58 protein-coding genes are annotated in these 57,318 nt (G+C 61.9%); 50 read left to right on the top strand and 8 right to left on the bottom strand.

Features of this window, described 5'->3' with window-relative positions:
• The first annotated feature begins 102 nt into the window (after positions 1-102).
• A complete protein-coding gene (locus tag DXT59_RS17465; RefSeq protein WP_116138122.1) occupies positions 103-711 on the top strand; it encodes a short chain dehydrogenase in 609 nt (202 codons plus the stop codon).
• A gap of 80 nt (positions 712-791) precedes the next feature.
• Here DXT59_RS17465 and DXT59_RS17460 read toward each other — a convergent pair whose 3' ends face one another.
• From DXT59_RS17460 to DXT59_RS17435, 6 genes are all read right to left on the bottom strand, one after another.
• Positions 792-2,264 carry an NAD-dependent succinate-semialdehyde dehydrogenase gene (locus tag DXT59_RS17460; RefSeq protein ID WP_116138170.1) on the bottom strand — a complete coding sequence of 491 codons (1,473 nt, stop codon included), beginning with the start codon at positions 2,262-2,264 and terminating at the stop codon, positions 792-794.
• 68 nt (positions 2,265-2,332) lie between these two features.
• Positions 2,333-3,421 (bottom strand): tartrate dehydrogenase, encoded by a 1,089-nt coding sequence (locus DXT59_RS17455; RefSeq protein WP_116138121.1) that lies wholly within the window; start codon positions 3,419-3,421, stop codon positions 2,333-2,335.
• A 96-nt stretch (positions 3,422-3,517) separates the two neighbouring features.
• Entirely contained in the window at positions 3,518-4,009 is a 492-nt protein-coding gene (locus DXT59_RS17450; RefSeq protein ID WP_116138120.1) for an Lrp/AsnC family transcriptional regulator, read from the bottom strand.
• Positions 4,010-4,049: 40 nt separating this feature from the next.
• Positions 4,050-5,447, bottom strand: a complete 1,398-nt coding sequence (locus DXT59_RS17445; protein WP_116138119.1) for an aminotransferase class III-fold pyridoxal phosphate-dependent enzyme — start codon at positions 5,445-5,447, stop codon at positions 4,050-4,052.
• A gap of 175 nt (positions 5,448-5,622) precedes the next feature.
• Entirely contained in the window at positions 5,623-6,549 is a 927-nt protein-coding gene (locus DXT59_RS17440; RefSeq protein WP_116138118.1) for a 2-hydroxyacid dehydrogenase, read from the bottom strand.
• A 33-nt stretch (positions 6,550-6,582) separates the two neighbouring features.
• Positions 6,583-7,443 carry a GNAT family N-acetyltransferase gene (locus DXT59_RS17435; RefSeq protein WP_116138117.1) on the bottom strand — a complete coding sequence of 287 codons (861 nt, stop codon included), beginning with the start codon at positions 7,441-7,443 and terminating at the stop codon, positions 6,583-6,585.
• Positions 7,444-7,735: 292 nt separating this feature from the next.
• Between DXT59_RS17435 and DXT59_RS17430 the strand changes: the two genes are divergently transcribed.
• From DXT59_RS17430 to DXT59_RS17375, 12 genes are all read left to right on the top strand, one after another.
• A complete protein-coding gene (locus DXT59_RS17430; protein WP_116138116.1) occupies positions 7,736-8,404 on the top strand; it encodes a haloacid dehalogenase type II in 669 nt (222 codons plus the stop codon).
• Positions 8,405-8,419: 15 nt separating this feature from the next.
• The gene (locus tag DXT59_RS17425) at positions 8,420-9,697 is read left to right on the top strand and encodes an NAD(P)/FAD-dependent oxidoreductase (protein ID WP_116138169.1); all 1,278 of its coding nucleotides are present in this window, start codon (positions 8,420-8,422) and stop codon (positions 9,695-9,697) included.
• A gap of 127 nt (positions 9,698-9,824) precedes the next feature.
• Positions 9,825-11,450 (top strand): ABC transporter substrate-binding protein, encoded by a 1,626-nt coding sequence (locus DXT59_RS17420; RefSeq protein WP_116138115.1) that lies wholly within the window; start codon positions 9,825-9,827, stop codon positions 11,448-11,450.
• A gap of 71 nt (positions 11,451-11,521) precedes the next feature.
• On the top strand, positions 11,522-12,478 hold the full coding sequence (locus tag DXT59_RS17415) for an ABC transporter permease (protein WP_116138114.1): 957 nt from the start codon (positions 11,522-11,524) through the stop codon (positions 12,476-12,478).
• Entirely contained in the window at positions 12,475-13,428 is a 954-nt protein-coding gene (locus DXT59_RS17410; protein WP_116138113.1) for an ABC transporter permease, read from the top strand. Before DXT59_RS17415 ends, DXT59_RS17410 begins: the two co-directional genes overlap by 4 nt.
• Positions 13,425-15,278 (top strand): ABC transporter ATP-binding protein, encoded by a 1,854-nt coding sequence (locus DXT59_RS17405; protein ID WP_116138112.1) that lies wholly within the window; start codon positions 13,425-13,427, stop codon positions 15,276-15,278. The genes DXT59_RS17410 and DXT59_RS17405 overlap by 4 nt, the downstream gene beginning before the upstream one ends.
• A gap of 34 nt (positions 15,279-15,312) precedes the next feature.
• On the top strand, positions 15,313-15,672 hold the full coding sequence (locus tag DXT59_RS17400; protein ID WP_116138111.1) for a helix-turn-helix domain-containing protein: 360 nt from the start codon (positions 15,313-15,315) through the stop codon (positions 15,670-15,672).
• Positions 15,669-16,676, top strand: a complete 1,008-nt coding sequence (locus DXT59_RS17395; RefSeq protein WP_116138110.1) for a M14 family metallopeptidase — start codon at positions 15,669-15,671, stop codon at positions 16,674-16,676. Before DXT59_RS17400 ends, DXT59_RS17395 begins: the two co-directional genes overlap by 4 nt.
• 2 nt (positions 16,677-16,678) lie before the next feature.
• Entirely contained in the window at positions 16,679-18,004 is a 1,326-nt protein-coding gene (locus DXT59_RS17390; RefSeq protein ID WP_116138109.1) for an NAD(P)/FAD-dependent oxidoreductase, read from the top strand.
• 11 nt (positions 18,005-18,015) lie between these two features.
• Entirely contained in the window at positions 18,016-18,420 is a 405-nt protein-coding gene (locus tag DXT59_RS17385) for a RidA family protein (protein ID WP_116138108.1), read from the top strand.
• A 50-nt stretch (positions 18,421-18,470) separates the two neighbouring features.
• Complete coding sequence (locus tag DXT59_RS17380; RefSeq protein WP_116138107.1) at positions 18,471-19,931, top strand: aldehyde dehydrogenase family protein; 1,461 nt, start codon at positions 18,471-18,473, stop codon at positions 19,929-19,931.
• A 60-nt stretch (positions 19,932-19,991) separates the two neighbouring features.
• Positions 19,992-20,747, top strand: a complete 756-nt coding sequence (locus DXT59_RS17375; RefSeq protein ID WP_116138106.1) for a cupin domain-containing protein — start codon at positions 19,992-19,994, stop codon at positions 20,745-20,747.
• 140 nt (positions 20,748-20,887) lie between these two features.
• Here DXT59_RS17375 and acpA read toward each other — a convergent pair whose 3' ends face one another.
• Both acpA and DXT59_RS17365 read right to left on the bottom strand, forming a co-directional pair.
• Complete coding sequence (gene acpA / locus DXT59_RS17370) at positions 20,888-22,468, bottom strand: acid phosphatase (protein WP_116138105.1); 1,581 nt, start codon at positions 22,466-22,468, stop codon at positions 20,888-20,890.
• Between the two features lie 338 nt (positions 22,469-22,806).
• A complete protein-coding gene (locus DXT59_RS17365) occupies positions 22,807-23,682 on the bottom strand; it encodes a LysR substrate-binding domain-containing protein (RefSeq protein ID WP_116138104.1) in 876 nt (291 codons plus the stop codon).
• A gap of 107 nt (positions 23,683-23,789) precedes the next feature.
• Here DXT59_RS17365 and DXT59_RS17360 point away from each other — a divergent pair, with 107 nt between their 5' ends.
• The 37 genes from DXT59_RS17360 to DXT59_RS17170 all read left to right on the top strand — a co-directional run bounded on the left by DXT59_RS17360 (position 23,790) and on the right by DXT59_RS17170 (position 57,302).
• The gene (locus DXT59_RS17360; protein WP_116138103.1) at positions 23,790-24,980 is read left to right on the top strand and encodes a hypothetical protein; all 1,191 of its coding nucleotides are present in this window, start codon (positions 23,790-23,792) and stop codon (positions 24,978-24,980) included.
• A gap of 392 nt (positions 24,981-25,372) precedes the next feature.
• Positions 25,373-26,920, top strand: a complete 1,548-nt coding sequence (locus DXT59_RS17355; protein WP_205417444.1) for an MFS transporter — start codon at positions 25,373-25,375, stop codon at positions 26,918-26,920.
• A gap of 73 nt (positions 26,921-26,993) precedes the next feature.
• A complete protein-coding gene (locus tag DXT59_RS17350) occupies positions 26,994-27,719 on the top strand; it encodes a hypothetical protein (RefSeq protein WP_116138102.1) in 726 nt (241 codons plus the stop codon).
• A 255-nt stretch (positions 27,720-27,974) separates the two neighbouring features.
• On the top strand, positions 27,975-28,478 hold the full coding sequence (locus DXT59_RS17345; protein WP_116138101.1) for a winged helix-turn-helix transcriptional regulator: 504 nt from the start codon (positions 27,975-27,977) through the stop codon (positions 28,476-28,478).
• Positions 28,479-29,082: 604 nt separating this feature from the next.
• Positions 29,083-29,373 carry a 2Fe-2S iron-sulfur cluster-binding protein gene (locus DXT59_RS17340; RefSeq protein ID WP_116138100.1) on the top strand — a complete coding sequence of 97 codons (291 nt, stop codon included), beginning with the start codon at positions 29,083-29,085 and terminating at the stop codon, positions 29,371-29,373.
• A 146-nt stretch (positions 29,374-29,519) separates the two neighbouring features.
• A complete protein-coding gene (locus tag DXT59_RS17335; RefSeq protein ID WP_240324557.1) occupies positions 29,520-30,200 on the top strand; it encodes a heme oxygenase-like domain-containing protein in 681 nt (226 codons plus the stop codon).
• A 16-nt stretch (positions 30,201-30,216) separates the two neighbouring features.
• Positions 30,217-31,572, top strand: coding sequence for an ATP-grasp domain-containing protein (locus DXT59_RS17330; protein WP_240324556.1), 1,356 nt, complete (start codon positions 30,217-30,219; stop codon positions 31,570-31,572).
• Positions 31,569-32,921: an ATP-grasp domain-containing protein gene (locus tag DXT59_RS17325; RefSeq protein WP_240324555.1), complete on the top strand. Its 1,353-nt coding sequence runs from the start codon at positions 31,569-31,571 to the stop codon at positions 32,919-32,921. Before DXT59_RS17330 ends, DXT59_RS17325 begins: the two co-directional genes overlap by 4 nt.
• A 12-nt stretch (positions 32,922-32,933) precedes the next feature.
• Positions 32,934-34,262 (top strand): ATP-grasp domain-containing protein, encoded by a 1,329-nt coding sequence (locus DXT59_RS17320; protein ID WP_116138098.1) that lies wholly within the window; start codon positions 32,934-32,936, stop codon positions 34,260-34,262.
• A gap of 14 nt (positions 34,263-34,276) precedes the next feature.
• On the top strand, positions 34,277-35,191 hold the full coding sequence (locus DXT59_RS17315; RefSeq protein ID WP_240324554.1) for an iron-containing redox enzyme family protein: 915 nt from the start codon (positions 34,277-34,279) through the stop codon (positions 35,189-35,191).
• A gap of 71 nt (positions 35,192-35,262) precedes the next feature.
• A complete protein-coding gene (locus DXT59_RS17310) occupies positions 35,263-36,660 on the top strand; it encodes a pyridoxal phosphate-dependent decarboxylase family protein (RefSeq protein WP_116138097.1) in 1,398 nt (465 codons plus the stop codon).
• 50 nt (positions 36,661-36,710) lie between these two features.
• Complete coding sequence (locus DXT59_RS17305) at positions 36,711-38,489, top strand: carbamoyltransferase family protein (RefSeq protein WP_116138096.1); 1,779 nt, start codon at positions 36,711-36,713, stop codon at positions 38,487-38,489.
• A gap of 18 nt (positions 38,490-38,507) precedes the next feature.
• Positions 38,508-39,668, top strand: coding sequence for an amidohydrolase family protein (locus DXT59_RS17300; protein WP_116138095.1), 1,161 nt, complete (start codon positions 38,508-38,510; stop codon positions 39,666-39,668).
• A gap of 79 nt (positions 39,669-39,747) precedes the next feature.
• Positions 39,748-41,826, top strand: coding sequence for a hypothetical protein (locus DXT59_RS17295; protein WP_116138094.1), 2,079 nt, complete (start codon positions 39,748-39,750; stop codon positions 41,824-41,826).
• Between the two features lie 118 nt (positions 41,827-41,944).
• Positions 41,945-42,685, top strand: coding sequence for an SDR family NAD(P)-dependent oxidoreductase (locus DXT59_RS17290; RefSeq protein ID WP_116138093.1), 741 nt, complete (start codon positions 41,945-41,947; stop codon positions 42,683-42,685).
• 308 nt (positions 42,686-42,993) lie between these two features.
• The gene (locus DXT59_RS30695; protein WP_162878123.1) at positions 42,994-43,341 is read left to right on the top strand and encodes a hypothetical protein; all 348 of its coding nucleotides are present in this window, start codon (positions 42,994-42,996) and stop codon (positions 43,339-43,341) included.
• A gap of 1,135 nt (positions 43,342-44,476) precedes the next feature.
• Complete coding sequence (locus tag DXT59_RS17280; RefSeq protein WP_116138092.1) at positions 44,477-46,168, top strand: site-specific integrase; 1,692 nt, start codon at positions 44,477-44,479, stop codon at positions 46,166-46,168.
• A gap of 190 nt (positions 46,169-46,358) precedes the next feature.
• A complete protein-coding gene (locus DXT59_RS17275) occupies positions 46,359-47,048 on the top strand; it encodes a tyrosine-type recombinase/integrase (RefSeq protein WP_116138091.1) in 690 nt (229 codons plus the stop codon).
• Positions 47,049-47,154: 106 nt separating this feature from the next.
• On the top strand, positions 47,155-47,430 hold the full coding sequence (locus DXT59_RS17270; protein ID WP_116138090.1) for a plasmid mobilization protein: 276 nt from the start codon (positions 47,155-47,157) through the stop codon (positions 47,428-47,430).
• Positions 47,430-47,633: a hypothetical protein gene (locus DXT59_RS17265; RefSeq protein WP_116138089.1), complete on the top strand. Its 204-nt coding sequence runs from the start codon at positions 47,430-47,432 to the stop codon at positions 47,631-47,633. Before DXT59_RS17270 ends, DXT59_RS17265 begins: the two co-directional genes overlap by 1 nt.
• Positions 47,634-47,658: 25 nt before the next feature.
• Positions 47,659-47,889, top strand: a complete 231-nt coding sequence (locus tag DXT59_RS30690) for a hypothetical protein (RefSeq protein WP_162878122.1) — start codon at positions 47,659-47,661, stop codon at positions 47,887-47,889.
• 71 nt (positions 47,890-47,960) lie between these two features.
• Entirely contained in the window at positions 47,961-48,188 is a 228-nt protein-coding gene (locus tag DXT59_RS17260) for a hypothetical protein (RefSeq protein ID WP_162878121.1), read from the top strand.
• A 282-nt stretch (positions 48,189-48,470) separates the two neighbouring features.
• Complete coding sequence (locus DXT59_RS17250; protein WP_116138087.1) at positions 48,471-48,707, top strand: hypothetical protein; 237 nt, start codon at positions 48,471-48,473, stop codon at positions 48,705-48,707.
• A 43-nt stretch (positions 48,708-48,750) separates the two neighbouring features.
• Positions 48,751-49,002 (top strand): hypothetical protein, encoded by a 252-nt coding sequence (locus DXT59_RS17245; protein ID WP_116138086.1) that lies wholly within the window; start codon positions 48,751-48,753, stop codon positions 49,000-49,002.
• A 50-nt stretch (positions 49,003-49,052) separates the two neighbouring features.
• Positions 49,053-49,271, top strand: coding sequence for a hypothetical protein (locus tag DXT59_RS30685; protein WP_162878120.1), 219 nt, complete (start codon positions 49,053-49,055; stop codon positions 49,269-49,271).
• A gap of 31 nt (positions 49,272-49,302) precedes the next feature.
• A complete protein-coding gene (locus DXT59_RS17235; protein WP_116138084.1) occupies positions 49,303-50,232 on the top strand; it encodes an abortive infection family protein in 930 nt (309 codons plus the stop codon).
• A 60-nt stretch (positions 50,233-50,292) separates the two neighbouring features.
• Positions 50,293-50,499, top strand: coding sequence for a hypothetical protein (locus DXT59_RS17230; protein ID WP_116138083.1), 207 nt, complete (start codon positions 50,293-50,295; stop codon positions 50,497-50,499).
• 36 nt (positions 50,500-50,535) lie between these two features.
• Complete coding sequence (locus tag DXT59_RS17225; RefSeq protein ID WP_116138082.1) at positions 50,536-50,733, top strand: hypothetical protein; 198 nt, start codon at positions 50,536-50,538, stop codon at positions 50,731-50,733.
• Between the two features lie 48 nt (positions 50,734-50,781).
• A complete protein-coding gene (locus DXT59_RS17220) occupies positions 50,782-51,375 on the top strand; it encodes a hypothetical protein (protein WP_116138081.1) in 594 nt (197 codons plus the stop codon).
• An 861-nt stretch (positions 51,376-52,236) separates the two neighbouring features.
• On the top strand, positions 52,237-52,524 hold the full coding sequence (locus DXT59_RS17210; RefSeq protein ID WP_162878119.1) for a hypothetical protein: 288 nt from the start codon (positions 52,237-52,239) through the stop codon (positions 52,522-52,524).
• A gap of 57 nt (positions 52,525-52,581) precedes the next feature.
• Positions 52,582-53,235, top strand: a complete 654-nt coding sequence (locus DXT59_RS31660; protein ID WP_116138079.1) for a lasso peptide biosynthesis protein — start codon at positions 52,582-52,584, stop codon at positions 53,233-53,235.
• 10 nt (positions 53,236-53,245) lie between these two features.
• Positions 53,246-53,782 (top strand): hypothetical protein, encoded by a 537-nt coding sequence (locus DXT59_RS17200; RefSeq protein WP_116138078.1) that lies wholly within the window; start codon positions 53,246-53,248, stop codon positions 53,780-53,782.
• A gap of 402 nt (positions 53,783-54,184) precedes the next feature.
• Positions 54,185-54,532, top strand: a complete 348-nt coding sequence (locus tag DXT59_RS17190) for a hypothetical protein (RefSeq protein WP_116138077.1) — start codon at positions 54,185-54,187, stop codon at positions 54,530-54,532.
• A 718-nt stretch (positions 54,533-55,250) separates the two neighbouring features.
• On the top strand, positions 55,251-55,505 hold the full coding sequence (locus DXT59_RS30680) for a hypothetical protein (protein WP_162878118.1): 255 nt from the start codon (positions 55,251-55,253) through the stop codon (positions 55,503-55,505).
• 90 nt (positions 55,506-55,595) lie between these two features.
• On the top strand, positions 55,596-56,027 hold the full coding sequence (locus tag DXT59_RS17185) for a hypothetical protein (RefSeq protein WP_116138076.1): 432 nt from the start codon (positions 55,596-55,598) through the stop codon (positions 56,025-56,027).
• A gap of 85 nt (positions 56,028-56,112) precedes the next feature.
• Entirely contained in the window at positions 56,113-56,460 is a 348-nt protein-coding gene (locus tag DXT59_RS17180) for a hypothetical protein (protein ID WP_116138075.1), read from the top strand.
• A 233-nt stretch (positions 56,461-56,693) separates the two neighbouring features.
• Positions 56,694-57,302, top strand: coding sequence for a hypothetical protein (locus tag DXT59_RS17170; protein ID WP_162878117.1), 609 nt, complete (start codon positions 56,694-56,696; stop codon positions 57,300-57,302).
• The last annotated feature ends 16 nt before the right edge of the window (positions 57,303-57,318 follow it).

The raw sequence follows: 57,318 nt of genomic DNA, 5'->3' as shown, positions 1-57,318 counted from the left end.
CGAACCATGAGTTAGGAGTATTCGAAATTACAGCACATATATCGACTCCACGGTTCGTAGAAGAATGGAGGCCTTCCAACCGGATGCGAAAAGGAGCACCTCATGAAGATCGTCGTAATCGGCGCGAGCGGGACAGTCGGTCGTTCCGTCGCGGACGAACTGAGCCGTGACGGCAAACACGAAATCATCCGCGTAGGGCGCACGCGCGGGGACCACCAGGTCGACATCGCGAGCCAGGACAGCGTCGCGGCGTTGTTCGAGAAAATCGGCCGCGTGAACGCCATCGTTTCGGCGGCGGGCAGTATCTTTTTCGGGGCAGTCTCGGATATGACGGCGGCGGACTTCAACGTCGGCTTGCAAGACAAACTGCTCGGGCAAGTGCGTCTGGCGCTGGTGGGCCAGCATTATCTGCACGATGGCGGCTCGATTACGCTGACCACGGGCATCGCGGTGGACGAGCCGATCGCACAAGGCGCGAACGCGGCGGCGGTGAATGCCGGGATCGAAGGCTTTGTCCGCGCGGCCGCGTTCGAACTGAAACGGGGTATCCGCATCAACGCCGTGAGCCCGACCGTGCTGACCGAGTCGTTGGACGTCTTCGGTCCGTTCTTTCCCGGCTTCGAAAGCGTCCCGGCAGCGCGCGTGGCGATGGCTTATCGACGCAGCGTCGAGGGAATACAGACGGGCCGCGTGTATCGCGTCGGCCACTAAAAGGCGCCGGCCCGCACGCTGTCAAGGCGGTGCGGGCGAATCGATCAATCGGCGCTATGCGTACGTAAGCCGGCTGCGGTTTACGCGAGATTGCCCTGGCACAAGTACTTGATCGACAGATAATCGTCGAGTCCGTATTTCGAACCTTCCCGGCCGTAGCCCGATTCCTTGATGCCGCCGAACGGCGCCGCCTCGCTTGAGATCGCCCCTTCGTTGATGCCGACGATGCCTGCCTCCAGCGCGCGCGAGACGCGCTCGATTCGCTTGATGTCGTTCGTATAGAAGTACGAAGCGAGGCCATAGGGCGTCGCGTTCGCCGCGTCGATCACCTCTTGCTCGTCCTCGAAGCGAAACAGCGGCGCGACGGGGCCGAACGTTTCCTCGGCACATAGCAACATACCGGCGTTCGCTTGCGCGAGGACCGTCGGCGCAAAGAAATTCGGCCCGAGTCCGGGAAGACGTTTGCCGCCCGTGAGAACGCGCGCACCGCGCGTGACGGCATCGTCTACGTGCCGTGCGATCTTGTCGACCGCGCGTGCATTGATCATGGGCCCGATTTGCGCATCGGGCTGGCTCGCGGGCCCGACCTTCAGCGCGGCCACTCGCTGCGCGAGCAAGTCGGCGAACCGTTCATAGGTGCCGGCTTGCACATAGACACGGTTGGGGCTAACGCAGGTCTGTCCGCCATTACGGAATTTCGAGGCCATGAGGCCGGTCACGGCCGCTTCGAGGTCCGCATCGTCGAATACGATGAACGGTGCGTTTCCGCCGAGTTCGAGCGAGACCTTCTTGAGCGTACCGGCCGATTCACGCGCCAAATATTTGCCGACCGCCGTCGATCCCGTAAACGTGATCTTGCGCACGCGCGAATCATGGAGCCAATCGGCAACGGCCTCGATGCCGCGATCGCGCGATGCCGTGATCAAATTCAGGACGCCGGCCGGCACGCCGGCTTCATGCGCCAGCAGCACGAGCGCGCTGGCCGTGAGCGGTGTGTCTTCGGCCGGCTTGCCCACGACCGTGCAGCCGGCGGCCAGCGCCGGCGCGATCTTGCGTGCGATCATCGCGAGCGGAAAGTTCCACGGCGTGATCGCGGCGACTACGCCGATGGGCTCCTTCACCGCGCTCATGCGCTTGCCGCGCTGCTGCTGCGCGAGCAAGTCGCCGTCGATGCGCGTGGCTTCCTCGGCAAACCAAGCGACGTAAGCCGCGCCGTAAGCCACCTCGCCGCGTCCTTCGGCGAGCGGCTTGCCTTGCTCGCGCGAGATGAGCGCGGCTAACTGCGCTTCATGCTCGACGATCAGTGCATGCCAGCGGCGCAGAATCGCGGCGCGTTCCTTCGGCAACGTTTCGCGCCAAGCGGGCAGGGCGGCCGCGGCGGCATCGGTCGCCGCGCGTGCGTCGGCCGCCGCGCTATCGGCGATTTCGGCGATGCATGCGCCGTCCGCGGGATCGACGACTGCGAAGCGCGCACCGCTCGATGCCGGCACCCAGCGCCCACCGATGAAATTTTCCGTACGAACGAGTTGGTCCGTGTCGAACTTGCGTGTCATCGCGATTCCTTGTTCCGTTTTGTCGATACTTGCCGATACCGTCTGCACCATGGACCGCTCGCGCGGCGTCAATCGCCGGCCACGCGCGCGGCAATGGCTTGTCCCACTTCCTTTGTCGCGGCCTCGCCGCCGAGGTCGCCCGTATGCGGCCCTTCCTTCAGCGTTGTTTCGATCGCCGCGAGGATGGCGTCGTGCGCCTCGCGCTCCTTGCCTCCGTGATGGCCGAGGAAGTCGAGCATCATCGCGGCGGACCAAATCATCGCAATCGGGTTGGCGATGTTTTTACCGGCGATATCGGGCGCCGACCCGTGCACGGGCTCGAACAGCGAGGGGAATGCGCGCTCCGGGTTCAGGTTGGCCGACGGCGCGAGGCCGATCGTCCCCGTACAGGCGGGGCCGAGGTCGGAGAGGATGTCGCCGAACAGATTGGTTGCCACCACCACGTCGAAGCGATCCGGGCTCAGCACGAAGCGCGCGCATAGGATGTCGATGTGCTGTTTGTCCCAGGCCACATCCGGGTAGCGCGCGGCCATTTCCTCGGCGCGCTTGTCCCACCATGGCATGCTGATCGCAATGCCGTTGCTCTTGGTCGCGACCGTCAGCTTTTTGCGCGCGCGCCGCTGCGCGAGATCGAATGCGTACTTGAGCACGCGCTCGCTGCCCCGCCGCGTGAAGATCGACTCTTGCGTGACGAACTCGTGCTCGGTGCCTTCGAACATCACTCCACCCACCGACGAATATTCGCCCTCGGTGTTCTCTCGCACGATCCAAAAATCGATGTCGCCGGGCCCTCGTCCCGCGAGCGGCGAAGGCACGCCTTCGAAGAGCCGCGCGGGGCGCAGATTGACGTATTGATCGAACTCGCGCCGGAATTTCAGAAGCGAGCCCCATAGCGAAACATGGTCGGGCACCTTCGCCGGCCAGCCGACGGCGCCGAACAAAATGGCATCGCAGCGCAGCAGTTGCGTTTTCCAATCGGCCGGCATCATCCGGCCGTGCTTTTCGTAGTAGTCGCAGCTCGCCCACTCGATGTGCTCGTATTCGAGATCGATACCGAAGCGGCGGCTGGCCGCGTCCAAGACGCGCAATCCTTCGGGCATGACCTCCGTGCCGATGCCGTCGCCCGGGATGACCGCGATGCGATATGGTCCAGCCATGGCTGGGTACCTCCTATGGATAGATCAATACAACATGAGCCGTCCGTGCCCCGCGGCGGCGCCTCGCAGGCGATCGCGCGCCGCGAAGCCGCCCGATCACGAGTGCGGAAAGAGCACTTCGAGCGGATAGTGCGTTTTGACGAAAGGCGATTTGATGATGACGTAGCTGAAATACTTTTCGATGCCGATTTCGCGTTCTAGCAAGCCTTCGATCACGCTTTGATAATGACTCACACTGCGCGTGACGAACTTGAGCAGGTAGTCGTAGCCGCCGCTCGCCAAGTGACACTCGACGATTTCGTCGACGTCGCGGATCGCGGAGACGAAGCGATTGAAATCCTCGCGGCGATGATCGGCCAGCGTGACTTCGGTGAAGACGATTTGCACGTCGCCGAGCTTTTCGAGCTGGATTTGGGCGCCGTACCCGACGATATAGCCGGCCTTCTCGAGACGCTTGACGCGCGTCAGGCAAGGGCTCGGCGATAACCCCACGGCATCGGCAAGTTCGACGTTCGTGATACGTCCTCGCTTCTGCAGTTGCGAGAGGATTCGTAGATCGATCCGGTCAAGCTTGCAATCGTCGCTCATCGTGCTTGGCTCGCGCGTTCCTGAAAAGTCGTGACCTACTTTAGCATGCACCCACGCGAACGCCGCTATCGAGTGCGGCCCTGACGTCGCGCTCGGCAAGGATGTCGTCCAGCGTTCTCCGCAGACGTTCGAAGAGCAAATCGAACTCATCGGCCGTGTACGAGAGCGCCGGGGCGAAGCCCAGGATGTGATCGCCGAATGCGCGAAAGATCAGACCATTTCGATAGGCAAGCGCGGCGATACGCTCGGGCAGCTTGAGCGAGGCGTCGAACGGCGTTTTGCGCGTCTTGTCGGCGACGAGTTCGAGCGCGCCGAGCAGGCCCCGATGGCGCGAATCACCCACGAGCGGATGATCGAGCAGCGCGTCGAGCCCAAGCGCAAAGCGCGGCGCGAGCGCCTGCGCGTTCGCGAGCAGCCCGCCCTCATGGTAGAGCCGCATGACTTCAAGGCCGATCGCGGCGCTGACGGGATGGGCGGAGTAGGTGTAGCCGTGGCCGATCGCGGCGCCGCCCGCACCGTCGGCCAGGCCGCGATAGACCTCGTCCGACATCAAGACGGCGCCCATCGGCGCGTAGCCGGCCGTCAAGCCTTTGGCGACCGTCATCAGATCCGGCTCGACGTCCTCGGCCTCGCAGGCGAAGAGCGGGCCTGTACGGCCGAATCCGGTAATGACCTCATCGGCCACGAACAGAATCCCGAGCCGGCGGCAGGCCTCGCGCATCGCCTTGAGCCAGCCGGCGGGGGGCACGATGACGCCGCCCGAACCTTGAACGGGTTCGCAGAAGAACGCCGCCACGTTCTCGGCGCCGAGCGCGGCGACCTTCGCTTCGAGGGCGGCCACCGAGGCGGCGATCAGTGCGGCATCGCCGGGGTGCGAGCTGCGATACGGGTAAGGCGAGGGGATGTGATGCTGGTTCGCGAGCGGCAGGTCGAAGTGGCGATGGAACGCGGCGAGGGCCGTCAGACCCGAGCCGAACGAGGACGAGCCGTGATAGCCGCGCTCGAGCGCGATGAATTGCTTCTTGCTCGGGCGGCCCGTCGCGTTGAAGTAGTGCGTGATGAAGCGCACGGCCGAATCGACGGCATCGGAGCCGCCCAGCGTGAAGTAGACGTGCTGCAGCGAGGCGGGCGTACGCGCAACGAGTTGCTCGGCGAGTTCGATCGCCGGCGCGCTGCCGAAGTGAAAGTATCCCGTGGCGTAGGGGAGCTTCTTCATTTGCTCCGTGGCCGCATCGACGATGCTTTGGCGGCCGTATCCGACGTTGACGCACCACAATCCCGCGAATGCATCGAGCAGGACGTTGCCGGCGGCATCGCGCAGGAACGCGCCGTCCCCGGATTCGAGGAGGGTGACGCCTCGCGCCTCATGCTCGCGGTAGTTGACGACGGGATGGATGAGATGCTTGCGGTCGGCTTCGATGAGCGAGGAAATCGACATGGTGACGTACCTGGGCGGGTAGGAACGAAGATGACTCATGGTACCGACGAGGCCCTTCGCTTCGCGCCGCGAAATCGATCGACGAATAGCGCACGCCGAGCGTTTTGAGGCATACGGGCGGCATTTTCTGCCGGAGCACGGCCGCCGCCGTGACGGCCGGTGCGCTCGCGAGGGGTTAGTACCCGCGCTCCCGATCGACTTCGCCAATCATGCGCTCGCCAGCGGCGTGCCGTTTCAGGTTCTCGAGGACGGCGTCGACAGCCGTTTCCGGCCGTGTGGCGCTGGCGATATGCGGCGTGATGCGCACGCGCGGATGCTGCCAGAGGGGATGTCCGATGGGCAGCGGCTCGGGAGTCGTCACATCGAGCAGTGCGTAACGAAGATGGCCTTCGTCCAGCAGCGCGAGCAAGTCGTCTTGCGCCAAATGTGCCCCACGCCCCGTCTGCACGAGCGATGCACCGGGCGGCAACTTGCGTAGTAGGCGCGCATCGAGCATACCTTCGGTGGCTGGGGTCAGCGGCAATAGGCAAACGAGAACGTCGGTGCGGGCAAGGAACGGATCGAGTTCGTCCGCGCCCGCGTAACAGCGCACGCCTTCGATCCGATGCGGCGAGCGGCTCCAACCGGCACAGGCATAGCCGAAGACGTTCAAGCGCTCGAGCACGGCTGTGCCGAGCATCCCGAGGCCGAGCACGCCGACGCGGCACGTCGATGCCGCCCGCACGGGCAACGCCTGCCAGCGCCGTGCTTGCTGCCGGTGCGCGTAATCGAGGAAATCGCGGTGCAGGGTCAGCACGGCATGCGTCACATATTCGATCATCCCCTCGACGATGCCGGGCTCGATCATGCGCACGACAGGAATATGCGAGGGGATGGTCGATAGATCGAACTGATCGATTCCGGCGCCCACGGAAAACAGCACTTCGAGGTTCGGCAGCGTGCGCGCCAGATCCTCGGGCGGCTCCCACGCCGCTAGATAGCGGACTTCCGAAGCATCGCCGTGCTCGGGCCAGATTCGAAACGGCAACCGCGGGGCGCGCTCGGCGAAGCGCTGCGCCCATATTGCGCCGCGGGCGGGATCGGCTTTATAGAGAAAGGCCATGGTCGTGCGTGCGCTGCGACGGGTCGGTTGCGATCAACCGATCGCTTGATTGACGATACCGTACTGTGCGAACCCACCGTCTTGCGGCGGCAAGCGTTCGGCGTGGCGCGCCATTCTGACGACGGTATCCACGCGCTGCAGCCCCTGGCTTTCGAGCCATCCGGTCAGGCCGCTTGCGCTCGGCACATCGATCCGGATGAACGTCCCTGGGTTGAGCGCGAGCCAGTGTCCGATGAGCGCCTTGGCGCGCACTTGCTCCACATCGGGCGGCGCGACGACCGGGCCGATCGCGCGGCCGCGGCCGAAGCGGCGCAGCAGCGCGAAGCCGATCAATTCGCCGTCGCGGTCGAGGCCGATGCCGTCGGCGCATTCGAAAAGTTTCGCGATCACGTTCGCCCGCCCAAGGCCGCTTGCGCGCGTGGCCAGTTCGATCAGACGCGGGAGATCGTTGACGCCGAGCGGGCGCAACCGCTCGCGCGCCGGCAATTGCGCGAGTGGCGGCTGCAAGGCCTGGCCTTGGTGCTGATCGAGCATGCCGATGGGAACGAAGCCCAATTTCTCGTAGAGCGGGCGCCCGGCCGGCGTGGCGTGCAACACCGTGGCGCTGTTCTCCACTTGCGCGAGCGCCAGCTCCGTCAAGCGTCTACCGATGCCCAGACCCTGCATGGCGGGCGAGACGATCACCATACCGATCGACGCGGTGCGCTCGTCGTGCTGCCAGCAAAGCGCCGTGCCGGCGAGCTGGCCGCCGCGCACGGCGGCGAACCCCATACCGAGCTCGGCGACGAACTGCCAATCCTCCGCGCGGTGCGGCCACTTCAGTTCGACGGTCAGCTCATGAGCCGCTTCGATGTCGGCGGCGTTGAAGCGCCTGTATTCAATGTTGTCGGACACGCGTACCCCCTAGCGATCTTGACTGATGCGAACTGTGTCACGGTCCGCGCCGGCTGACTAGGACGATCCTTTTATCGAGGACCATCGCGCGTTGCCCGGTTGCGGCGCAGCAGACCGACCGCATAGTCTGCCGCCCGCCTGCCGCAAAACGCGCGCTTTATGTCGCGGGCGCCGGTCAAATCGGAAGCATTTGGATTTTTGCGTTGATTAAATGTAGCCATACCGCGGGCATTCCAAACGATCGCAACGAGCCTGCGGCCTGCTGAAAGGCCTATCCTGAGGACGCATTGACATGATCGACTTTGAGCCCAAATACATTACGTTCGACTGCTATGGCACGCTGATTCGCTTCCGCATGGCCGAGACGGCGCGCGACCTTTATCGTGACCGGCTCGATGCGGCGACACTCGAAAAACTGGTTCGTTTTTTTGCCGGTTACCGCCTCGACGAAGTCTTGGGTGCGTGGAAACCCTATCGCGACGTCGTCGTCAATGCGTTTCGCCGCGCTTGCGAGCGTGTGGACGCGCCGTACGACGAGGACGAAGCGCAGAGCATCTACGATGCGGTGCCGACTTGGGGCCCGCACCCGGACGTGCCCGAAGGCCTCGCACGCCTGGCCAAGAAATACAAGCTCGTGGCGCTCACTAATGCATCGGACGATCAGATCATGAGCAACGTCGAGAAGCTCGGTGCGCCGTTCCATGCCGTCATTACGGCGCAGCAAGCGCAAGCGTACAAGCCGCGCATGCAAGGCTTCGAATACATGTTCAAGCAGCTCGGCTGCAAGCCGGAGGACGTGCTGCACGTGTCGTCGAGTTTCCGCTACGACCTCATGACGGCTCACGATCTCGGGATCACGCACAAAGCGTTCGTTCAGCGCGGGCATGAGCCTTCCACGCCTTACTACGAGTGCACCGAAGTGTCGAGCATCGGCCATTTGGCGTCGCTGCTGGGCTTGTAAGTAAGGATGCCGGCGATGAAACTGGAATCCTATTGGCTCGATACCGCGCCCGCCGTCCCGCTCGACGAAGCGGGGGACGTGGAGGGCCGCGCGGATGTCGCCATCGTCGGCGGCGGCTTTACGGGGCTTTCCGCTGCACAGGCACTCGGGCGGCGCGGCGCGAGCGTCGTGCTTCTCGATGCGGGGCGGATCGGCGGCGGCGCCTCGGGGCGCAACGGCGGGCAGGTCAACACGGGCGTGGCGCAGGACTTCGGCGCGCTCACGGGCCAACTGGGACTCGAGCGCGCCCGCCGTTGCTACCTCGCCTATGCCTCTGCCGTGGACAGCGTGGAGCGGCTCATTCGCGAGGAGGGTATCGAGTGCGACTACGTCGCCTCGGGCAAGCTCAAGCTCGCGGCGAAGCCGCAGCATTACGCGCATCTCGCGCAAACGGCCGAACTCATTCGGCGCGAAGTCGACCCGAACATCGAATTGATCGACGGCGGCCGGATACGTGACGAGGTGCAATCGGATCGCTTTTACGGGGGGCTCTTGCAACGTCATGGCGGGCAGATGCATATGGGCAAATTCGCCGTCGGGCTTGCGCAGGCCGCCCGCCGCCGTGGTGCCCGGCTTTACGAGCATGCGCCGGTGACGGACATCGTCAAGCTCCCCGCGGGCGGCTACCGCGTCGTCTCCACCCGCGGGGAAGTGACGGCGGCGAACGTATTGATTGCGACGGGGCCGTCGAAGCATGGGCCGTTCGCTTGGTACCGTCGGCGAATCGCGCCGATCGGCTCGTTCATCATCGTCACCGAGCCCCTCGGCGCGGACGTCGTTGCGCGCACATTCCCGAACCGCCGCGCGTTCACGACGACGCGCCTCATGCACAACTACTTTCGCGTGACGGCCGATACGCGGCTCGTATTCGGCGGACGCGCGCGCTTCACGGCGTCGGAACAACCGTCGGACGAGCGGAGCGGGAGCATCTTGCAACGCTCGCTGGCAGAACTCTTTCCGCAGTTTGCTAAGACGCGCATCGATTACTGCTGGGGCGGGCTCGTCGACATGACCGCCGATCGCCTCCCGCGCGCGGGCCAGCACGACGGACTTTATTTTTCGCTTGGGTACAGCGGCCACGGCACGCAGATGTCGACGCATATGGGGCAGATCATGGCCGAGGTGATCGACGGCCGCGAAGAGGCCAATCCATGGCGCGATTTCACGTGGCCCGCGATCCCGGGCCATACGGGAAAACCTTGGTTCTTGCCGATCGTGGGCGCGTATTACCGAATCAAGGACGTTTTTTATTGAATTCGATTCGCGATCGCGGCGCATATGCGCTGGACGAATCGGCCGAAGCGCTTATCGGACAAAGCCGGTCGCAATCAGCTATCCGTCAACCCCATGGCCAGGCTTGGCTTACTCGCGGAGAAGTGCAATGAGAAAGGACCCCTCACAATACGGTGCTGCAGGCGTCGAGACCACGCTCGAGCAATTGACCGCGAAGGGCGCCTCGCGCCGGGACGCGTTGCGCATGCTGGCGGCGGCGGGCCTAGCGAGCGTGACGGCCGGCGGCTTGCTCGTGGCGAGCACGGCGGCGCGCGCGCAGACTCAAGGCACACCCCGGCAGGGCGGCAAGATTCGCGTCGCCACGCAGTCGTCCTCGACGGCCGATACGCTCGATCCGGCGAAGGGCGCGCTCGCAACGGACTACGTGCGCTGCAACATGATCTATAACGGGCTCACCGAGTTCGACGAGCACCTCGGCGCGAAGATGGCGCTGGCCACCGCGCTCGATACGCAGGACGCCAAGGTCTGGGTGGTCAAGTTGCGCGGTGGCGTGCAATTTCACGACGGCAAGGCGTTGACTCCGGCCGACGTCGTCTATTCCCTGCTGCGCCATAAGGACCCGGCCACGGCGTCGAAGGCGAAGACGCTGGCCGATCAAATCAGCGACGCGAAGTCCACCGGGCCGAACGAAGTGACGATCACGCTGACCGGCCCCAATGCCGATTTGCCCATGATCTTGGCCGATGCGCACTTCTTGATCGTCAAGGACGGCACGAAAGACTTCGCGAAAACGGCGATCGGAACCGGTCCGTTCAAACTCAAGGAGTTCACGCCGGGCGTGCATACGGTCGTCGTCAAGAACGAACGCTATTGGAAGCCGGGACTGCCGCATCTCGATGAAATCGAGTTGATCGGCATCGGCGACGAGTCGGCGCGCGTGAACGCGCTGTTGTCGGGCGACGTGCAACTGATCAATCAGCTCAGCCCCCAATCGACGGGCCGCATCAAAAGTACGCCCGGCTATACCGTGCTGGAAACGAAGACGGGCCAATACACCGACCTGATCATGCGCGGCGACGGCGGTATTACCGGCAATCAGGATTTCCGTCTCGGACTCATGCACTTGCAAGACCGCGATCAGATGCGCCAGGCCGTGTTTCAAGGCTACGGCACGATCGGCAACGACCAGCCGATCGATCCGACGAATAAGTACTACTTCGCCGGCTTGCCGCAGCGTAAGTTCGATCCGGACAAGGCCAAGTTCTATTTCAAGAAGGCCGGCGTCGGCGGCTCGCCGATGCAATTGTTCGCATCGCCGGCTGCCGACGGCTCGGTGGATATGGCGATGCTGCTTCAACAAGCCGCGCCGCTCGCCGGGCTCAATCTGCAAGTGATGCGGGTGCCTTCGGACGGCTATTGGTCCAACCATTGGATGAAACACCCGCTCAGCTACGGCAACATCAACGCTCGGCCGACGGCGGACATGCTGTTCACTCAATTTTTCAAGTCCGATGCGCCTTGGAACGAAGCCAACTGGAAGGACCCCCAGTTCGATCAAATGCTGCTCGCGGCGCGCGGTGAGCCGGATGACGCCAAGCGCAAAAAGATCTACGGTGACATGCAGGTGCTCGTGCATGAGAAGGGCGGTATCGGCATCCCCATGTTCCTGAGCTCGCTCGACGCGCATACGACGAAGCTGCAAGGGCTCGGCTCGATTCCGCTCGCGGGGTTGATGGGCTTCGCGTTTGCCGAGCACGTCTGGCTCGCGGCATAAGCGGTACCCGTCACGCGGCACCGCAGGCAAACGATCGCCGTACCCGGCGCAGGCGAAGGAGGTGACTCTCGATGAAATTTCAAGCTTATAGGCTCATTGCCGTACGCCTGGGTCTTGCGTTGCTCACTTTGCTGATCGTGTCGGCCTTGGTGTTCGCGATGACGGGCCTGCTGCCGGGCGATGCCGCGCAAGAGGCGCTCGGCCAGGCCGCGACGCCCGAGGCGGTGGCGGCGCTGCGGCATCAGTTCGGGCTCGATCAGCCGGCGCTGCTGCGTTACGGCGAGTGGCTCGCACATGCCGTGAGGGGCGATTTCGGCATGTCGTTGGCCAACTCGCTGCCCGTGAGGGAGCTTATCGCCACGCGTCTGCCGAACTCGCTGACGCTGGCGGGATTGACGACGCTCGTGTCGGTGCCGGTCGCGCTCGCCATCGGCATCGTCTCGGCGATGTACCGCGGCTCGCTGCTCGATCGCGCGCTCAATATCGTCACGCTCTCGACGGTCGCCGTGCCCGAGTTTCTCGTCGCGACGATCGCCGTGCTGGTGTTCGCGGTCAAGCTGCATTGGCTGCCGGCGCTTTCGTATCTCTCGTCGGTGTCTTCGTTCGGCGATCTGATGCGGATCTATGCGATGCCGGTCATGACGCTGCTGTGCGTGCTCGTGGCGCAAATGGCCCGCATGACGCGAGCGGCGGTGCTCGATCAACTGAACGCGGGCTATGTCGAGATGGCGACGCTCAAAGGCGCGTCGCAGGCGCGCATCGTCTTGCGGCATGTGCTGCCGAACGCGATCGGCCCTATCGCCAATGCCGTTGCATTGAGCTTGTCCTATTTGTTCGGCGGGGTCGTTATCGTCGAATCGATCTTCAACTACCCCGGACTCGCGAGCTTGATGGTGGATGCCGTGTCGAATCGCGACATGCCGCTCGTTCAGGGCTGCGTCATGGTGTTTTGCGCGGCGTATCTCGCACTCGTTTTGATGGCCGACCTATGTCAGATCGTATCGAATCCGAGGCTTCGTCAACGATGAACCGCTCCGTCCAGCCTTCCATCCCGCATCCGGGCACGCAGATTTACGACGAACCGGGCACGGGCGGACAGTGCACGGTAGAGGGCGGCGAGCCGGCATCCGCCGCCGTGGGGCACCGCTTGCGAGTGAGTCTCGCGCGCCTATCGTGGCTCGGCAGGATCGGCTTGTTCATCGTCTGCTTTTGGCTCGTCATGGCCATCGTGGGACCGATGCTCGCGCCCTACAACCAGGGCACGCTTGCTTCGCCGTTCAGTTTCGCGAGCTACAGCATGCAGCATCCGTTCGGCACCGACTATCTCGGCCGCGACATGCTGAGCCGGATCCTTAACGGAGCGCGCTATACGGTGGGGCTGGCGCTCGCGGCCGCCGTGCTCGCGAGCGGCATCGGTACCTGCCTGGGGCTCCTAACGGCAGCCGCGCCGCGCTGGGTCGACGAAGCGATGAGCCGGTTCTTCGACGCATTGATTTCGATCCCGAGCAAGGTGCTGGCGCTCGTCGCGATCGCCGCCTTCGGCTCGTCGGTGCCGATGCTGACCGCGGTCGCCGCGGTGGCCTACGTTCCCGGTGCCTTTCGCATCTCACGCTCGCTCGCGATCAACCTGATGACGCTCGAATACGTGCAGGTCGCGCGGGCACGCGGGGAGGGCTGGCTCTACATCGCGCGCGTGGAGTTGCTGCCGAACATGATCCATCCGGTGTTGGCCGACTTCGGGCTGCGTTTCGTCTTCATCGTGCTGCTGCTGAGTGGGCTGAGCTTTCTAGGGTTGGGCGTGCAACCGCCCAATGCCGATTGGGGCTCGCTCGTGCGAGAGAACATCGGCGGGTTGTCGCAGGCGGCGCCCGCCGTGTTGATGCCCTCCGTCGCGATCGCGACGCTGACCGTCGGCATGAACTTGCTGATCGACAGCTTGCGGCGCCACGGCGGCTTCGCGCAAGGAGGAGTGAAATGACTGACGGCCGGAACATGATCGAAGTCGCGGGCCTTCGGATCGTCGCGCGTTCGGCGGCCGGCGCCGAGGTGGAGATCGTCAAGGGCGTCGACTTCGCGGTGAAGGAAGGGGAAGTCGTTGCGCTGATCGGCGAATCGGGATCGGGCAAGACGACGATCGCGCTGTCCCTGCTCGGTTATGCTCGGCCCGGTTGCGTGTTCGCGGGCGGAAGCGTGCGCGTGGGCGGTGTCGAGGTGCTCGCCCTCGACGATGCCGGTCGCCGCGCGTTGCGCGCGCGGGACGTGGCGTACGTGGCGCAAAGCGCGGCCGCCGGCTTCAATCCGGCCCGCGTACTGATGGATCAGGTGATCGAACCGGCGTTGCTACACGGGCTGATGACGCGCGAAGCCGCGCGCGCGAAGGCAATCGAACTCTTTCGCGCCCTTGCGTTGCCGTCGCCGGAAACCATCGGCGATCGCTATCCGCACCAGGTTTCCGGCGGCCAGTTGCAGCGGTTGATGGCGGCCATGGCGTTGATCACGGATCCGGCGGTCGTCGTATTCGACGAACCCACCACCGCGCTCGACGTCACCACGCAAATCGAAGTGCTCGTGGCGTTCAAGCGCGTCATCAAGGAACTCGGCACCACGGCCGTCTACGTCTCGCACGACCTGGCCGTGGTGGCTCAGATGGCCGACCGCATCGTCGTTCTCAACGGCGGCGAGGTTCAGGAAAACGGCCTGGTCGATCAGGTGCTCGATGCGCCCGCGCATCCTTATACGCGTGCGCTGCTCGACGCATCGGCGCGGCGCGGCAGCACGTCGGGCCGGGCTCGGGAAGGCGGCGCGGCAGACCTCACGGCGGCGCCGCTTTTGGAGGTGCGCGGTCTCTCGGCCGGCTATGGACGCATCGGCCGCGATGGACGGCCGGCCGTTTGTGTGCTGGACGACGTGAGTCTTTCGATTGCGCGCGGCAGCGCACTCGGTATTATCGGCGAATCGGGTTCCGGCAAGACGACCCTCGCGCGCGTCGTGGCCGGGCTCGTCGAAGGTTCGGGCGGATCCGTCCTGTTCGAAGGCAAGCCCTTGCCTACGCAATTGGCCAAACGGACGCCGGATCAATTTCGACGGATTCAACTCGTCTTCCAGAATGCCGACACGGCCTTGAATCCGAGCCGGACGGTGGAAGACATTCTCGGGCGCCCGCTCGCCTTTTATCACGGCATGCGCGGCGCGGCGGCGCAGCGGCGTATCGCCGAGCTGCTCGATCTCGTGAAGCTGCCGGCGGCGACCGCCGGGCGTCAACCGGGCGGCCTATCGGGCGGGCAGAAGCAGCGCGTCAATCTCGCGCGGGCGCTGGCGGCCGACCCCGCGTTGATCTTGTGCGACGAGGTCACCTCGGCGCTCGATACCGTCGTGGGCGCGGCCATCCTCGATCTGCTTTGTGAGCTGCGCCGCGAACTCGGCGTGTCGTATATGTTCATCAGCCACGACATCTCCACCGTCCGCGCGATTTGCGACGAGGTCGTGGTCCTTTACGCCGGCAAGCGTGTGGAGGCCGGGCAGCCCCAGGTGCTGGGCCAACCGCCGCATCATCCGTATACGAGCTTGCTCGTCGATTCGGTCCCCGCGTTGAAGCGGGGCTGGCTCGATGCGAGGCGCGATTTGGCGGCGGCAGCGTTGCCGCCGCTCTCGGAGCGGACGAGCGCGGCACATCTGTGCCCGTTCATGACGCGTTGCACCGTGCGGATCGAAGGCCGGTGCAACGTCGCCCCGGCACCGGTTCGGGTGCTGCCGTCGGGCGCGCAGGTACTCTGCCACCGCTCGGCCGAGGAGCTGGCGCGGTTTCAGCCTTTGCGGGGCGCGGCATGAGCGCGGGAATGGCGTGCGATCGGGCAGGTGTGTCATGACGCGATCGCAAGGACTGGACGAGGCCCGGGCCTTTATCGAGGCTCACTTCAACGAGCCGCTCACGCTCGAGCAGATGGCCGCGCGGGCCAAGCTCAGCATCTCGCGGTTTGCGACGGCGTTTCGCCAGCGTTTCGGTTCGTCTCCGTATCGATATTTGTGCGCCGTTCGAATCGAACGCGCGCAGTCGCTGCTGCTAAAGGGCGTACCGAGCGTCGAGGTGGCGGCGGAAGTGGGATTTTTCGATCAGAGCCATTTCGGCCGGCACTTCAAGCGATGGTGCGGTATGACGCCCACGACCTTCGTGGCGCGCTCGCGCGGCACGTTGCCTCCCACACCCAGGACGATCCAACCATGAGCGAGCAAGCCTATCCGATCGAAATCGACTTTCCGGACATCACGGTCCATGCGGGGGGCACTAGCGGCGTCGATTACGTCCATACGTTCGATTCGGGCGTGCCCGGCCCGCACGCGATGGTCAATGCGCTGACGCACGGCAACGAGGTGTGCGGGGCGATCGTCGTCGATGCGCTGTTGCGTCACGGCATACGCCCGCGCCGGGGGCGACTCACGCTCTCGTTCGCGAACGTCGAGGCTTATTCACGTTTCGATCGCCGTGCTCCGGACCGGTCGCGCTTCGTCGATGAGGATTTCAATCGCGTGTGGACCGCCGCGGTACTCGATGATGCTTCGCGCCGATCGGTCGAACTCGATCGCGCGCGAGCAATGCGGCCTATCGTCGATACCGTCGACCTGCTGCTCGATCTGCACTCGATGCATGAGAGAAGCGAGCCGCTGATCGTGGCCGGACCGCTTCGCAAAGGCGCGAAGCTTGCCGTCGACGTAGGGGCGCCGGCTACCGTCGTCTGCGACGAAGGCCACCCCGAAGGCAAACGCATGCGTGACTATGGCGGGTTCGGCGAAGCTTCCGATGCCAAGAATGCCCTGCTGATCGAGTGCGGTCAGCATTGGGAGAAGCGCGCCGTGCGCGTGGCGCGCGATAGCACGGCGCGCTTCTTGTTGCATGCCGGGGTCATCGCCGAAGCCGACTTGCCCGAGGGCTGGCTTGCGCCGCTGCCGCCGTCGATGACCGTCGTGCGTGTCACCGAACCCGTGGTGGCGCGAAGCATGGATTTTCGGTTCGCCGGTCCCTACACCGGGCTCGAAGTGTTCGAGAAAGCGGGCACCGTGATCGGCTGGTCCGACGGCGAACCCGTCGTCACGCCCTACGACGAGTGCATGCTCATCATGCCGTCGTTGCGGCAGTTGAGGCCCGGCGTGACCGTGGTGCGCTTCGGCCGAATCCAAAGAGAGGATGAATCAGTGGTTTCACCCGTCCAAGCATCGATCGAACGAGCCTAATCATGTCTCCTCCGTTGCAGCACATCCAGACTTCGCCGACGCCGCCGGCCGCCGCTGACGTGGTGGTCATCGGCGGCGGCATCATCGGCGTCTTCGCCGCCTACTACATGGCCCGGCGCGGCGTATCGGTCGCCTTGGTCGAGAAAGGGCGGATCGGGGCGGAACAATCGAGCCGCAATTGGGGCTGGTGCCGGCAGCAAAACCGCGACGCGCGCGAATTGCCGATGGCCAGTAAGAGCCTCGATCTTTGGGAGCGATTCGCCGTCGAATCGGGCGAGGATACGGGTTTCCATCGCTGCGGGCTGTTGTACCTCAGTAACGACGAAGCCGAGCTGTCGCGCTGGGCGAGTTGGGGCGATTTTGCCAAGACCGCCGGCGTGAGGACCTATATGCTCGATGGCCGCCAGGCGACGCAGCGAGGACAGGCGACCGGCCGGGCTTGGAAGGGCGGCGTCTTTTCGCCGACCGACGGCACCGCCGACCCCGCGAAGGCCGCGCCGGCCGTCGCAGCGGCATTGATGAAGCTCGGCGGCAGCGTCGTTCAATCGTGCGCGGCCCGCGGCATCGAATTGGAGGGCGGGCGTGTGAGCGGCGTCGTCACGGAAGCCGGCGTCATCAAGACGCGCACGGTCGTCCTTGCCGGCGGCGCTTGGGCGTCCTCGTTCTGCCGGCAACTCGGCATTCGTTTTCCTCAAGCGTCGATTCGACAATCGATCCTTAGTGTTGCTCCGGTACGGCATCGCTTGCCGGATGCGATGTTTACGACGGGCGTGTCGGTGACCCGCCGCAACGACGGGCGTTACGCGTTGGCGATCAGCGGGCGCGCACGCGTCGATATGACGCCGCAGTTCGTGCGATTCGCGCCGCAGTTCGTGCCTATGTTCGCCAAGCGCTGGCGCAGCCTTCTGCCGGGTGGCCTGGAGGGCGTTCGCGGCGGTCACGAAACGTTGAAGCGGTGGCGGCTCGATATGCCGACGCCTATGGAGCAAATGCGCATTCTCGATCCGAAGCCCGATGGGCCCACGATCAAGGAAACGCATCGGCGCGCGGTCGAACTGTTGCCCGAACTGCGCGAAGCGCAAATCACGCATGCCTGGGCCGGTTTCGTGGATAGCACGCCCGACGGCGTTCCCGGTATCGGCGAAGTGCCTGGCGTGCCGGGATTGATCTTGGCGGCCGGGTTTTCGGGGCACGGCTTCGGCATCGGGCCCGGCGCCGGGCATTTGATTGCGGACCTCGCAACCGGTGCCGAGCCGATCGTGGACCCGATGCCCTATCGACCGAGCCGCTTTTCCGAGTCCGCATGGGGCAAAGTCGCGGATTTCTAGCCGGAGGTCTCATGGATCAGAACGAACAAGGTGCGCCGAACCCGCGCACGATGAACCCCACGGGGCTAGCCACGCCCGGTGGCCACTATAGCCACGTCTCGATCGCGAATGGTCTCGTTTTTGTATCGGGGCAACTTCCGATCGATGCGACCGGCCGGAAACTCACCGACGAGCCCTTCGAGGCACAGGCCGAACAAGCTTTGGCCAACGTCGCGCAAGCGCTTTCCGGCGCGGGCAGCGGCGTGACGAAACTCGCCCAGGTCCGTGTCTATATCGTCGACGTGGCGCACTGGCCGAGCTTCAACGAGATCTACGCGCGCTGGGCCGGCGATGCCAAGCCCGCGCGTGCCGTCGTGCCGGTCCCGGCCCTGCACTTCGGCCTGAAGATAGAGATCGAGGCGATCGCGGTGCTATAGCGCCGAGCGCTCGTGCACCGGCTGGCTTATCGACCCAAGGACACGCTGCAATGACTTCACCTGTTCGTCACCTGGCGCAAGGCGGCCGGCTGGATCGTTTTTACATCGACGGCGAATGGATCGCCCCCGAGAGTACCGATCGAGTCGCTGTCGTTTCGCCGTCCACCGAGGACGCCGTCTGCGAAATCGTCCTCGGCAACGCACGCGACGCCGACCGAGCCGTGCAGGCCGCGCGTGAGGCTTTCGCGGGCTGGTCGGCCATGCCGCCGCACGAGCGCGCGGCGCTGCTCGACCGGGTGCATCGCTTGATGCTGGAGCGAGCCGAACTATTCGCCACGGCGCTCACCACGGAGATGGGCGCCCCGATCGGCTATGCGCGGGCCGCGCATGTTCCCCTCGCGGCGGAGCATATCCGGGTCGCCCGCGACAACTTGATTCGCTACGCGTTCGAGACGCGGCGGGGGACGACCGCGGTCGTCCGCGAGCCGATCGGCGTCTGTGCGTTGATCACCCCCTGGAATTGGCCTATCTATCAAATCACGGCGAAGGTCGGCCCGGCCCTCGCGGCGGGTTGCACGGTAGTGCTCAAACCCAGTGAGCTGTCTGCGCTCAGCGCGCTGCTGTTCGCGGAAGTCGTCGCGGACGCGGGCGTTCCCGCTGGCGTGTTCAACTTAGTATGCGGCACAGGCACCGAAGTCGGGACGGTGCTGGCGTCGCATCCGCAAGTCGATATGGTGTCGATCACCGGTTCGACGCGCGCCGGTGTGCTGGTGGCGCAAGCAGCGGCCCCCACAGTCAAGCGCGTGGCGCAGGAGCTTGGCGGCAAATCGCCCAACATCGTCTTACCCGATGCCGATCTGCCGCGTGCGGTCTCTCTCGGCGTGGCGGCCGCGTTTCGGAATATGGGCCAGTCGTGTAGCGCGCCGACGCGTTTGATCGTGCCGCGCGGCCAGTTGCACTCGGTCGAGGAATTGGCGGTGGCAGCCGCGCGGCAGATGATCGTCGGCGATCCTTTCGTCGAGACGACGACCCACGGCCCGCTGGCCAATCGCGCGCAGTTCGACAGGGTGCGCGCGATGATCGAAGCCGGCATCGACGAACGCGCCAAGCTCATTGCGGGCGGACCGGGAAGTCCCGCTGGACTCGATAAGGGGTTCTACGTACGGCCCACGATTTTTTCCGATGTCCGCACGGACATGACGATCGCCCGGGAAGAAATCTTCGGACCCGTCCTCGCCATCCTTGCCTACGACTCCGTGGAAGAAGCAATCGCGATCGCCAACGATACGGTGTATGGGCTCGGCGCGCATGTGCAAGGCACGGATAAGGCGCTTACGCGCGCCGTCGCGGCGCAAATCCGGTCCGGCCAGGTGCACCTGAACTATCCGGCGTGGGATCCGCAAGCGCCCTTCGGCGGGTACAAGCAATCGGGCAACGGCCGCGAATACGGCATCGAAGGAATGGAAGAGTACATGGAGGTGAAGTCGATCCTCGGGTATTACGACGCTTGAAGCAGCGGCGGGGCTCGACGCGATAACGGCGCTCATTCGATCAATCGAGGACAACACAATATGCCCACATCAGAGCAAGCAGCGCTCGAACAGCGCAACGTACGATCGTTTGTAGACCTGCGCAAGTTCGCTTCGGACGAAAGTCGACGCAACGAGCCGAACCACTCGGGCGATGTCGATGGCTTCCTTTCCAGCCGCCGATTTCTGGATTGGCCGGCCGGCCCATTGAGCGCGGGTGTGCTAACGCTCGACGCGGGCAGCGGTTTTGTGCCGCCGCAGCCGGTAGATGAATTCCTCATCGTGGCGGAAGGTGAAATCGCGTTGAAGCAGGAGGGGGCGCGCGAGTTGACGATGCGGCCGGGGGACAGCGCGGTACTGGGGTGCGGCGTGGCGTTTTCTTGGTCGGCTAAAGGCCCGGTTTCGATCGTCTTCATGCGTTACCAGCGCGGCCGGTGCGCCACGGGTCGGATCGTTCCGATAGAACCTGCGCCGAACTTGGAGCCGTCGGGCACGCCGCCCGCGGAGTTGCTGCTTTCACCCGTACCCGCCTGCCGCAACTTTACCGACTACCGCTCCGACGATGGCGCATTCGTTTGCGGCACTTGGGACTCGACGGCCTATCAGCGTAGTGCGCTGTTTTACGGCCATTGCGAGCTGATGTACCTGCTGGAAGGCAGGGTGACATTCGTCGACGAATCCGGCCGCACGGCCACGTTCGAGCGCGGGGACATCTTTCTGATCGAGCAGGGCGCCCGGTGCAGTTGGGACAGTCGCGAGCACGTCGCAAAGGTCTACGCGATTTTTCGGCCGGCGTGATGCCGCCCATCGCCGGCGAAGCCATTGAGTCCCGAGATCGCAAGGGGCCGGCGCGTTGATGCGTGCCGGCCCCTTCTCGTACCGTCGATTCAGCCGGATACGATAGCCGGCCTTATCGTGCGGATCGCTGGATCAAGATCTCAAGGCGTTTGCGTAAAGTCGAACGCGTTCGTGAGATCGCCGGTGGCCGGGCGGAATCCGGCCAATGGCTTCAGGTTGAAACGCTTCGTGATGAACTTGAGGATCGACGCCGTATCGTAGTAGGTGTGATCGACGTAGCCCTTCTTTGCATAGGGCGAGATGACGACGGCGGGGATTCGCGAGCCGGGGCCCCAGCGGTCACCCGCGGGCGGTGCGACGTGATCGAAGAAGCCGCCGAATTCGTCCGTGGTTACGACGATCGCCATATGCGCCCATTGCGGGCTCTTTTGCAGCGTATTGAGCACGTTGGCGAGATCGGCATCGGCGCTTTCCACATCCGAGTAGCCGGGGTGGGCATTCAGATTGCCGGCGGGCTTATAGAACGAAACCGGCGGCAACGTCCCGTTTGCCGCGTCGCTCAGCATGTTCGTCGCGTCTTGCAGGTGGTTTGCGCGCTCGGTTTGTCCCTGCGTCGTCGTCGGGTCGAAGCGACTGTAGTAGTTGAACGGCTGATGATGCGGCTCGAAGTCGGGTTGGCCCGGGGTTTCCGTCCAGATCAGCTTGTAGTTCTTGCTGTCGCGTACGGTCAGACCTTCGACGAGCGCATTGTTCCATTCACCCGCATACCATTTCCAATTGACGCCGGCCGCCGTGAGCGTATCGCCGATGGTCGTGAATTTGCTGGAGTCGATCGGCGGCAGGACGGCCGAACCTTCATAGGCGTCGCCGGCGGGGTTCGCCAGCCGCACGTCCTGCCCGGGGGCCGACGGCGCCGCGCTCGGCTGGTACGGCGGCAGGATCGTGTTGATCGCATAGCCGTCCGGAGTGACAGAGCCGTCATGGACGAACTTGACTTGCCCTTGGTTCGCGCTGGCCGGCGAAGTCGGATCGATCTGCAGCGCCTTGCCGCTCGCGTCGACCGTGGCGATCTCGCTGGCCGGCGCGTTGGGGTAGGTGGGGGCACAGGCGCAGACGAGATATTGGTGATTCAGGAAAGAGCCGCCGAATGCGCCTTGGAAGAAGTTGTCGGCCAACGTGTATTGCTTGGCGAGCTTATAGAGGTTCAAGCCCGAACCGTCGTAGTAGCCCATGACGTAGCCGCCTCGGTTCGAGTAGGCCGCGAACATGTTGTTGGCGCCGCCGTTGATCTGCATCTGGTGCTGATAGAAGCGATGCACGAGGTCCGGCCCGGCGACGCTCATCGTGCTGTTGATGGGCGCCGCATCGAGGCGGTACGGCGCATTGGGCAGCGTGCTGACCAGACCGAGCGACGGATCCGTCTCGCTGCCCCACACGGCCGGCAGCTTCGTCAGCACGGTTTTGCCGTCGAAATCGACTTGGGCGTTGGCCGCCGTGACGTTAGCAATGCCGTTTGCACCGGGGAAGTTGCCGAACAGGTTGTCGAACGAGCGGTTTTCCAAATAAATGACCACCACGTTTTGGACCTTGCTGATATCACCTGTTGCGGCAGCCGGCGTGCTATTGCTGGAGCCGCAGCCGGCAAGAGAGACGACCAGGACCGCGCCGGCAAGAGCGCCGCGCAGCGCAACCGTAATCGGTCGCAAACGGTTTGCTTCCATGTTTTATACCTTGTTTTAAGAAAATTAAAGAGCAACGCAAAACGGCCGTTACTCACGCCACCCCAAAACACCCGGCGAAGATTCCAGGTTCCGCGAAGAACAGATCGATCAGTCGCGGCGACAGAGCCTAAGCGCCGATCGTGACAATTTCATAAAAATAATTAGGGAAATACGGACAAATATGCGCTCGCCCCCTGTGGCCGCCTGGCCCGGCGGGGAGGCTCGAAAAAAATCTGATACTAGTATCGGCGTTCTTCGGTTAACGGAAGTTTTGTAATTGAGTTATTCTGAAGAATGATTAATTATCGAATCGAATATGTCTAAAAGAAGCGATACGGCTATACCGGGTCGCCGCAGTGGGCGACATTTGCGAGGAATGCGGCCATGAGCCGGGTCCCGGCGCGCGCTTCGAGGTAGTACAGGTACTCGCCGATCGACGGCATATCGTCGATGATCGCGACCGCGCACAAATCCGGACAGGCGCCTACTTCGCCGCTCGGCATCAGCGTGCAACCCATCTCGCACCGAACGGCTTCGCGAACCGCTTCACGGCTGCCGAGTTCGATGGTGTTCGAGGGCAGTTGCACGCCCGCTTGCGAAAGCACGTGTTCCATCAGCACGCGCGTGCGTGAGCCCGATTCACGCATGAGCAGTGTGTGCCCGGTCAAGTCCGCGAGCGAGACGGTATCGCGCGAAGCGAGCGGATGCGCGCGGTGCACGACGGCGACGAGCCGATCGTTGGCTATCGTATGGCGTACGAAGCGAGGGTCTTCGTTTTGTTGCGACGACACGGCGACATCCACGCGAAAATCCACGAGCGCATCGAGCACCTGTTGCGAGTTGCCGATTTCCACGTTGATCCTGACGGCCGGATACTGGCGTCGAAAGGCGGCGATCGCGGGCAGGATGTAGAAGGGGCCCGTGGTGCCGACGCGGAGCGTACCAGTGCGTAGTTCCTGCTCGTTGCGTAAAGCGAAATCAATATCGTTTTCGATTTGCAGCATCTCGCCGACGAGCGGCATGAGCGAAGCGCCTGCGTCGCTGAGGTCGAGGCGATTCCCGCGGCGATGGAAAAGCTCGACGCCGTAATGACGTTCGAGCTGCTGGATTCGCGCGGTGATGGTGGGTTGGCTGACCTCGAGCCGCTTGGCCGCGGCGGTGACGCTGCCTTGGCGAGCGGTTTCGTAAAAGGCGGCGGCAAGCAGGGCGAGCATGGTGAGGCCGGAGGAAGAATACGGGGATAGTGCCGTGGGTAGATGACAGGCTGGTGTCGGGGCAATGTAAGGAAGGCTTATATCGATCGCGCTAAAGGAGATGCTGAATGAAAAAAGCAATGCTGGTACGCGCTTTCGTGGTCGTTCTCTTCCTCAGTTTCGCGGCGCTCGCACGAAGTGAGACCGCCCTGACTCCATCGTGCGGCGCGTGCCTTCACATTCGCGTTGGGCTTGCGCATATGGTGCGCGGTCCGGCGGCGGATATTGCCGACAACCGCTTTACCGAGATCGAGTTGCCGGGCGGGGGCTTCCGGGGCTTCGACGCGCATGGGCAAACCACGGCGATCGACGGCAAGACGCCCCTTGATATGGGCGGGCCGGGGCGTATCGTCCTGACACCCGGAGCACCGGGAAGTTATAGCGCTTGCGGTCAGTGGCTCAATCACGCCGAGCGCATCGGTGCAACCGTTCTCGGGTTCGTCCATACGGAGACGGCTTGCGACTACGCGGCGGGCCAAACCCACAAATCCATGGCGCTCGCCACTTCGACCGACGACGGACTGACTTGGCGCAGCCTCGGCCAGTTCATAACCGGAACGGATTTGCCGACACCGGGCAGGAACACCGGCGAGGGCGATTGCACGGCTGTCGATGGCCGCGACGGGTACCTCTACGCCTACTGCTTTCGGCCGCGCGATAGCGGCCTGATCGTCGCGCGGGCCCCTAGCGGGGACCCGTCGCCTCGCAACTGGCGAAAATACTTTCAGGGTGGTTGGGATCAACCCGGGCTCGGCGGTAATGCGACGCGACTGATGGCCGGGGCGGGAGCGAGCATCGCGCGCTGGAATTTGGTGTTCCGCGAGATCGACGTTGAGCCGAGGCGTTCGGCCGATGCACCGCAGGTCGTGGAGATGCTGGCGCGCTGGTTCGATCCGGTACATCGCGATCGCTGGCCCACCACCGCGCCGGTTCCCGCGCCATACAGGCAAGACGGGCAGACCGGATATCTGTCGACTAGCCCGCTTCCCACGACAGATAGCGTCGAGCTCGAGGATTGCGATAGCGATAGATCGGGCCATCGCGAGCACCTTCTCGCGGAGAAAGGCTTTTGCGAGGCGCATGGCTACCGGCGGTTGCGCACGGCCGGATGGGCCTACGCGAAGCCGCGGAGCAACACGGTTCCGGTGTACCGCTGCTATGACGCGACGGAGAAATCCCACTTCGCGTCGAATGAACCGAATTGCGAGGGGCTCGGAGAAAACGAACGCTTGCTGGGCTACGCGTTGTCGACCATGTAACGAATCCCGGCCACCCCTCCAAATTCTTCCGGCCGCCTTCCTTTCCTCCAAATATCGAGCGTCGCCCCCGGCACCGTCCGGCCTGACGGCGCGTCCGCGCACATCATGGTTGCAAATTGAGACTGCTTCGATTAGCATTCAGTCGGTTTCAAATTAAAACCACATCGACGGGAGTCGACGATGTCCATCCGGACCCAGCCTCACGCCGCATCTCGTCGAACTGCGGCTCGAGATGCCTCGCATAGCTGCCTTGCGTTGTTCTCGAGTGCCCATTGCGCGGATCGCCTTTTCGTTATCCGTTTTGTCGCTGGTTATCAATCGCTGCACGCCATGGCGCACTGCCGGCCGATGGCACAACCGGCCCGTTAACATCGAATTGGGAAAAACGACCCATGGACATTTCCTACACTCGCTCCAGTAGAAACACCATAGCGTTGGCGGCTATCTGCCTGGCGCAGCTAATGTTCGCGTTGGAAATATCGAGCGTGCCGGTGATCTTGGCGACGCTCGAGAAGCTGTTGCACGCGGATTTCAAAGATCTGCAATGGATCATGAATGCCTACACGATCGCCTGCACCACCGTCTTGATGGCGGCTGGGACACTTGCCGACCGTTACGGCAGAAAGCTGATGTTCATCATCAGCTTGTCGGTGTTCGGCGCGGCCTCGCTGATTTGCGGCCTCACACATAGCACGCCGCTCTTGATCGCGGCTCGGTTTGTTCAAGGGATGGGCGGCGGATCGATGTTCATTTGCATCATCGCCATCTTGTCGAATCAATTCAAGGAAGGCGCGGAGCGCGTCAAAGCTTTCGGCATCTGGGGCATCTTCCTGGGCTTCGGCCTTGGCTTCGGGCCGATGATCGGCGGGGCGATCGCCGCGCTCTCAGGCTGGCAATGGGTGTTTTTGATTCACGTTCCGCTTGCCGTATTGACGCTGTTCCTCGCGCTCGGCAGCGTGGAGGAATCGAGCGACCCCGATGCCAAAAAGCTCGACATTCTCGGTATCGTCACGCTTTCGCTCGCGGTGTTCGGGTTGACGTACTACATCACGCAAGGCTCCGAACTCGGCTTCACGAGCCGCACGGCGCTCTACATCATCGGCGCGACGATCGTCAGCTTCGTCGTGTTCGTGATCGTCGAGCAAATCAACTCGCATCCGATGTTCGATTTCTCGGTGTTCCGCATTCGCCGCTTCTCCGGTGCGATCATGGGCTCGGTCGGCATGAATTTCAGCTTCTGGCCGTTCATCATTTTCTTGCCGATCTTCTACCAAACGGGACTTCACTACGATGTCGTCACCGCGGGCCTTTCGCTGCTGGCCTACACGCTGCCGACGCTCGTCATTCCGCCCGTCGCGGAAAAGCTCTCGCATCGGTACCAGCCGGGCGTCATCATTCCGCTCGGTATGTTCACGATCGGCCTCGGCTTCATCTTGATGCGCTTCGGCGCGACCTCGGCCATTGCAAGCGGTTGGACGATGCTGCCGGGTTCGTTGGTCGCGGGCATCGGCCTTGGGCTCACCAATACGCCGACGACGAATACGACCACGGGCTCAGTGCCCTCCAATCGTGCAGGGATGGCATCGGGCATGGACATCAGCGCGCGCTTGATCAGCCTTGCCATCAATATCGCCGTGATGGGCTTCGTGCTCGTGGCGGGTATCGTCGACCATCTGCAGAACGCCTTGCCGAACACGGTCAGCGCAGCCGATCTCCAAACGCTGGCTGAGCGGATCGCCAGCGGCGGCAGCACCGAGTCGCTGAGCCAGCACTTCCCGGTGCTCACGCAAGCCGATCCGACCGGATCGATCTTGCACGGCGCGCTCGTGGAAGGGTTCAGTTGGCTGATGCTGTACGGCGGGTTCAGCGTCTGGGTGTTGGGCGCAATCAGCTTCCTCATTTTCGCGCCGAAAAGCTCGAGCCAACAAGTGCGGACCTGATCGACCGACTTCGGTATCGCGCCGACGATGAGGCGCGATACCGATCCTGCCTCCCTACGCAGAGGAACGACGTATGAACGATCTCTTGAGCAAAGTGCTCGACGCTCACGGTGGACTCGAACGCTGGAATTCGTTCAGCGAGTTGGCCGTGAAGAGCGCAACGGGGGGACCCTTCTGGCCTTCGAAGGGGATTCCCGAAAACCATGGTTGGGGCAACGTCACGATCAAGACGGCGGAAGAATGGACGAGCATCGCCCCGTACGATGCGCCCAATCACCGCATGACCTTTACCCCGAGCCGCGTGGCAATCGAGGACTACGATCACCAACTCGTCGAGGAACTGCTTGACCCGCGCGCCGCGTTCGCCGGATACGGACCCCACACGTACTGGGATATCTCGCACCGAGCTTATTTCAACGGCTACGCCCTGTGGACGTATTTGGCGACTCCGTTCCTGCTTGCGCTGCCGGGAGTGCAAGTCGAGGAGACCGCCCCCTGGTACGAGGACGGCGAGATCTGGCGCGTATTGAACGTCGTGCTGCCCGATACGTTGGCAAGCCACAGCGCCACGCAGCGCTTTTACTTCGGTCCGGATTTCCTGCTGCGGCGCCAAGACTACGAGCTCGATGTTTCGAGCAAGGCGCAAGTCGCGCACTACGTCTCCGACTACGTCGAAGCGCAAGGGCTTCGTTTTCCCACACGGCGTCATGCATACGCGCGCAACGCCGATGGGCAGCCCGATCGGAATCGCTTGCTCGTATGGATCCGCTTCGAGGACTTTCGTCTTCGCGAGCGCTGAGCAAGTAAGCGGGGGCGTGCGGCGATACCGGCCGCATGAATGCGGCGCAACCTCATTTGTCGTGCCGCGCAACGAGTTTTATAATGGAACTAGTTGCCCTGCGGTTTCGCACGACCTCGTTGTACGAAGTTGCGGTGCGTTCATGGTCTGGCGATTCGATCAGGATCGAAACATGATGCCCGAGAATGCGTCCACCCGACGTATGCGATCGAAGCAGGCCCGACCCGTGTGTTCACATGAAACTGGAGGGCCGCGATGGTAAAGCGAACGAGTCACAAGGGAACGTCTTGCCCGATCGCGAGACCCTTGGACGCGATTGGAGACTGGTGGTCGCTTCTCATCGTTCGTGATGCCTTCGACGGCCTTCAGCGCTTCGGCGAATTCCAGAAGAACCTGGGGCTCGCCAAGAATATCCTGACTACGCGGCTGCGTAACCTAGTCAATCACGGCATTCTCGAAACGGTGCCGGCTTCCGACGGCAGCGCCTACCAGAAGTATGTGCTGACCGAGAAAGGCAAGGGGCTGTTCCCGTTGCTCGTCGCCTTGAGGCAGTGGGGCGAAGCGTATTTCTTCGAGCCCGGCGAATGCCACGTGTGCCTCGTCGATGCGCAACAGGGGTTGCCTGTCAAGCGCCTCGAACTACGGTCTCAAGACGGGCGGCTGCTCGGCCCCGACGACACCATGGTCAAATCGGCCGTGGAAATCACCGAGGCCACAGCCGACGCGTCATCGAAAGCCGGTCTTCGCGAAACGCACTAGCCGTAGGGGCGCGCGACGCCGCGCCCGTGAACCGGAAGCGCCCCCAGCTCGAAAAAGTTCTCCGCGGCAGCGCTTCGGCATAGTCGTCTGAACAACTATACCGACTGTCTTCGAACACATGACAGCGTGCGCGTCCGTCCCGCTATCGCGCGGATGCGTGATTTAAGCGCATAGGGAATTTGCTAATTCCAGATTCAGATATCTATTTATCAAATCAGAATAGCGGGTGCATGGAGATATAAAAGTTGCCTTGACGGCGCCAGTTATCGTCTTATTTTTGGCGCGCCCCGAATTAAGCGCTGAAATAATACTTATAATTAAGCCATCTCTTTGTTCTGATCCGTATAAACCATTATAGCGTTCGAATATTGTCTTCCCTCTGGTGGGTCCTGCATTAAGCGCTCAAATAACAATGGCGGTTAAGTGATCTTCTTATACAGGGTTGTATAAACAAATCACGGAAAATTCATAAAAGAACTAGTTGCAAATTGAAACTCAGTGCTCTATAGTTACCCGCAACGCATAACCCGCCGGTGAGAAGCGGGTGCGGGTTTCACGTTCTCCGCTTTTCTACCGTCGAGAAGAAACTCAATTTGGAGCAGCCATGCCAACGGTAAAGCTCATGCCTCAGAGCGTGGAGGTGGTATTGCCGGATGGAAGTCCATTGACCGAGCTTGAATTCGAGTTATATGGGCAGGAATCCATCCCATTCGGCTGCAAGGCCGGTGTGTGCGGTGCCTGCGTAATTGAGATATTAAACGGCATCGATTATCTGGGCAACAAGAGCCGAGAGGAGAAGGATTTTTTGGAGACGCTCGGGTATCCGGGTGACTCATTCAGGTTGGCATGTCAGTGCCATGTCGGAGGAGCGGTAACGATTCAAGTCGTTTCGTAGTAGTTTAAATCTGGCTGGTTTGTCGATTAGGGTTTTCGCGCAGTCGATTCTTCTCATTCACCAAGGAAGGAATTATGGGCAATCGCGTTAAAAATACTGGCTTGGGCAACCGCACTCCGTTTCTCAATGCCCAACGGTCGCTTGAAGTGCGCAAAGAAATCGATTCGATTATCGATGCGCAAATCGATAACTGGTACGAAACCGTGCCTTATGCGGCGCACCTCGAAGGCAAGAAAATCGATTCCGATTATTACAAACGGCATCTGATCGAAACGGCTTGGCGCATTAGGCTCTTGCGCGTATCGGAATCGAAGGCGCTCGCCGAAGTCGCCAAGCGAAGCCCCGAAGCTGCGCAGATCTGGGCCAACTACGAGCGCGAGGAAATGCTGCACGACGAGTTGTTCATTCAGGACCTCGAGCGTGCCGGGGTATCGCGCGAGCAGTTCCTCGATACGGAGCCGTACCTGTCGACCAAGCTGCTCACGGGTTACTTCTCGTACCTGCTCGACCATGAAGGCCCGCTCGGGGTGATCGCCTACTCGTATCTCGTCGAGTACGTCAACGTGAAGCTCGAGCCGCGCAAGCTGAAGGCGCTCAAGGAGTCGGTGGGCGAGACGAATATCGTCGGCCAGATCGCACATTCGCACACCGACATCAACGATGACCACCCGGGCGAGGTATGGGCGGCGATCCGGCACTTGATCGGCAGCGACGACGACATCGACGCGCTCAAACGCTATCTGCGTGAGCATCAAACGGTGCTGGCGCTCTACTTCAAGGAGCTTTACGAAGACAAGATCGAGCCGGCTCTGAAGGCCGCGGCCTGACGATCCGAGAGGAGACATGGCGATGGCGAATAGCGGCGTTCTTATTTTGAGTCATTGCGGTTTCTCGTTCGCGGAGGACCTGATCGCAGCGATCAAGGCCCGCGGCCTGCAACCGTTCGTGCTCAGCTCTCTTCCGCTGCCCGAGCATGGAGAGCAAAGGCTGCAGAAGCTGCGAGGCATGGCGCGAGTGGTGCTTTCGAGCGACTCGCATGTGCTGAATATCGAGGGCGTCGAACGCGCCATCGCCTCGTTGCGCGCGTCGGGGCGCACCATCAGCGCGTGCATCAGTGTTTGGGAAGGCTACCGCGCGTTGATGGCGCATGCGAATCAACGTCTGGGCGCCAGCGATCTGCCGGCACAGCGGATCGACTTTCTGCGCAACAAGTTCGCGGTTCGAAGCGAGCTATACGGCGCCGGCTTGTCGAGGGTTGCCGCGCGCATACTGACGCCCGACGTGCTCGATGCATTGAAGCGCGAAGGCGGCCGCTACTTCATTAAGCCGGCGCGAGGAATCGCCTCGTACGGAGCGTTCCGCCTCGCGGCCGATACGAGTTGGGCACAACTTGCCGCGATCGTCGAGCAGGCGCGCGACGACACGGTGTATGGATCGGCGCTCGGCGAGGACGTCTCGTTCGTCGCCGAAGACTATCTCGAGGGCACGGAGTTCAGTTTCGAGGTGCTTGCAGCGCAAGGGGAGGTACATGTCGTGGGCGTGCACGAGAAGTGCGAGCTCACCGAAACCAACGGCACCGTGCTCGAGGACAGTTGCACGAGCCCGCCGGCCTCGCTGTCGACGCGGCAGATCGCGGTGGGGCTCGTCTGGCTGAGGTCGGTCTTTGCGCAATTGCAGCTCGATTGGGGTTGCTTTCACGTCGAGGCCCGGTTCGACGGGAAGCACTGGGATCTGATCGAGATCAATCCGCGGGTCGGCGGCAGCCTCATTTCTCACAGCGTGAAGGCGCTGAACGCGGAAGCCAGTTTGCTGGACCTTTGGCTAGCGCTGCTGCTCGAGCAGACCAACGGAGCGCCTTACGCGGGACTGTCCGCGATGTTGCGGCGTCTTTCGTATCGAACGGACGGCTCGGCACCCACGGCGCTGGCGACCTTCTTCCGCGTGTATTTCGCCGCGCCGGGGCAAATCGAAAGCATCGAGCTGCGCGGCGGCGGGCGGCGCCCGGCCATCGAGCAGATCCTGCTCAAACCAGGCGACGTGGTGGACGACACCCCGCGCGAATCCTTTCTCGGCCAACTGCTGTGGCGGATGACGCGTGACGAGCGCGATGCAACGCTGAACGACCTGCTGGTCGAATCGGCAAGCGCCATCGACGTGCGCTACCGCAACCCATCGCTTGCATTGGAGACACAATCGTGAACGGCAACCGACCCATGCTGTTGATCATCGACTACAACCTCACTCGTGTGTCCGACGTCGCGCATATCGCATCTTATGCGCGCGAGCGGCACGGGGCCGAGACCATTCTGATTCGCGCGAACCCCACGGAGCGCGATCTACAACTGTGTCAAGCGGCGATCGATCTCGACCCGCTCGCCGACGATTTCGTCGAGCAGGCGGTGTTTTACCTGAAGCCTTGGCGCGATCGTTTGCGCGCCGGTATGGTGTTCTCCGACAATGCCGTCCAAAGCGGTGCCGCCTTGCTCGAACGTCTCGGGCTGCGCGTCGACTCGGCGGTGCTTGCCGGCAATGCGTACAGCAAGCGGGACTATCGCGTCAGCGAAACCGCCGTGCGCAATTTGCTCGAAGCTCAGAACGTGATGGTCCCCGACTGCGTCGAGGTATTCGGCGTCGAGGACCTGCGCCGGTTCGCGGACGCGCATCCCGACGGGTTCGTCGTCAAGCCTTCCTGTGAAGGCAACAACCGCGGCGTCGTGATCGTCAAAGCCGGCGACAGTCTCGAGGCCGCATTTGCCGCGGTGGCGCCTTATCTGTCACGCGGCGCGATCTGCGAAACGCTGATCCCGTTTGCTCGCGAATTTTCATTCGACGGTGTGGGGACGACCGAGTTCGTAACGGAGAAGGTTAGTGCCAACGGGCGCTATCCCGTCGAGGTCGCGCAGATTCTTCCCGCGCGCATCACGGCCACGGAGCGCGCGACGTTGACGCGCGCGGGGCGGCTCGCGAACGTGCTCGTCGGCCAGCAAAAAGGCCCGTTTCACAACGAAATCAAGCTCGACGACGCGGGGCTGCGCGCGGCCGTGGTCGAGCCGAATCGCCGGCCCGCCGGCATGAAGATCTGGACGATCGCGCAGTACGTGTACGGCATCGATTTCTATGGTCTCTGGGTCGATGCGGCATTCGGCGCGGCCCGCGAGCCGCTGCTTTCGGCGTCGGAACGGCGAGCCGCGACGGTCATGCTGGGCGTACCCGCCGACGGACTCCTCACGGTACCGTCGCAGGAGGACGGCGAGCAACTGTTCGACCGGACGCTCGCACGCGCCGCTTCGCTGCTGGGCGTGGACTCGATGCGACGGCTCGAATTCGGCTGGCTGGGGGAGGGGACGCGCCACATCCCGGCATTGCCGCACGACAATGCCGACTTCGCCGCGCAAGCCTGCTTCGCCGCCGATAGCGAGGCGCTCGACATGCGCAGCGCCGTCGCCACCGTGCGCGCGATTTGGCTTTCGGTGCTCGGTGAAGCGCGCGAATTCTTCGAGCCCGAGCGCAGCAGCATCGATGCGCGGGCCTCGTTGGCCGCGGCTTGACGGGAGCGCGACATGAACATTCTTGTTTTGCACCGCGTGCCTTACCCGCGCATCGAATACGCGCGCGGCATCGACCATGACCGGCATGACGTGACGTATTTCGGCGTTCCGGATTTGCTGGCCACGCTGCCTGCCGGGTTGCGTTGCGAGCGCGTGCAGCGTCCCGGTCGCGCGGGCACGTTCGATGAAGCGCAGGCGTGGCTCAGTCAAGCGCCTCGTTCGTTCGATCGTGTGATTGCCCTGTCGGAATACGACTTGCTCGACGCGGCGAAGCTGCGTGCTTGGCTCGGCACGCCGGGCGCCACTTTCGACGAAGTGCGTCTCGTCCGCGACAAGGTCGCGATGAAGGACGCCGTGCGCAAAGCAGGGCTGCGCGTGCCGAAGTTCGTCAGCCTCGGCGCGCTCATGGCTTCCACCGCTTCGGCGCAATGGCTGGGCCGCACCGTCCTGAAGCCGCTGAGCGGCGCATCGAGCGAGGACGTCGTCATCTTCGAGACGCCCGAAGCGGCAGCCGTGGCGATTCGCGAGCGCCGCTCGGGCGTCGCCCGGCTCGATGCCGATGCACAGGCCATCGACGACTACGAAGTCGAGGAATTCGTCACCGGCGACATCCTGCATTTCGACGGTCTCGTCTCGAACGGCGAAGTGCTGACGATTACGGCCAGCCGCTACATCGGCACATGCCTCGCGTTCGCGAATGGCAGGCCGCTCGGCTCGTATCACTTCCCCGTCTCGACGCAAGCGGGAGCTTGGGCGGCGTCCGCGCTGGCCGCCGTCGGCATTGAGCAGGGCAGCTTCCACCTCGAAGCCATCGAGCACGGCAAAACGCTTGTGTTTCTCGAAGTCGGCAATCGCGTGGGGGGAGCCGATGTCGTCGCGACGTTCGAGTATGCAACCGGCGTGCACCTTCCTTCGGAGGAACTGCGCCTGCTGCTCGACGGGCGTCCCTCGCGCGCGCTCCCCCGAACGCAAGCGCAGCCTCGCTGGCACGGGTGGTTCGTGTTCCCGGGACACACCCTCGACACGGATGCTTACGAAGGGATCGCCGGCATCGACGCCTTTCGCGGCGATCCCGCGCTCGTGCGTTGGATCGAATTGCCGGCGGGCGCGCCGATCAAGCGAAGGATCACCTATTCGGCCCACGAAGCGCCGCTTGCCGGAATCGTCGCACATGAGAACTGGGAGCAGACGAGAGACTGGATCAGCGCGCTCTTTGCGGCAGGCGATGCCGCAAGAGAGACCGCCGCGTCGAGGCTGCGCTCGCGCCCGGACCTGCCGCACGCCGCATTGCGCCACGCAGCGCCGCACCGAGAAATGCACCTAGTCAATACCGACCGCTGAGAGGAGAGACGACAGTGAGTACGCAACTGAAATTGCAGCCGCAAGCGCTAGACGTCGAGCATGACTGCAACACGCTCGCCGGGCAGATGAAGTTGAATGCGTTCTATTTGCGTGAGCTTGCGCCGCCGAGCGCGCCGGAAACCGTGCCGTTGGCGGAAGACTACGCACGCATTCACGCGCTCGAGACGCAGTGGAGCGACTATGAGGCGGCGCGCATCGAGCGAGGCGCGTTTCCGACCGATGCCGAGCAATTCGAAGAATGGTATGTCGCATTGCGCCACAAGCATCGCCAGGAAGTCTCTCCGTTTTTCGATTTTCTCGCCGAGGAAGCGTCGCTACCGCAGCTCTCGCTGTTCGTTGCACTCGAGGCTCAAGTCGATGGCCGTTTCGACGACATCATCGCGCTGTCGCAGCTCGGTATGGACGGCGACATGAAACTCGCACTGGCGGAGAACTTCTGGGACGAGATGGGTCTCGGTGAACTCGATGAAATGCACACACGCACGTTCATGCGAGCCGCGCCTTATTTCAAGTCGCAACTAGGCGATCTCGATCTGGAAGTGGACATGCCCGTCGCGGCGCTCAAGAACGGCAATCTGTTGCTCATGTACGCGCTGCGCCGTCAACATGTCGCGCGATTGCTCGGTGCCTTGACGTTGCTCGAACAAACCGTGCCCTATCGATTTACGCGGATGCTCAAGGGCATGCAGCGGCATAACGTGCCGAAGGAATTCCGCTACTACCACGAGCTTCACGTGCCCGTGGATGCCAATCACGGCAAGCAACTGGTCGCCCGCGTGCTGTTGCCGCTCGCGCGTAAGAACCCGCACATCATTCGCGACCTATGCGAAGGCTGCCTGATTCGTTATCAGATCGAGAAGGAGTATTACGCCGGCGCGCGCGAGGTGATGGATCGTCGCCTGCATTGAGGCCGAGCATGCCGGGCACCCGGGAACGCCCGGCGCTCGATCCCTACCGTCACTCCAACCACGACTCGACTATGCATCCGACACTGTCATCCGATCTCGCGAACATCGATTCGTTGCTTGAACGTACCCGCCGTCACGCCGTCGAGGCCTTGGCCAGTCTCGATGACCGTCCGGCCGCGCTCGCGCCGCCGCCCGCCTCGATCGAACCGCTGCCGGAGCGGGGCGCGGGGCTCGACGGCGCACTCGCGCAATTCGCCGAACGCTGGGCTCCGGGTTTTTCGGGCAGCGCGGGGCCGCGCTATTTGGGCTTCGTCACGGGCGGCTCGACGCCGGCGTCGCTGGCGGGAGATTGGCTCACCGGCGTCTACGATCAGAACCCGACCGCCGGCATCGACAGTGCCGCTCCGGACCTCGAGCGGGAGACGGTTGCACGGCTGCGCGAACTGTTCGGCTTGAGTGAGGCGCAGCAGGGCGTGTTCGTCACGGGCGCCACCATGTCGAACTTCGTCGGACTCGCGCTTGGTCGCGAGTGGCTCGGCGAGCGCAAAAGCGTTCGCGTCTTCGAGCAAGGCGTGGCAGCACTCGGCCCGGTGCACGTGTTGTCCGCGGTGCCGCATTCGAGTATCTATAAGTCGCTTTCGATGCTCGGTATCGGCCGCAACGCGGTGCGGAAAGTCGCCACGCTGCCCGGGCGCGAAGCGGTCGATATCGCTGCGCTCGAAGACGCGCTTGCCGCGCTCAACGGTGAACCGTCGATCGTCGTCGCCAGCGCGGGCACCGTCAACACCGTCGACTTCGACGATCTGCAGGCGATTTACGCGCTCAAGGCTCGCCATTCCTTCTGGTTGCATGTGGATGCGGCATTCGGCGCATTCGCGGCGCTCGACCCTAAGCATGCGCATCTCGTGGCGGGGCTCGATCTCGCGGATTCGATCTGCATCGACTTGCACAAGTGGCTCAACGTCCCCTATGACGCCGCGGTCCAATTTACGCGCCGCCGCGATCTGCAGGTGCGCATATTCCAAAACAGCGCGGCGTATTTGGGAGCGCCGGCCGACAACCCCGATTTCGTGCATCTGACGCCGGAGAACTCGCGCCGGCTACGCGCGCTCGCGACTTGGTTTTCGCTTGCCGCGTATGGGCGCGCAGGCCATGCGGAAATCGTCACACGCAACATAGCGCTGGCACAGGCGCTGGGCAGGCGAATCGGCGAGCAGGCGGGATTGCGCTTGCTCGCGCCGACGCGCCTGAACGTCGTCTGCTTCACGCTCGAACATCGACCCGACGAGGCACGCATCAACGCATACGTGCGTGCCGTGCGCGATCTCGGGGATGTGTTCATCACGAGCACGGTTTACGAGGGCACCTGGGGATTGCGCGTCGCTTTCACGAATTGGCGTACCAGTGAAGGCGACATTCCCCGGATATTCGAGTCGTTGAAACGGGCCCTCGATGCGGTGGCGCGCTGACAGCTACGCCTCTTCCAATTCTTCGTTCAAAACCTGAGACTGGTGAAATCATGAGCATAATCGTTGGCGTATCCGCGCACTATCATGACTCGTCTTGCTGCATCCTGAAGGACGGCAAACTCATCGCCGCCGCAGAGGAAGAACGCTTTTCCAAAGTGAAGCACGACAACAGCATTCCTACCGGTGCGTTTCGCTACTGCTTGCGCGAGGCGAACGTGACGATCAAGGATGTCGATTGCGTGGCCTACTACGAAGATCCCTACAAGAAGGCTTCGCGCCAAATCGCGACGAACCTGAGAGACCTGATTCACAACCCGCGCCGCCGCTTCAAGATCGATCCCAAGCGTGCCGAACGCGACATTCGGCAAAGTCTGGGTTTCGACGGACCGATCGAATACGTCGATCACCACTTGTCCCATGCGGCGAGTTCGTTCTTCTATTCGGGCTTCTCCGAAGCGGCCTTATTGACGGTCGATGGCGTCGGCGAATGGGCTACGACGACTTACGGTCGCGCCAAGGACGAGAAGATCGAACTCTTCGAGGAGGTCGCCTTTCCCGATTCGATCGGCTTGCTTTACAGCACGATCACGGCGTATCTGGGCTTCGATGTGAACGACGCCGAATACAAAGTCATGGGCCTGGCGCCCTATGGCAAGCCGCTCTACGTCGAACAGGTCAAACGTCTGCTCGAATTGAAGGAGGGCGGGCAATACCGGCTCAACATGGAGTATTTCGACTTCCTCAACGGCGACCGGATGTACTCCGACCGCCTGCCCGAGCTATTCGGCGAGGCGCCGCGCGAGCCCGAATCGGAACTCGATACGTTTCATAAGGATCTGGCCGCCAGCCTGCAACGCACGCTGGAAGACATCCTGCTTTCGAAGGCGCAATATCTGCACGACGCGCATCCGGTGGACAATCTTTGCATGGCCGGCGGCGTGGCGCTCAATTGCGTCGCGAACGGGAGGATCTTGCGTGACGGGCCGTTCAAGAAGCTGTTCGTGCAACCGGCCGCGAGCGACGCGGGCGGCTCGCTCGGCGCGGCTGCCGTGGCCCATACGCGCTTGACGGGGCGGCGTCCCGAACTGAAGGCGCTCCCGCACGTCTACCTCGGACCGAGCTTTTCGAATCGCGAGATTCATCAAACCGTGAGCGCGATTTTCCCCTCGACGTCGATCGTGGATTGCTCCGACCGTCCGGACGAGCTCGTCAAAGAGACGGCGCAGCGTCTCGCAGAGGGCAAAGTCATCGGCTGGTTCCAAGGGCGTATGGAGTTCGGGCCGCGCGCACTCGGCTCGCGCTCCATCATCGCCGACCCGCGCCGTCACGACATGCGCGATCGGATCAATGCCCTCGTCAAAATGCGCGAGGCGTTTCGGCCGTTCGCACCGGCGGTGCTCGAATCGAAAGCGGCCGAACATTTCGATCTCGACCATTCGTCGCCGTTCATGCTCGAAACATGCGACGTGATCTCTCCGCTGTCGTTGCCGGCCATCACGCACGTGGACGGCTCCGCGCGCGTGCAGACGGTGAGCGAAAACAGCAATCCGCGCTTTCATGCTTTGCTGACCGAGTTCGATCGGTTGACCGGCTGCCCGATCTTGCTGAACACCTCGTTTAACATGCGCGGCGACGCGATCGTGCTCGATCCGATCGATGCCATCTGGTGCTTCGTGGTGTCGGACATCGATGCGCTCGTGATCGGCGACTACATCGTGGATCGTGGGTTCAAGCTGGAGACCTGGGGCAAGCTGAAGGAGATCTTCAGTGCGCGTTCCGCAAAAAAGCGCGCCGCGCCCGAATCCGTCAACGTTTATACGTTCCTCTGATCCGACGGAGCGTCCATCATGGACCACGCGATTGCCAGATCGAGCGACCTGTCCGTTCGTATTCCGGTGCACGCTCGATCCTGGGTCATCCGGCAGACCCTGTGCTTCGATAGCGCCGGCTATGCGTTTCGGCAGCGCGACATCGAGATCAGCGGATCGCGTATCAGTGCATTGCTGCCGGCCGGGACGTCCACGCTTGCCGACGGGGTGGACGGCTCATCCTTCGTCTGCACCCCGGGTGTCGTGGGAATAGAGACGGCGATGCCACGCCCTCGCGGTGCGACGTCCGTCGTATCGCGGCCCGGCTGCGTGACTTGCATTGCGCTGCATTGCACGAGCATGCGCGAGCTGACCGAGAGCGAACAAGTGGGCCCGATGAGGACTGTCGCATTGCTCGAATTCAGCGGCAACTACCTCGAGCAAGTGAACGGTTTCCTCGAGTGGTTCTTATCGGCGTCGCGCGGCCGCTTCGGCGCGCAAGCCGATCCGCCGCTCAGCGTCATGCCGGTTTTGGCGAGCGCGAGGCTATTGTCGGCCTCGGAAGTCATCGAGTTTGCGAAGTTCGCCAAGACGATGGGGACGCGAATCGGCGTGCGCTTATCGTCGAACGCGGACGACGCGCTGGAATTCCGAAGCCGGTTCTATTGCTCGGAAAGCGCGTTGATGGCGTATCTGCTGGCGCACGAATCGAATTTGACGATGTTCAACGCCTCGCGGATCGATCGACGCGAAGCCTCGCTGCTGACGCGGATGAACTGCGCGGTTTCGCTGGACGAACTCGGGTCTCCGCACGATCTCACGGATCTTTGGAAGGCACACAGCCCGCTGTTCTTGCAAGCTCGTGCCGCGTTGCATGTGCGCACGAGCTACGCGCAGGGACTGCTGTCGCGCGTGGCGGGTGGAACGCCGTCGTCGAGACTGGATCGATATGCGGACGCGTTGACACGGTCGGCAGCGCTCGCGGTCGGCTTGTCCGACGTCGGTGTGCTGGCCCCCGGTATGAAGGCGGATTTTTGTGTATTCGACCGTGACCGCGGCGACGACTATGGAGCGGGCAGCGCCACGTTGCTGTCGCTATTGGCGACACGCGAGCCGGCGTTCACGGTCGTCGACGGACGAGCACTGGGAGGCGGGGCGACGGCGAGCGCCGCGGTCCCAGCCGAGCTTGCTCACGCCTAGTGAGATCGGAACCGTTTCAAACGCATCGCTGCTGACTGAAAGTTTTAGAACGTTCATGCAACTTACTGGAGCACACACCATGACAGATAAGTCTTTGCGGCAGGAACTGAGCAGCCGGTTCGCGGCGTTGCTCAAGGACGACAACGCGGCTTTCTCCGTCCTGCAACTACTCGGCGAGGACACCCGGTATGTGGATTCGAACAGCGGCGATCATTGGTCGGGCCCGTTCGCCGCGCTGGCGGAGGATTTCGCGAGTTTGAAGGGACAAACCCAGAGCAAGCGGTCAGTCGGCATCTGGGAAGAAGAGGAGGGGACGGGGGATTTCGTTCGCTCGCGCAAGCATATCGATTTGTGGCGTTTCTGCGCCGATGTCGAGCGTATCGGCAAGAAGGGGGAGAAGAAACGCATCGTGCTGCTTGGCGAATCGGTCGCGCGCGGCTTCTTTTTCGATCCCGTCTACAGTCCCGCGAAGGTGCTACGCGAACAGCTATCGGCGTTCTCCGAGCCGGTCGAAGTCGTCGATCTCGCCCAGAGCAATTGCGATCCGTGGTGGCTGTCGAAGATTGCGGCTTCCGTGCCGCTCCTCGAGCCCGATGCCGTTGTGGTGTTCGCGGGCAACAACTGGCGGGTGGGCTCGCTCGCCAACACGTCGGCAGAGACGTTCAAGAGCGATGGCGACTTGATCGAAGAAGACGGCGGCTTTTCGAAGCTGCTCGGCAAACAGCTACAGCGCTTGGAACGATTCGCGGGACAGGTGGTGACGAAGCTGGCATCGTCATTGACGCCGCTTGGCGTGCCGGTGGTGTTCGTCATCCCCGAAATCAACGTGGCCGACTGGACGAGTGCGCCGGTCAGTGCGTTCGATACGCCGCTGATGTCGAGCGAGGACACCCGAAGCTGGGTGTCGGCCTATGAGGCGGCGAAACAGGCGCTCGATGCAGGCGAGTTTGACGCGGCCGAAGAATCCGTGCGGCGCGCGATCGAACTCGACGGCGGGACCTCGTCGTCGAGCCTCGAACTGCTGGCACGCATTCAACGCGGCCTAGGCAAGCGCAGCCGGGATATCTACGAAACGCTGCGCAAAAGCCGCGACATCATCGAGGATACGCGGGTGGTGCCGGGCGTCTTCGTTACCGTGGCCGAGACCATTCGGCGCGTTGCGCCGGAGGTTGGGGCGACGATCGTCGATTTGCCGCAGCTCTTCGGCGATCGTTATGAGCACGAGATCCCAGGCCGTCGGCTGTACTTGGACTTTTGCCACCACACTTCGGAAGGTATGCGCGTGTCGATGGCCGCCGTCGCGCAAAAGCTCCTGCCCGCTCTTTTCAAGCGGGAAGCGCACCTCGAAGACTTGATCGATGCGGCATCGAAGCCCGCGCCCGAACATGAAGCGTGGGCCCATTTGCTGGCGGGCATCCATAACGCGCACTGGGGGCAGGACCCGGAAGTTTGTGCCTTCCACTTCCGGCGCGCGCGCGAATACGATCCCAAGATCGCGACGACGGGCATTGCGCTCGTGTACGATGCCTATCGCCGCAAGACGCCCCAGGTGCTGCTGCCCGAGTTCGATCAGTTGGTGAAGAACGAGATCGCGGAAGTGTGCTTGGTCGGTTATAGCCCGCTTGCCCGCGGCATCATCAAGGAGCAGGCACTGCTCGATGCCATCGCCTCCGCTTTCCCGGAAATCGTTTCGGCATCGGAGGGGCCCGAGCTGTCGTTGGGCAACGTCGACGAGATTGATTTGCTGCAGTCGCATTCGACGGAGCTGACGGATCGCAATCGTTGGTATCGCCGCGCGTATTCGGCCGCTTACGGGACAACGAGCAAGTACACGTTCTCCTCGCAATCCGCGCAAGATTTATCGATCAGCGTGACGTCGCGCATACCGGAAGCCGTGCAAGCCGGCGAGATCGTCGTTGAACTGAACGGCAAGCCCATTGCGCAGGCGACACTCAAGGACCAATGGGTGGCGTTGCGGACGCGGGCGAGCGCCGGCGTCGTCAAGGCTGGGCTCAACGAGTTGACGATCCGGTGGCCGAATGTGCCGCGCAACGATATCCGCGCCAGGCTGCGGAAAGACTTCGAAGCCGGTCAGAAGGTGGATATCCGTAGGCAGTTCGGCCAGCTTCATGATTTGACGGTCGCTGCGGTTGCTTGACTTTGCGATTGGCCGAGTCCAAGGGCGGAGTTTGACGGTTCGATTCGATGATTGGGTTTGACGTTTTGCGACGCCGCATGCCTCGTGGATGCGGCGTCGCCGTTCTAGGAGTGTGGGGATGACTGAACGAATTTGCCTAGTAACCGGTGTCGGCGGCGCAACGGGTGCTTCGATCGTTCGCCGATTTGCGCGGGACGGTTATCGCGTGGCGATGATGGCTCGCAATCGCGAGCGACTGGAACGACTCGAAAGAGAAATAGAAGGCAGCAAGGCCTACGTTTGTGACGTGGGGGATCTCGATGCGCTGCACGCTTGCATCGAGGCGATCCAGCGGGAGATGGGTCACCCCGCCGTGGTGGTTCACAACGCAGTATCCGAGACGTTTGCCACCTTTATGGAAGGGGACCCGGCAGCGCTCGAGCGCAACTTTCGGGTCAATACGACCGCGCTGCTGCACTTGGCGCGAGCGTGCGCGCCGGCGATGGTGGAAGCGGGCGGTGGTGCGATCGTCGTCACCGGCAACACGGCGTCTCTGCGGGGTAAGCCAAACTACGCGTTGTTTGCGCCCACCAAGGCGGCTCAACGCGTGCTGGCCGAAGCCTTGGCTCGCGATCTCGGACCTAAGCGCGTTCATGTGGCCTACTTGATGATCGATGCCGTGATCGACGCCGCATGGCTTAGCGAGAGCGGACGCACGCGCCCCGCGTGGGCCGAGCCGCCAGCGGGCTGGCAGTTTTCGAGGGACGAATATTTCGCGCATCCCGATGCCATCGCGGATGAAGTCTTTCATCTCGCTCATCAACATCCGTCCGCGTGGACGTTCGATTACACGATTCGGCCGTTTGCGGAGCGGTGGTGAAGAGATCGCCCCTGAACGGGCCTCCATGGCGTCCCGATGGCTTCTACGGTGGCGGGTGTCGTCCGGTGCGCGCCCTGTTGGGTCGGATCACTCGCTGGACTTAGGACTCCTTCGACTCGCGAGGATCCCGCGCGACGGCCGGCGCACCATTCGCTTGGGGCGCTGCAGCCGCAGCCGCAGGCGATTGCAGGATCGATATCGCAGCCGCCGCAGGCAGCCGCGGCGGCTCACGCCATGCGGTTGCAGCGGCGGCAGCCGCCTCCACGCGTGCCCGAAACGCGGCCGGGTCCTCCACAGCAGGCGAAGACGTGGTCGCCGTGGGCAACGGTAAGGGCGCGGCCGGCAGGGGCAATGGCAAAAGCACGGTGGTCGACGAAGCCGCGGTCGTTGCTGGTCTCATTTTTTTGAAGACTATTCCGTGTTCGTGCGCACCCGCCGCTACGGTCCATGCGGCGGGTGGGGCTGCTCTTTTCGAGGAGGACGATGAGGACGACGAGGATGCGGCAGACGACGAGGATGCGGCAGACGACGAGGATGCGGCAGACGAGGAGGATGCGGCGGACGAGGAGGATGCGGCGGACGAGGAGGATGCGGCAGACGAGGAGGATGTGGCAGATGCGGCTGAACGCGGGTTGAATCCAGGTGAGCCCGGATAGCTATACGTGCCAAGCGCTTCGAGCCATTCCGGCGCCCCATGGGGATACGCCTTGTCCAGCAATGGGTTCCACCAACCCGTCAGCGGTGGCTTTCCCGGTAGCCGAACGAGGATAGTGTGAATGTGATTCGACGCTTTCGAGAGGCCTCCCCGTTCGATGCCCAAATCATTCAATAATTGCCAACAAAATGGACAAACATCGATATTTGCCACAATGCGCGCCGCGCTGCCCGCGACCGCAAAGCGGCGGTTCAAATGACGAACGGTGAGGTTGGCTCTTTCGAAATCGGCAAGGCGTACGTTCTTGGGCTTGGGATCGGCTCGCCCCGTGGCGACGGCGGCGAGATGTCTGGTCGCGAGGGTAAGGCGATAACTCAGCATGCCCGAGAGCACCAACATTTCGGCGTGCGCCGAAGGAGTACCGCGGCCCGTTGTCATCCACATTCGTGACTCATCCCCGTGCTCGTCCACCGATGCATATGCACGTGCGTCGACGATCCTCGGGGCGGGGCCACCGGTCACCTCCATACAGGCCTTCTTGAGAGCCGCTTGTGTGTCGGTCGAGATGGGGCCGTTCTGACGGGCCACGAACAGCGTGTGCCAATTGTCTCTCCAGCCAAGCGCCACGGTTGGCGCTTGCTGGCCGTTTGCGCCGCCACGCACGCCAAACACTATCGCCGCTACTTGCGCCAGTTGCTCAAGCGTCATCGTCCATTCTCTCTTTCAATAAAATTGATCGATCGGCGTCGAGGCAGTCGCGGCCACCGTGCCCATCCGGCGCGCTCCCTTTGGGAACCGGCCGCGATTCGCCTTTATGCTAGGCATCGCAGAAACTGACGGGCGACAAAACGGAAACAAAGAAGGCCGAAATGGCAATCAACGAGCAAGCGAAGCGTCTCGCCCCGACGGGACAAACCCTACGTGTGCTTTTCTTAACGTGCGGGCCTGCGCGCTTTTCCGAACTGCCCACAGGTCATAACGAATCATGACGGCATCTTTGTTGGCGAAGTGTGCCACATTGAGGCGCCTGAGAAAGGGAGCAGCGCTTCAATTCGAACAGGGCAAACGAAGTCCGGCACCAAGCGGCGAATCTATGCTCGTGTGCGGCACACAGTGCAAACCAACGGGAAACGCGCCTGACCTTGCCATCGCCAATCTCGGCTACACCCGACGGCTTTCCCGACGCCAACGAACTCGCCGCGCTGCGAGCCTGGTATGCCGGGCTGTCCGTGCGCAAGGCCGTCGAGCACTACCTGTCCGCCCATGTTGGTGAAGGACATTCGGCGCGAGGCATCCTCGGACAGATGCGGCGTCAGTTGATCGCAGTCGCGCGTCAGGTACACCGCGACGATTTGGCGGCCTTGTTCGCACATCCGGCTTCGGAGCGCCATTGCCAGGCGAACGCGGCGGGCGAGGCCATCGAAGCGCTTCGGTACGCACGTGCGCCCGAGCCCCATATCGGCGACGACGTCGGCACCTGGTTGCCCGCTCGAGCCGTGGCGGCCCTTCGCGCGCACTGCATCGACACGCAGGCGGATCTGACCGTGTGCATTCCGCGCCGGCGTCAGTGGTGGAGGGCCGTGCCCGGGCTCGGCGCTGCGGGGGCTCGGTCCATCGAAGCGTTTTTCGCAAATCACCCGGTGCTGACCGAGCGGACGAGGGCGTTGATCGCGGCGCAACCTCAAGCAGAGGTCGTCCCCTGGGAAAGCCTGTGCTTGCCCCACGAGGTCGACGGCTCGGCCGGCTCGTTCCGCGCGCCGCGGCCGACGTGTGCGCTCGATGCCAACAATGACTACGAAGCCGTACAAGCGTGGCTATCGCTCCACGAGTCTCCCGCGACGCAACGAACGTATCGAAAGGATTCCGAAAGGTTGATCATTTGGTCGATCCTCGAACGAGGCCGCGCACTGTCGTCTCTCACCACGGAGGATGCCATTGCCTACCGAGCGTTCTTGCGACGTCCGGTGCCGAGCGAACGGTGGATCGGCCCAATTCGCTCGCGCTCGTCGCTAGAGTGGCGGCCATTCACAGAGGCGCTATCGGCGCGCTCGACGGCACACGCGCTGTCGGTGCCCTGGGCGATGTTTCGGTGGCTTGTCGAGCAGCGCTACGTCCTGGCTAACCCGTTTGCTGGGGTGAAAGTCCGAGGTGGAGGTCGTGGAGTGGCACTCGATGCGTCACACGCCTTCTCAGAAGGCGAATGGCAACTCGTCCGCACGCTTGCCGACGGACTCGAGTACTCCGAGGGTTGGGCGCTTCCTGCGGCTCAGCGGCTGCGGTTTGTGCTGGACTTAGCCTATGCGACGGGCCTGCGTGCCAGTGAACTCGTGAACGCCACGCTCCGCCATGTCGTCACTGACGAGCGCGGCGATCATTGGCTCAACCTTGTGGGGAAGGGGCACAAGGTGGGGAAAGCGGCGATGCCGCCGCTCGCACGGGCAGCGTTGACCCGCCATCTTCTGGAACGACGGCTTCCGGTGACATCGTCGAGATGGCAGCCTGAAACGCCCCTGATAGCAACCCTGGACGAGGAGGGCGAAGTCGGCATCACCGCAGTTCGGCTATGGGGGATATTGCGGCGTTTCTTTCGTGGTGCGGCGATGGCGATTGAAAGCGACCATCCCGCCCTTGCAGGCAAGCTTCGGCGGGCGAGCCCGCACTGGATGCGGCACACGCACGCTACCCACGCGCTCGTGCGCGGCGCAGAACTGACAACGGTGCGCGATAACTTGCGTCACTCATCAATCTCGACCACGTCGATTTACCTCCACAGCGACGAGGTGAGGCCCGCGCAGCAGATGGCGGGCGTTTTTGGCGCAGGCAAATGAAAGCTTGGAGCAGGATCGTGCGCATGCGCGATATTAAGCGCGTCGGGACGAGTGACATTTACGTGCGGACGCTCACCCGAGTTTTTCCGAGGAAGCGAGGCTTCGCGCGGGTTTACACTGGAAAGGAGCGCCAAGCGCTTTTTCTCTCGTAACAGGCTCAATTTTCGAGCGCATTACGAGATAGGGAAGCATGGAGCCCAAGCACGCCAAAGTCCTCACCCCCGCGAAATTCCGCCACCTACTGCGCGTTACCGAAGCGACCAGTCGCTTTCCCGAACGCGACACCTTGATCCTGTTGCTCGGCATCACGTGCGGTATGCGCGTGACCGAGATTGCGCGACTTGAAGTCCATCATGTGCTGTTGAAGTCGGGCACAAGGAACGAAGAAATCGGGCTGCCAGGCTCGATCACCAAGGGCTGTCGGCCGCGCTGCGTCTTCCTCTCGTACGCGGGGACCGTTGCGGCCTTTGATCGCTATGCCGAGTGGCGCTATCGTCGCGGCCATGGCGCGTCGCTAGACCGTCGCGAGTACAGAGGTCTGATGCCTCGCACCAGGCTTGTCCTCACTCAGAAGGGCGGCGCATTCGAGTTGAGCACGAAGCGGCGCGTGAACTCAGCAGGCGAAACGGTCGAGTATCTGGCCGCCGACAGCCTTCAGAACTATGTGACGGCCCTGTATCGTGCCGCTGGACTTGGGGACGGTTACAGTAGCCACACCGGCCGAAGGACATTCGCAAGCCGCTTACTGGCGAACGGGCATTCGCTCGAAACCGTGCAGATCCTATTGGGACACGCTCACCTCGATCACGTCTCGCCGTATTTAGACGTATCCGCGCGCGATCGGCGTGAGGCTGTCGCCGCAATTGATCTCGGCGAGTGACGAGCGAGGCAACCCACGATGTCGTTTGCCGCTGACGAAAGCGCTTGACCGACCAAAAGACGGGTCTATAATGTACATACCATGTGCATGTACATTAGGAGTGAAAATGGCAGCAGCAACGGAGCGTATCGTCGTGCAGGTAACGGCCGCTCAGAAAAAGGCGATCGCGGGCACGGCCAAGCGGCTCGGCTTGAACGTCAGTGAACTCATGCGTCAGTCAGCCCAAGGGTTCACGCCGTCGGAGGACGAGCAGGAGATTCTCGCGCTCGTCGAGCGGGTAAACGCCTCCACGAAGGAAGCGAACAATGCGCTTGATGATGCGCTGTCGTTCGTGGCCGAGTCGAACAAGCGTATCGCCGAGATGACCGGGGGTAAGTCGTAATGGGCGTGACCGACAAGGTTTGGGATGCCCTCACGACGGTCATCAAAATGAACGACAAGGTAGTTTCACTGGCTGGCACGGTCAAGGAGCAGCAAGTCAAGATCGAGGGGCTAACGGAGCGCGTGATTCGCCTGGAAGCAACTCTTGAACTCCTGATGCGCGGCAGCGGCGGAGGCGTCGCGAAGAAGCTGCCGCGTCAGTAACGGAAAACGAGAATTGGAGAGGCCGATGAGCGCAACCCCTACCTCGCGCGTTGATGCGCAGCTGGTGATGGCAGATGGAACCACGGCGAGTGTCAAAGCTGCGGAGTTCTTTGGTGGTCACGGCATGCTTTGGCTTCGCGGACAAGTCTTCGAGTCGGGCAGCATTGTCGAGGTCGAAATCGACGGGCATCGACGCTCGGTGCGGAGCATCGAGAACAAAGAACAAGTATGCGAAATCCGCCTCGAGCGGGAATAGCCACGGCAACGGAAAACCGTTTGGCGCGCGAGTGCCCCGCACCGGCCGGTGGCCGGACAAGGAATGAAATCGTGAGCTGGCAAAGCAAGGTAGCTGTCGACGTTACGCTCGACGTCACGGACGAGTCCGAACCGGTAACTGTGGCGACCATCGTGGCAGTGCGCGACGCTCTTGGTCAAGATCGGGCGGATCTCTTCCGCGCCTTCGCGGATCAAGAGGGCTTTGATCTCACCCGCCCGGATCAAGTGCCGACGGCTGCGCACAAGTTCGCCGTGAAATACGCTTCCATTCTCCCCTAGGAAAATGAGAACAATGAGAACCGCCGCATACATCGTTGCGCTCGTTGTGGTGATCGCTTGTGGGTGCAGCCAGCATCAAGCGTCCGGCGACTCCAAAGAGTCGCAGTTGTCGGCCGCTCGTGCCGCGAACGAACAGATTCAGATGGCGATCGCAGAGAGCAAATGCGGCGACTCGGAAGGGCCACACGGCTTGTGTGCGCACTTGAAGCAAGCGCAGGCAGACGTTGACAACACGATATATCGCATAAATGGCGGTCACGAATAAGCGGAGCGGAAAACGCAATGCGCAAGCTCTCTGACGTTGCAGCGGAGATAAGGAAGGACTGGCGCGCAATCAGGAATGGCGCCGCAGCGTCCGCTCTCGACGCGATGGCGACGATGGGCGTGGTCCCGGAGCCGTATGGCCTTGACCCGAATGGTTACGGCGTGATCGGTCAGTTCCTTACCGGCGCTAAAGGTTGGCGCGGGCCAACTGCTCGACGCGTGAAGGCCGAACTGCGTGCAATGTGCAAGCGATAGGAAAATGCCGGCACCGCCGGCTCGATCAGAGAAGAGGGCGAATATGACTCGCGACGAAATCAATGTGGCGGTAAACAAGGCGTTTGGTGTGGGTGTATGGGCGGTTGTTGGATTTTGGACGATTAACATCGAAACAGAACCGAAGAGGCAACTCGTCTTGGGCGATGCGCTCGTGGAACAGCTACGGGGTGGCGCGATTAGCCCCGCGAAATTCGATGCCATGCTCAGCGATGCACGAGACGCCGTGTGGACGCAGAACAAGGATGGCTCGCTGATCTATCTATTGAACGGTTGATATCGGCAGCAAAACGCCGGGTATGCCGGCAGACAAACGGGACAAAGACCATGGCACACATTGAACTATCGGTAGCAGACGAGGACAGCCCGGATTTGCGTCGGGCTTGCACTAAGCATGGCGTAACTGCTACGCCGAATCCCGAGCGGGAAGACTCTGTGCTTTTCTCTGGTACGCACGAAGCGCTTGCGATGCTGATCCGTGAAGAATTCGACAGCGGCGAGGAAGGTGGTGTCGAGTATCTGATCAGTGAGATCCAGCCGGATTAGACAACGGAAAACAATTGGTGCTTGGCCACTCATGAAATACTCGATCAAAAGCCTCTCAGCACAGCATAAGCGGGTTAAGGCGAAACAAGTGACGCTTTTCGAGAAAGCTCACGAACTCTCGGCGGCTCTGAACGAAGAGTTTGGCGCTAGCATCTACGCGAGCGGTGCAGATACGATGCTCAATCCGACGGGGCCAGGAGAAGGCACCTATGGCCGTCTTGCGTACGACGGCGAAGAACTCAGGGTGATCTACCGTACGACCGATGAGGACTTGCACGACGCCGCCAACGGTGTCCCCGAGGACGAAAAGGGTTATCACGTCAGACCACTGTCCAGCTGTTCCTCGAAATGGCTCGATCGTTTGCTGGCAGCGGACTCTGTGGACTCATTGTTCGCGAACATTAGCACTCTGCTGAATGAACGGGAGGCGCGAGTCGATCAGTCGCTTGCGGCACTCGACAAGATCCTCGCGGCCGAATCGGCGGGGATCGAGGCGCAGATGGCCGCCAGCTTGGCCGAGTTTAACAACGACACGTTGAACCACAACTGGGCTGCCGTGCTCGATGCGACCCATCTTGAAACCGCCGATGCGCTTACCCGTAGCAGCCGCATGCTCGAGGCCGTCTGTACGGCCATCTTAAACGGGCAAAGTGTCGCGTTGCCGGCCGACAAGTCGTTGTCGCCTCTGCTCAAAGCCTGCATGAAATGTCTGCAATGGCCAGCGGCAAAAGAGGCGCAGGAAGACGTGAAGCAACTGACCTCAGGTGTGCAGTCGATCTGTAACGCAGTAGGTACGCTGCGAACTCACTTCGGTACCGCACACGGTGCATCCAGTCATCTGCCGCCGCTCGATCCCGAGTTCGGGATCTTGGCGAAAAATGCCTGCGCCACCGCGGCGATCTTCTTGCTAAGCCGCCACAAACAATCGGGGACCACGACAGACGACGCAGCGGCAACCTGACGCGGCCGCTGCTGTGGCCACGATGAGCACGCCATACACAACGGAAATCAGGACACAGAAATGACAGTGCGTAACATCGAGAGCTACAAGATTGAAAGCGAAGATGAGGCAGATGCCTATCTGAAAGATCTTTTCAGCGACCCGCAGCGTCGGTCGATGGCTGAGGCGGCTGCACGGGCAGACAAGTACATCACCAGCGAGCACATCCGGAATTACTTCTTGTCGCAAGCTAAAAAATCGCTCTCGACGTCCGACAGCGAAGGCTGAAACGGAAAACGGAACTGTCACGCAGCAGGAGATGAAATGAGCGATCACTATAAGGCCGGCCGTACCGTGCGTCACAAGCTGACGATGGCGATCTGGAAGATCGTGGGGGTGGGGCCCGACTGGCTCGATTGTGAAAAGAAAATCGGGCGAAAAGTATTGAAGAAACGCTTTCAGCTGGATGAGGTGGAACCCTACGTTGCAAGCGGTGCTGTCGGAATAACAATCTATCGATGAGCCTGGCGGCCAGGCCGGCATAGGAAAACGCACTAGCGGGGGACAACGTTGAGCGTCAGCTTTTTGGGCTTGGATAAAGAGCATTGGGACCTGATCAACTCGTTCGCGAACTGGGTTTCCGCGTTCGGGACTGTCGCAGCTGTCTCGGTTTCTTTGTGGCTAGCTTTCCGGCAGGACCGGATATCGTTGGGAGTCGCCGCCGGCGTGCGAGTCGTGGTTGCTGTCGGCGTCAAAGCCCCGCAAGTACGGTACATCACGATTAGCGCGGTCAATCGCGGCAAGCGCTTGGCTAAGATACAGAGCATAGGCTGGTCGTATCGCGAAAACCGGTGGAAAAAGCGACGCTATCTGTTCCAAGGCGCAGGTGATCAAACGGATGGAATGTCGAGTCCGGTTCCGATAGTCTTAGACGACGGCCAACAGGCGCAATGGATGTTCGAGAAGGCTCGATGGCTGGGCCAACTCGAGAAGTTACACATCCCGAAGTGGAATCGAATCGTTGACACCTTCACCGTTGAGATCTACACGTCCGTCGGCAAGACCTTTCGTGCGCCCGCCGAACAGTCGTTAAAGGATGCCCTAGCCGAAACATTCAAGGAAATCGATCGGCGACGGGCCGCTGAAGCGCGAACCGAAGCCTAGGAAAACGGGGAGAGGCACGTGCATCCGGCACCGACAGTCCAAGCTCTGCTACGGAGCGCCTATGAACCGTGCGTGGGCTTCGCGGATGCCTGTAGGTCAGCAAAGTGGAACCCGGCCGAAGGGCACGTGCCTCGGGGCTTTTGCGGAGCCATAGGCGAACCGGAGGAGGTTCGCCTGGTGCTCGTGTGTGCCGAACCCGGAGACCCGCACGCGTCGGAGTCACACGTTGGCGATGGGTCGCCCGCTGGGCGGCTCTCGTCGGTAAGCAGTTATACGTGGGCATGCTTCGCTCACGGCAAGGACCAGTTTCACAGGAATATTCGGGAACTGCTCAATCTCTGCTGGCCGAGGCTGATGTTCGAGCAACAGATGCGGAAGACATGGATTACGGATTCCGTTCTATGCTCGGCGTCGAGAGAATGCGGCCCGGTGGGACGGCGCATGGAGCAAGAATGCGCGAAGCGCTATCTCGCACCTCAGGTGCGCAAGTTTCAAGGTGCGCTAGTTGTCGCGCTGGGAAGAAAGGCAGACGAACGCCTGCGTCGTGCCGGCATCACTGGCGTCGAATATGCCTACTCGGTCGCGCCCCCGGGATGCAATCTTAGACCGGCGCGAGACTCGTGGGCGCGAATTGCTGGCTTGGTTCGCGACCGCTTTAGCGATGAATAGGAAAATAGAGCTATGACCAATTCAAATATTGCAGCTGAGACATGGGTTGTAATCCACGCGCCGGGTCGCCTTCCTTCTCCGTTTGCAGCTCTCCGATACGCAGATGGCCGCACCTATGGGTACGCTTTGGAAGGAGCGACCTATGAGCTAGTCCGCCAGCAGCTTCCGCAGGGGGGTGTCCGACGAGAGCGTATGGGCACTGACGACCCAACAATTGTCGAGTTTTGGGACTATCTGGACGAGCAGCAAATGACGCTCGAAGGGTACACGTACACCCGCGATCATCCGTTCGTGCCGACGGTCGGCCTTTCGTACGAGCTTCACTACGGCTACGTCACGATAGCCAGTGGATCTGGCTTCGCAACGGCGCTGATCCGCGCTGACGGCCTTGATTCGTCCCAATGGATCGACTTGGACACAGATAAGCCGCTGGAGCCCGCTTTTCGCGCGCTCGTTGTCCAAGCGTACAAACCGCTGTAGGCGGAAAACAAGCAGCGCAGGCGTTTTACGCTCGGATGAAGCGAACAAGGAACCGAAATGGGCCAGGCGAAAGCACGGGGAAGCCGCGAGGATCGAATTGCGCAAGCCATCGAACGGCGACGAACGGTTGAACAGGATGTCTTGGCTATCTGGCGCGGTCGAGCGCGGGAAATCGCTGCGCACTGGCACAACGGCGAATCACTGCTTAAAGCATACGATGTTGTGCTTTCGTTTATTTGGGAAGAGCGCTACGAAGGCGCATGCCACGATACGTCAGCGGTGATGTTTATGCTGATGTCTGAACTAGGCTTGAGTCCTGAGTTGTGCATCGGGGAGGTACGGTCCGAAGCGGGCACATTTGATCACTCATGGGTTGAATGTGGGGGGGGGATTTTCGATGCGGCAGTGTGTTTGCCCCGAGAAGGTGGTACGTGGGTTGGTGGGCCGATTTTTGGGTCGCACGACCTTGCGTCTGCGGCGCCGACGACGCTGACCTTCGGCGTAGCTAGCCCAGCTGGACTCGACGAAAATACTAGAGCAATTGTTGAACTATCTCTCGCTGAGTACGCGAAGATTCAACCACAGCCGAACATCTGGACTCTGCTTGTCGCGTTCGCGGGAAGGATCGGACTCAATAGGACAATGATCGACCTTGAGCGGCGTTATGGAACGCATCGTAGGTCTCGTCGACCCTTTTATCTACACGCGTAGGAAAACGGGAATGGCCGAATTCATTCCACCGCAAGAAGGGATCGGACGACCAGGACATCTGCCCAACGTCCCTGCTACGCTGGTCGAGTTGCATCGGCTGGTTGCTATCTTCTTGGCGAGCAAAGGGTTTGCGGAACTCTTGGAAGCTGGCGCCGGACATGCCGCTGAGATTCGTGCTCCTCTGTGGCAACTGCAGGAGGTGGAGGAAGACGAAATCACGCGTATCTTGCTGACCCTGGCGATCACCGCGCGCGTGGTCGACGACGCGAATCATCGTGCGCTGGACTTGGTCGCAGGACCCTGCGGCACTCTCGTACAAGACATTCAGAACCCTGACGGATCCCGGTCACTGGAACTCCGCGAGGCGTGCAACAAACTGATTCATGCTGAGCGGCGGCGATTTGACATCGAGCAGACCGATGGCGGCCGCCCGTATTTGACGCCAACGCTTTATCTGTACGGCTCGCAGGGACGCTTTGAATGGAAGGCAACCCTTGATGTGATCGCCTTCGCGAAAGAATATACGTCGTGCGTTACCGCTTTGTAGCGACAGGAAAACATCATGAATGACGCACGAGCGGCCCTTGTTAGAGAAAAGGTGGAGCGGCTCCGCCAGGAACTGGCCGAGATGGGATTGGAAACAGCCTTCTTCTAATCGCGCACCAGGCTCCGTGAAGGCTCCTGTGGGCTTTCTGTTGATCGGGGAGACGGGGAGCGACGTGGAAGATGCGCGCAACGCGTAGGAAAAAGGGGATGACGCGAACGTTCAAGGTCATCGGTGAGCAGCTTGTGGATCTCACGATCGACGAGGTGGCGGAAGAGATCGAAACGCTCGCGCATGAGCCTTCGCGGCGTGCGGGATCGTGCGACGCGCGAGCAACTTACGAGCACCATCATGCACTTGGCCGCAGATATTTGGATGTCGGCCGGGGCGGACTAGGGAAATCATATGGACCGCGAACTGACCGAAGACGAAATCATCGCCGCTGCAAACGAAGTACTCACCGAGTTCGCGGAGGACTGGGCGGCTAGCCGATGCGACTTCGGAGAAGATATCGTCGAGGATTTGGCTGTTGCCTGTCAGATCCTTTGGCAGGCGGCCGGAAAGCCAACGGGCACGGAATGGTTGCCGCTTTTTCGTATGCTCTTCGAAGGGAAAGGGGTCATCTTCTCTGTGCTGGCGCAACAAGTGCCGCGGTTTCAAGCAGCGATGAATGCTGCGTTGACAGCGCGCAACGAATGCTCCGGGGCTGCACCGGCAGGCGCACACGAGCAGACAGATTTCGACTTGTTCTGAAGGACAGGAAAACGAGGGTAAGAATGGACGAGACGAGAGCATGCAAAGGCGCAGAAACACGTCCGTGTCGAATGTCGGACATGGGGCATGGCCAGCGGTGCCGGAGTTGCGGTGTGCAGGTAAGAGACGATCTGGTCGATCATCAGTTCTTCGGGTTCTCGGCCGGTTGTGTCGGCTCGACGTCCTTCGAGTCGATTTCAACCAATCTCGCTGGATAGGCCGGAAAACGCGATGAGTTTGACACCGAAATGTGGCCAGAAGCCAAGACGCGTTCATCTTGCGACCGAAAGCGGTGGGCGGTCTGAGTGCCGATATTCGTCGCGGCCTAGCCGGCGTGTGGTGCAGAGGCCTCTCGCGGAATTTTTGGAGTTGCCGACGGAAGCGCAATGCTCCGAGTGTGCGAAGGCGGTCGCAGAGCGAACCGCCGCGGCGGCCGCGAACTGAAAATGCATCCGCATGTTACGCATCTCCAAGGGCAAGGCCGACTTTGAGAGCTTTGCCTTTGGAGATTCGATATGGAACTGTTATCGGTGACAGCAGGAGTCGTCCGGGCCGTTGGCGTGTTGGGGTTCCTTCTGGCCGCCGTCAGAAGGAGTAGCGGGTGGTTGGCTATCGGGACCGTCGCCCTGGTGGTTGCAGCCGGAATCATGTGGGTGAGGTAACCCGGAGCCGGGGGGCGGCAGTCCCCTGGCCCACACAAAGGAAAACGGGGTGAACCATGAAAAATGCTATTGCTGCAATCAATGTCCTCGGAGCTGTTGCCGCGCTTATCGCTGCTTGGTGGTGGTTTCGAGCGTCCCGCACGAACTTGCCAAAAATCGACATGGTGACCCTCAAGCCGGCGGCTCCGGTAGGCATGTTGGAAATGGCCAATGATATGGTCGTCGCTGCGCGATTGAATAGAATCGCCGCGTCTTGGAGCGGGGTCGCGGCCATTCTTGGCGCCATCTCGATTGCGCTGAGTTCGTTCTGACAGCGCACGGAAGGCTGGAAGCTCCCGCGTGAAGAGCCGCGAGCATAGCAAACGGAAAACTGGCACACACAACTCAATCGGGGGCCATACATGTTGAATCCGCACTACGTCATTTTCGAGGTCGCACCGGACCACTGGGCGATCAACTGTGTTGGCAGCGGCCATGCGGGAGCGGGGCGAAGCACCTATCCGACAGCGCAAGTGGCTCAAGAGGAGGCGCTTCGTAGAAACGCCAATGCGACAACTGAGGTCTATATCCGTGCATCCGATCAACGGATTCCTGATCTCGTACGAGGCACCCTTGTTGCCCTCGCGGCTACAGGGTTCTGCCAAGCTGGAACCGAGTACCACTTGACGCACCGCCAGCTCGGCGCGATGGGGCTAACTCACGACGACATAACTCGACTGAGCGGTGTGCGTATCCCGTACCTTGGGGCGACCCCGGCGCAGATGACCGGGCAGAATGTTCCCGCGCCGGGTGATGCCAAGTACACGCTGCGCGTGACCCTCAGGGCGGACTGATCGGAAAACGCCGGGAGGCCTCATCGTTGCCGCTGACGGCGGCAACGATGAGTCATCCGACTCATCAACAACACGAAGGGAAAAAATGAGCGCTCATAAGGAACTGTACGATTTTGTCGAGTTTTGGCACGGCAAGGAAGGGTTTGAAGTCCACCCAAACGGTAACTGCGAATTTCTTGGGCAGGTTACATTCGAAGCAGCCAACGAAACGGAGGCTGACACGACTACGGTTCGCCTGATTCGCAACGGATACAATGATGGGAAGGTGAGTCTTGCTGAGACCGACGTCCTATCGGCAGCGCGGTTTCACCTAGATTTCTCGCCGGATTATCAGGCCTACGAGTTTCGGTCCGCGGACGGTGCACTCGTCATTTCGGGTAAATCGTCAAAGATGGGCGGCGCATATTGCGTTACGTTGCTTCCTGCCGCTTAATCAGGGAAACCGAAAATGCCGCGCGCCACGTTGTCGATCGATGACTGGAAGTGTCCCTGGTGCAAGGAGCATCATCGATTTGAAAGCGCCACAGCGGGCGCATGCCATGAGGGCGATCTGTCGGGCTTCGTTGACCGGCTCACGTGCCCGTCGTGCGGCAAGGATTCGATGGTTTCGCTCAGCATTCAGTTTCGAGCCGAAGCCGTCACCGATTGACCAAGGAAAACTGCCTCGTGGACGCGTTTGTTTCCATTCTCAAGTCCGTCACGGCGGACGAATTTAACAAAGTTGTTCTCGGCGTTGTTGCCCTCGTCAGCCTTGTTTTGGGGCCCTTCATGCAGTGGACGATTGCCAGGAAGCAGGCAACCTTGCAAGAGCAGATCGCTATTCGGCAGTCAGAGCTTCAAGAGCGAATCGCAAAGCGTCAGGCAGCGGATAATATCTCCACTAAGCGGCAGGTATGGATTGACGAGTTGCGCAAGGACGTGGCTGAGTACCTGACGCTCTTTGCTCGATTGGAAGAGCTTCGTCGGCCCGCTTCTGGTCTTTCGCCGGAAGATGAGCGACTGAACTTCAACGAATTCGCTGATGCGAACAAACGTGCAACAGAGCTAGGTATTCGAATCAAGCTCCGATTGAATCCGAAAGAGGACGAGCACAACGAATTTGTACGTCTGCTAGGAGCGTTAGCAACGGTTTGTACGGACCCACCGCCAAACGAAACGCCAGAACAGAAGATCGAAGCTCAAAGACGGTTTGGCGAGGCGCGGGACGAGCTAACGTCAATAGTGGTGTATGAACAAATTGACGGCGATCGATTTCAAGCGGCGAGTTTCTGCTGAACCGGCCGATCGTCTT

It is taken from the genome of Trinickia diaoshuihuensis, from assembly GCF_003390925.1.
Taxonomy (GTDB): Bacteria; Pseudomonadota; Gammaproteobacteria; order Burkholderiales; family Burkholderiaceae; genus Trinickia; species Trinickia diaoshuihuensis.
Note: the sequence above shows the minus strand (reverse complement) of the source record. Positions and strands in the feature narration are given on the sequence as shown.

Coding starts and splice junctions, on each gene's coding strand:
- DXT59_RS17465 (WP_116138122.1), top strand. CDS start 103: ATGAAGATCGTCGTAATCGGCGCGAGCGGGACAGTCGGTCGTTCCGTC.
- DXT59_RS17460 (WP_116138170.1), bottom strand. CDS start 2,264: ATGACACGCAAGTTCGACACGGACCAACTCGTTCGTACGGAAAATTTC.
- DXT59_RS17455 (WP_116138121.1), bottom strand. CDS start 3,421: ATGGCTGGACCATATCGCATCGCGGTCATCCCGGGCGACGGCATCGGC.
- DXT59_RS17450 (WP_116138120.1), bottom strand. CDS start 4,009: ATGAGCGACGATTGCAAGCTTGACCGGATCGATCTACGAATCCTCTCG.
- DXT59_RS17445 (WP_116138119.1), bottom strand. CDS start 5,447: ATGTCGATTTCCTCGCTCATCGAAGCCGACCGCAAGCATCTCATCCAT.
- DXT59_RS17440 (WP_116138118.1), bottom strand. CDS start 6,549: ATGGCCTTTCTCTATAAAGCCGATCCCGCCCGCGGCGCAATATGGGCG.
- DXT59_RS17430 (WP_116138116.1), top strand. CDS start 7,736: ATGATCGACTTTGAGCCCAAATACATTACGTTCGACTGCTATGGCACG.
- DXT59_RS17425 (WP_116138169.1), top strand. CDS start 8,420: ATGAAACTGGAATCCTATTGGCTCGATACCGCGCCCGCCGTCCCGCTC.
- DXT59_RS17420 (WP_116138115.1), top strand. CDS start 9,825: ATGAGAAAGGACCCCTCACAATACGGTGCTGCAGGCGTCGAGACCACG.
- DXT59_RS17415 (WP_116138114.1), top strand. CDS start 11,522: ATGAAATTTCAAGCTTATAGGCTCATTGCCGTACGCCTGGGTCTTGCG.
- DXT59_RS17410 (WP_116138113.1), top strand. CDS start 12,475: ATGAACCGCTCCGTCCAGCCTTCCATCCCGCATCCGGGCACGCAGATT.
- DXT59_RS17405 (WP_116138112.1), top strand. CDS start 13,425: ATGACTGACGGCCGGAACATGATCGAAGTCGCGGGCCTTCGGATCGTC.
- DXT59_RS17400 (WP_116138111.1), top strand. CDS start 15,313: ATGACGCGATCGCAAGGACTGGACGAGGCCCGGGCCTTTATCGAGGCT.
- DXT59_RS17395 (WP_116138110.1), top strand. CDS start 15,669: ATGAGCGAGCAAGCCTATCCGATCGAAATCGACTTTCCGGACATCACG.
- DXT59_RS17390 (WP_116138109.1), top strand. CDS start 16,679: ATGTCTCCTCCGTTGCAGCACATCCAGACTTCGCCGACGCCGCCGGCC.
- DXT59_RS17385 (WP_116138108.1), top strand. CDS start 18,016: ATGGATCAGAACGAACAAGGTGCGCCGAACCCGCGCACGATGAACCCC.
- DXT59_RS17380 (WP_116138107.1), top strand. CDS start 18,471: ATGACTTCACCTGTTCGTCACCTGGCGCAAGGCGGCCGGCTGGATCGT.
- DXT59_RS17375 (WP_116138106.1), top strand. CDS start 19,992: ATGCCCACATCAGAGCAAGCAGCGCTCGAACAGCGCAACGTACGATCG.
- acpA (WP_116138105.1), bottom strand. CDS start 22,468: ATGGAAGCAAACCGTTTGCGACCGATTACGGTTGCGCTGCGCGGCGCT.
- DXT59_RS17365 (WP_116138104.1), bottom strand. CDS start 23,682: ATGCTCGCCCTGCTTGCCGCCGCCTTTTACGAAACCGCTCGCCAAGGC.
- DXT59_RS17360 (WP_116138103.1), top strand. CDS start 23,790: ATGAAAAAAGCAATGCTGGTACGCGCTTTCGTGGTCGTTCTCTTCCTC.
- DXT59_RS17355 (WP_205417444.1), top strand. CDS start 25,373: ATGGACATTTCCTACACTCGCTCCAGTAGAAACACCATAGCGTTGGCG.
- DXT59_RS17350 (WP_116138102.1), top strand. CDS start 26,994: ATGAACGATCTCTTGAGCAAAGTGCTCGACGCTCACGGTGGACTCGAA.
- DXT59_RS17345 (WP_116138101.1), top strand. CDS start 27,975: ATGGTAAAGCGAACGAGTCACAAGGGAACGTCTTGCCCGATCGCGAGA.
- DXT59_RS17340 (WP_116138100.1), top strand. CDS start 29,083: ATGCCAACGGTAAAGCTCATGCCTCAGAGCGTGGAGGTGGTATTGCCG.
- DXT59_RS17330 (WP_240324556.1), top strand. CDS start 30,217: ATGGCGATGGCGAATAGCGGCGTTCTTATTTTGAGTCATTGCGGTTTC.
- DXT59_RS17320 (WP_116138098.1), top strand. CDS start 32,934: ATGAACATTCTTGTTTTGCACCGCGTGCCTTACCCGCGCATCGAATAC.
- DXT59_RS17310 (WP_116138097.1), top strand. CDS start 35,263: ATGCATCCGACACTGTCATCCGATCTCGCGAACATCGATTCGTTGCTT.
- DXT59_RS17305 (WP_116138096.1), top strand. CDS start 36,711: ATGAGCATAATCGTTGGCGTATCCGCGCACTATCATGACTCGTCTTGC.
- DXT59_RS17300 (WP_116138095.1), top strand. CDS start 38,508: ATGGACCACGCGATTGCCAGATCGAGCGACCTGTCCGTTCGTATTCCG.
- DXT59_RS17295 (WP_116138094.1), top strand. CDS start 39,748: ATGACAGATAAGTCTTTGCGGCAGGAACTGAGCAGCCGGTTCGCGGCG.
- DXT59_RS17290 (WP_116138093.1), top strand. CDS start 41,945: ATGACTGAACGAATTTGCCTAGTAACCGGTGTCGGCGGCGCAACGGGT.
- DXT59_RS17275 (WP_116138091.1), top strand. CDS start 46,359: ATGGAGCCCAAGCACGCCAAAGTCCTCACCCCCGCGAAATTCCGCCAC.
- DXT59_RS17270 (WP_116138090.1), top strand. CDS start 47,155: ATGGCAGCAGCAACGGAGCGTATCGTCGTGCAGGTAACGGCCGCTCAG.
- DXT59_RS17265 (WP_116138089.1), top strand. CDS start 47,430: ATGGGCGTGACCGACAAGGTTTGGGATGCCCTCACGACGGTCATCAAA.
- DXT59_RS30690 (WP_162878122.1), top strand. CDS start 47,659: ATGAGCGCAACCCCTACCTCGCGCGTTGATGCGCAGCTGGTGATGGCA.
- DXT59_RS17250 (WP_116138087.1), top strand. CDS start 48,471: ATGCGCAAGCTCTCTGACGTTGCAGCGGAGATAAGGAAGGACTGGCGC.
- DXT59_RS17245 (WP_116138086.1), top strand. CDS start 48,751: ATGACTCGCGACGAAATCAATGTGGCGGTAAACAAGGCGTTTGGTGTG.
- DXT59_RS30685 (WP_162878120.1), top strand. CDS start 49,053: ATGGCACACATTGAACTATCGGTAGCAGACGAGGACAGCCCGGATTTG.
- DXT59_RS17235 (WP_116138084.1), top strand. CDS start 49,303: ATGAAATACTCGATCAAAAGCCTCTCAGCACAGCATAAGCGGGTTAAG.
- DXT59_RS17230 (WP_116138083.1), top strand. CDS start 50,293: ATGACAGTGCGTAACATCGAGAGCTACAAGATTGAAAGCGAAGATGAG.
- DXT59_RS17225 (WP_116138082.1), top strand. CDS start 50,536: ATGAGCGATCACTATAAGGCCGGCCGTACCGTGCGTCACAAGCTGACG.
- DXT59_RS17210 (WP_162878119.1), top strand. CDS start 52,237: ATGGGCACTGACGACCCAACAATTGTCGAGTTTTGGGACTATCTGGAC.
- DXT59_RS31660 (WP_116138079.1), top strand. CDS start 52,582: ATGGGCCAGGCGAAAGCACGGGGAAGCCGCGAGGATCGAATTGCGCAA.
- DXT59_RS17200 (WP_116138078.1), top strand. CDS start 53,246: ATGGCCGAATTCATTCCACCGCAAGAAGGGATCGGACGACCAGGACAT.
- DXT59_RS17190 (WP_116138077.1), top strand. CDS start 54,185: ATGGACCGCGAACTGACCGAAGACGAAATCATCGCCGCTGCAAACGAA.
- DXT59_RS30680 (WP_162878118.1), top strand. CDS start 55,251: ATGAAAAATGCTATTGCTGCAATCAATGTCCTCGGAGCTGTTGCCGCG.
- DXT59_RS17185 (WP_116138076.1), top strand. CDS start 55,596: ATGTTGAATCCGCACTACGTCATTTTCGAGGTCGCACCGGACCACTGG.
- DXT59_RS17180 (WP_116138075.1), top strand. CDS start 56,113: ATGAGCGCTCATAAGGAACTGTACGATTTTGTCGAGTTTTGGCACGGC.